We start from the raw sequence: 57,671 nt of genomic DNA, 5'->3' as shown, positions 1-57,671 counted from the left end.
TTTGCGAGTCGTATCAACGCGACCTTATCCAGCCTGAGATAAAATCCTCTCAGTAAAGGGGTAACACAGGTGGCAAATGAATTTAACTATCCGGCAATTTCGCGCGTTTCTGGCCGTCGCAGATTTGCGTAGCTTTACCGCCGCCAGCAAATATCTGTGCATCACGCAGGGCGCTGTTAGCGGTTTAATCAACGAAATGGAAAGCCAGATGGAGGTTTCCCTTTTCGACCGCACTTCACGCGTGGTGAAGCTATCGCCCGACGGCGAAAAGTTTTTACCCGCCGCCATGCGGGTTGTTGAAGAGTTTCAACGGGCCGAAAATTATGCCCGCGACCTGAAAGAGATCAAAAAATCCCTGGTGCGGGTTGTTGGCGCGCCGCTGATCGCCTGTGCTTTTCTGCCGCAAATCATCCATGCCTTTAAGCGGCAGCATCCGCATACCCACGTACAGCTTATTGATAAGCCCATGTCGCAATTACAAAAAAGCATTATGTTGGGAGAAGCCGATTTTGGTATCGGCCCGGAGCGGCCGCTGGAACCGGAAATCGACAAACAAACGCTGTTCACAACGGAAATCGCCCTGTACTGCCATCCGGACTATCGGCTGCATAAAAAAACGGTGCGCTGGGAAGAGATTCAGAGCGAAGAGCTGATCGCCGTTGGCAACGAATCCATTCCGATGATCTCCGCGACCGCTGGCGTGCGCATTAAGCCCAAAATGACGGTGGAACATATGGCGACCGCCATGTCGCTGGCGGCGCAGTGTGAAGGCGTGGTGATCGCCGGAACCTTTTCCCGCCATTACGCCAAAAGCTACCAATTAGCGACCTGTTCGCTCACGCCTCCGCTGCGGCGCAATATGAACGTGTATTACCATGCGTGGCGCGCACAAACGCCCGCCACGCAGCGCTTTAGAGATTTTTTATTCAGCTATGTCGGAGAACATCATGATGCCCCGGCCAACCAGCGGTAGGCCGGGGATTAAGGCAGGTTAAATATCGATGTTCGCCGCTTTCAGGGCGTTCTCTTCGATAAAGGCACGACGCGGCTCAACGGCATCACCCATCAGCGTGGTGAACAGCTGGTCGGCAGCAATCGCATCTTTGACGGTCACGCGCAGCATACGGCGGCTTTCCGGGTCCATGGTGGTTTCCCACAGCTGATCCGGGTTCATTTCACCCAGACCTTTATAACGCTGGATAGCCAGACCGCGACGTGATTCTTTCACCAGCCACTCCAGCGCCTGCTCGAAGCTGGTTACCGGCTGGCGACGCTCGCCGCGTTCGATAAACGCGTCCTCTTCAATCAGACCGCGCAGCTTCTCGCCCAGCGTGCAGATACGACGATATTCCGCGCCGGTCACAAACTCGTGATCCAACGGATAATCGGTATCCACGCCATGCGTACGCACGCGAACGATCGGCTCGAACAGATTCTGTTCCGTATTAGTATGAACATCGAACTTCCACTGACTGCCGTGCTGCTCTTTCTCGTTCAGCTCGGTAATCAGCGCATTCACCCAGCGCGTTACAGTCTGCTCATCAGAAAGATCGGCTTCGGTCAGAGTTGGCTGATACACCAGCTCTTTGAGCAGCGCTTTCGGGAAGCGACGCTCCATACGACCAATCATTTTCTGCGTGGCGTTATATTCAGAGACCAGTTTTTCTAACGCTTCGCCGGATAGCGCCGGCGCATGGGCGTTCGCGTGCAGAGTCGCACCGTCAAGCGCGATGGAAATCTGGTACTGATCCATCGCTTCGTCGTCTTTAATGTACTGTTCCTGCTTGCCTTTCTTGACTTTGTACAGCGGCGGCTGGGCAATGTAGACGTGGCCGCGTTCAACGATTTCCGGCATCTGACGATAGAAGAAGGTCAACAGCAGCGTACGGATGTGCGAGCCGTCGACGTCCGCATCGGTCATGATGATGATGCTGTGATAGCGCAGCTTGTCCGGGTTGTACTCGTCGCGACCGATACCGCAGCCCAGCGCGGTAATCAGCGTCGCCACTTCCTGAGAGGAGAGCATCTTGTCGAAGCGCGCTTTCTCGACGTTGAGGATTTTACCCTTCAGCGGCAGAATCGCCTGGTTCTTGCGGTTACGCCCCTGCTTCGCAGAGCCGCCCGCGGAGTCCCCTTCCACCAGGTACAGTTCGGACAGCGCCGGGTCGCGTTCCTGACAATCCGCCAGTTTGCCCGGCAGACCGGCTAAATCGAGCGCGCCTTTACGACGGGTCATTTCACGGGCGCGACGCGCCGCTTCACGCGCACGCGCGGCGTCGATAATTTTGCCGACGACAATTTTCGCGTCAGATGGGTTTTCCAGCAGGTATTCGCTCAGCAGTTCGTTCATCTGCTGTTCAACCGCCGATTTCACCTCGGAGGAGACCAGTTTGTCTTTAGTCTGGGAGGAGAATTTCGGGTCCGGCACCTTTACGGAAACCACCGCAATCAGGCCTTCACGGGCATCATCACCGGTGGCGCTGACTTTGGCTTTTTTGCTGTAACCTTCTTTGTCCATATAGGCGTTCAGCGTGCGGGTCATCGCCGCACGGAAGCCTGCCAGGTGGGTACCGCCGTCGCGCTGCGGAATGTTGTTGGTAAAGCAGTAGATGTTTTCCTGGAAACCATCGTTCCACTGTAGCGCTACTTCCACGCCGATACCGTCTTTTTCGGTGGAGAAGTAGAAGATATTCGGGTGGATCGGCGTTTTATTCTTGTTCAGATATTCAACAAACGCCTTGATGCCGCCTTCGTAGTGGAAATGATCTTCTTTGCCATCGCGCTTGTCGCGCAGGCGGATGGAGACGCCTGAGTTCAGGAATGACAGTTCACGCAGGCGTTTCGCCAGGATCTCATATTCAAATTCAGTGACGTTGGTGAAGGTTTCGTGGCTCGGCCAGAAACGTACCATCGTGCCGGTTTTATCGGTATCGCCAGTGACGGCCAGGGGTGCCTGCGGCACGCCGTGCTCGTAGATCTGACGGTGAATTTTGCCATCTCGCTGGATAACCAGTTCCAGTTTTTGCGACAGAGCGTTGACTACCGAGACGCCCACGCCGTGCAGACCGCCGGAGACTTTATAGGAGTTATCGTCAAATTTACCGCCCGCGTGCAGAACGGTCATGATCACTTCCGCCGCCGAGACGCCTTCTTCCGGGTGAATCCCGGTAGGAATGCCACGGCCATCATCCGTTACGGACACGGAGTTATCGGCGTGAATAGTCACGACGATATCTTTACAGTGACCTGCGAGCGCTTCGTCGATAGCGTTATCTACCACCTCGAATACCATGTGGTGCAGACCGGTGCCGTCATCCGTGTCGCCGATATACATACCCGGGCGCTTACGCACCGCATCCAGCCCTTTCAGGACTTTGATACTGGAGGAGTCATAAGAATTCGACATCAACGTTTCTCGCTCATTTAATCTTGGGTTAATCCGTTATTTTACCCTTTTCCACGGTAAACATCTTCGAATTTTCATCCGACATGTCTATAACGTGTTCAGCGCTAATTGCGCTGACAAAGACCTGCGATTGCGTGGCTTTTAAGCGGCTGGCCAGCAGTCCGCGACGCGCATCGTCAAGTTCAGAGGCAAAATCATCTATCAGGTACAGGCAGCGCCGCCCGCTTTCGCGGGTGAGGAACTCGCCCTGCGCCAGACGTAAGGCGCACATCAATAACTTTAGCTGCCCGCGCGACAGGGTATCTTCCACCGGCGCGCCGTCGGCGCGAATGCGAAAGTCCGCTTTATGCGGCCCGTGCGCGGTGTAGGTCAACATACGGTCACGCTCAAAGCTTCGCTCCAGCACGTCCGCATAGTCTGTCTCTTTCTCCCAGCCGCGCTGGAAAGAGAACGTCAGGGAAAATTCAGGTAAAAACTGCTGACAGGTATCCGCCATGTCCTGTGCGATAGCGCTACTGTACTCCGCCCGCCAGGTACTAATTTGTTCCGCCAGCGGAATCAGCTCTTTATCCCACGGGCGCAATTGCTCATAACGACTCACCTGGCGCAGCGCGGCATTACGCTGTTTCAGCAATCGTTTCAGGTTGCTCCAGGCGGTGAAGAATCCGGCTTCGTTGTGAAAGCATCCCCAGTCAAGGAACGCTCTTCTGTATTTGGGGCCGCCGTTGAGTAAAGTAAACCCCTCCGGCGTAATCAACTGCATCGGCATTAAATGCGCCAGCTCCGCGATCTTGTGACCGTCGGTACCGTCGATACGGACCTTGCTGTCGCCCTGCTTATCTTTGGTTAAGCCAATCGACGTCTCACGCTCTTCGCTCTGTAATCGCCCGTGAAGAACAAACGCTTCCTGCTCATGACGAATCACGCGGCCAGGCTGCAAACTGCGAAACGCCCGACCATGGCCAAGCGTATAGATAGCTTCCAGCACGCTGGTTTTGCCGCTGCCGTTGGCGCCAACCAGGAAGTTAAAGCCGGGGGATAAAGCGAGATCCGCATTTTCTATGTTGCGGAAGTCTTTGATTAAAAGGCGCGTCAGTGACATATATTAGTACATTCGTCCAGGGGCGTGTGTGTCGCAGCCAGTTCGTCTACCGCCAGCGCGCAGAAAGCGGAGCGTACACGAAGTACGTGAGCATTTCGAGCACTGCCGGGAGGCGAAATGGCAAGTAAACCAGCCCCTTTTCAGATTCTACAGCCTCATTGGCATAACAACGTAGGCAGCACTCTGTGACGCCGCATCCTCAATCTGTACGCTGGATACGGAATCCGTCAGCATAATGCGCACGGTTTCGCACTTCAGCGCATTGAGCACGTCCAGCACGTAACTGACGTTAAAGCCGATTTCCATCTCCGTCCCGCCGTAGCTCACGTCCAGAATCTCTTCCGCTTCTTCCTGTTCCGGGTTATTGGCGGTGATTTTGAGCTGATTCTCACTGACGTACAGACGCACGCCGCGGAATTTCTCATTCGAGAGGATTGCTGCGCGGGCAAACGCCTGCTTGAGGATATCGCAGCCCGCTTCCAGATGTTTATCCGGATTCTTCGGCAGAACGCGACGGTAATCCGGGAAGCGACCATCCACCAGCTTCGAGGTAAAGATAAAGTCGCCGACGTGCGCGCGGATATTATTACTGCCAATCTGCACGCGCAGCGGGTTTTCGCCGCCGTCGAGCATACGCATCAGTTCAATCACGCCTTTACGCGGCACAATCACCGAGTGGCTGGGTAAAGACGCTTCCAGCGGCATTGAGCACACCGCCAGACGGTGGCCGTCGGTCGCGACAGTGCGCAGTTCGCTACCTTCCGTTTCAAACAGCATACCGTTTAAGTAGTAGCGCACATCCTGATGGGCCATCGAAAACTGGGTCGATTCAATCAGGCGCTTCATCGTGGCCTGCGGCAGCGTAAATTCAACTTCGCTTTGCCAGTCGTCAAGATTCGGGAAATCGGCGGCAGGCAGCGTAGACAGCGAGAAGCGGCTACGGCCAGAACGCACCAGCATCCGATCGCCTTCCAACTGAACGGCAATCTCCGCGCCCTCCGGCAGGCCGCGGCAGATATCAAAGAATTTCCGCGCCGGCACGGTAGTGGCGCCTGGCTCATGCGGCTGAGAAAGCGTAACGCGCGCGACCATCTCCATTTCAAGATCGGTGCCGGTCAGAGAAAGCGTACCGTCCGCTACCTGGAGGAGCAGGTTACCGAGAATCGGCAGCGTAGGACGGCCGCCCAGCGGGCCGCTGACCTGCTGAAGCGGTTTTAATAAATGTTCACGTTCAACGGTAAATTTCATAGGATCACGACGACAATGTTCTGATTAAATTCGAAAAATCTTCTTTGATATCGTGGCTTTCTTCACGCAGTTGCTCAATTTTACGACAGGCATGAAGTACGGTAGTGTGGTCGCGCCCGCCAAACGCATCGCCGATTTCCGGCAGACTGTGGTTGGTGAGCTCTTTTGCCAGCGCCATAGCCATCTGGCGCGGACGTGCTACCGAGCGAGATCGACGCTTAGAAAGCAGATCCGCAATTTTGATTTTGTAATACTCGGCCACCGTCTTCTGAATATTGTCGATGGTGACCAGTTTTTCCTGCAACGCCAGTAAATCGCGCAGCGCTTCGCGCACAAAGTCGATAGTAATCGCCCGGCCGGTAAAGTTGGCATTGGCAATCACCCGGTTCAACGCGCCTTCCAGTTCACGCACGTTAGAGCGTAGACGTTTGGCGATAAAGAACGCTACTTCGCCTGGCAGACGAATATCATTTTCGTCCGCTTTTTTCATCAGGATCGCCACGCGGGTTTCCAGTTCTGGCGGTTCGATCGCCACTGTCAGCCCCCAACCAAAGCGGGACTTGAGACGATCCTCAACGCCGTTGATCTCTTTCGGATAGCGATCCGACGTCAAAATGATCTGCTGATTGCCTTCCAGCAGAGCGTTAAAGGTATGGAAAAACTCTTCCTGGGATCGTTCTTTATTGGCGAAGAATTGAATATCGTCGATCAGCAATGCGTCAACGGAGCGGTAGTAGCGTTTAAACTCTTCGATGGCGTTATTTTGCAGGGCTTTTACCATGTCCTGCACAAAGCGCTCGGAGTGCATATACACGACTTTCGCGTTGGGTTTGCGCGCCATAATGCCGTTACCCACCGCGTGCAGCAGGTGAGTTTTACCCAGACCGGTGCCGCCATAGAGGAATAACGGGTTATAAGCGCCGCCAGGATTATCCGCCACCTGACGTGCCGCCGCGCGCGCCAGTTGGTTGGATTTACCTTCGACGAAGTTATCAAATGTATGTTTAACATTGACGTTGGAGCGGTAGGTCGGCTCCGCCGGCGCTGGTACGTTATCCCAGCCCGAACGGGCCGCAGGCGCTACGCGCTGCGGCTGCGCCGTCGTTGTCTGCGCAGGTGCGACAACGTTATGCACAGGCGTTTTTAGCGTTTGCGTAACGGGCTTTGTTCCCACTTCAAAACGCAGTTGTGGGGCATCCGCGCCGCAGAATGTGTTGAGTAATCCATTGATATTGTTGAGGTACTTATCTCTTACCCAATCGAGCACAAAACGGTTTGGCGCATACAAAGCCAGCGTGTTATCGCTCAGTTCCGCCTGCAACGGGCGTATCCACATACTGAATTCTGTGGCTGGTAACTCATCCTGCAATCGGGCAAGACACTGCTGCCAAAGCGAAAGTGACACGGCGGACTCCACTCGAACAAAAGTCGATAAATGACAAAGGCTGATACATTAATGATTGTTGGCGCACGTCGATAAGACCCTGCATGAAGGGTGACGCACGAACCGCTGTCTGCGGTTTTCACGGATCTTTCAAACGATCGCGACTTCACGCAGTCTGAAAGATTTCGTGTTCATGCCTGACCAGGATCGTTTGAAACGATCAGGACCGCGGATCATAGCCTAAACTGAGCAAGAGATCTTCTGTTTCTCACAGATTCTTCCCGATTTATCCACAGGACTTTCCAGGAAAGGATAAGTGTAATCGATCCTGGGGAACTCTTGTACGCTTTCGCGCGCATATTGAAAAAATTAATAGGTAAAGGTGAGCAGACGCCTAAAAGATCGCATAAAGATCCAGGGCGATCCTTGCGCTTTACCTGGCAGTCCGTATAATTCTCCACCCGTCGCGCAATGCCCGTCATATGGCGTCAACGCTGCTTATTTTCCGCACAAAAAGGCGTGGAAAATCGCGGGAAAATAAGGAAAGAGAATTGACTCCGGAGTGTACAATTATTACAATCCGGCCTCTTTAATCACCCACACTGTGGCGTAAGTCGTTCAAAGTTTGTTCGGGTATACGCAAAAGTCAGTGAATTTATTCAAGTTTAGGTAGAAATCGCCATGAAACGCACTTTTCAACCGTCTGTACTGAAGCGCAACCGTTCTCACGGCTTCCGTGCTCGTATGGCTACTAAAAATGGTCGTCAGGTTCTGGCACGTCGTCGTGCTAAAGGCCGCGCTCGTCTGACCGTTTCCAAGTAATAAAGCTAACCCCTGAGTGGTTAAGCTCGCATTTCCCAGGGAGTTACGTTTGTTAACTCCCGCTCATTTCACATTCGTCTTCCAGCAACCTCAACGGGCTGGCACGCCGCAAATCACCATCCTCGGCCGCCTGAATTCGCTGGGGCATCCCCGTATCGGTCTTACCGTCGCCAAGAAAAATGTTCGACGTGCGCATGAACGCAACCGGATTAAACGTCTGACGCGTGAAAGCTTCCGTCTGCGCCAGCATGAACTTCCTGCAATGGATTTCGTGGTGGTGGCGAAAAAAGGGGTTGCCGACCTCGATAACCGTGCTCTCTCGGAAGCGTTGGAAAAATTATGGCGCCGCCACTGTCGCCTGGCTCGCGGGTCCTGATAGCCCTTATTCGGGTCTATCAACGCCTGATCAGTCCGCTGCTTGGGCCGCATTGTCGTTTCACGCCAACGTGCTCAAGCTACGGAATTGAGGCATTGCGCAGGTTTGGAGTGATAAAAGGCAGTTGGTTGACGGTGAAACGCGTATTAAAATGCCACCCTTTACACCCTGGTGGTGACGATCCCGTCCCGCCCGGACCATTTGATACCAGAGAACACTAACGATGGATTCGCAACGCAATCTTTTAGTCATCGCTTTGCTGTTCGTGTCTTTCATGATCTGGCAAGCCTGGGAGCAGGATAAAAATCCGCAACCTCAGACTCAACAGACCACGCAGACAACGACCACCGCAGCGGGTAGCGCCGCCGACCAGGGCGTACCGGCCAGTGGCCAGGGGAAAATGATTACGGTGAAAACCGATGTGCTTGATTTGACTATCAACACCCGTGGTGGTGATGTCGAGCAGGCCTTGCTCCCGGCTTACCCGAAAGAACTGGGTTCCAACGAACCGTTCCAGCTGCTGGAAACCACCCCGCAGTTTATCTATCAGGCGCAAAGCGGCCTGACAGGCCGCGACGGCCCGGATAACCCGGCGAACGGCCCGCGTCCGCTGTACAACGTCGAGAAAGAGGCGTTTGTACTGGCCGACGGTCAGAACGAACTGCAGGTTCCGATGACTTATACTGACGCCGCAGGCAACACGTTTACCAAAACGTTTGTCTTTAAGCGTGGCGATTATGCGGTTAACGTGAACTATAGCGTGCAGAACGCCGGCGAAAAACCGCTGGAAGTCTCCACCTTTGGTCAGTTAAAACAATCCGTCAACCTGCCTCCTCATCGCGACACCGGCAGCAGCAACTTTGCGCTGCATACGTTCCGCGGCGCAGCGTACTCCACGCCGGATGAGAAGTATGAGAAATACAAATTCGACACCATTGCCGATAACGAAAACCTCAACGTCAGCTCCAAAGGCGGTTGGGTGGCAATGTTGCAACAGTATTTCGCTACCGCATGGATTCCGCGTAACGACGGCACCAACAATTTCTACACCGCTAATCTGGGTAACGGCATTGTCGCTATCGGCTATAAAGCGCAGCCGGTACTGGTACAGCCAGGCCAGACTGGCGCGATGACCAGCACCCTGTGGGTCGGCCCGGAAATTCAGGATAAAATGGCGGCTGTTGCACCGCACCTGGATTTGACCGTGGACTACGGTTGGTTGTGGTTCATCTCTCAGCCGCTGTTCAAGTTGCTGAAGTGGATCCACAGCTTTGTGGGCAACTGGGGCTTCTCCATTATCATCATTACCTTTATCGTTCGCGGTATCATGTACCCGCTGACCAAAGCGCAGTACACGTCAATGGCGAAGATGCGTATGCTGCAGCCGAAAATTCAGGCGATGCGCGAACGTCTTGGCGATGATAAACAGCGCCAAAGCCAGGAGATGATGGCCCTGTACAAAGCGGAGAAGGTTAACCCGCTGGGCGGCTGCTTCCCGCTGATCATCCAGATGCCTATCTTCCTGGCGTTGTACTACATGCTGATGGGTTCCATTGAACTGCGTCATGCGCCGTTCGCGCTGTGGATTCATGACCTGTCCGCACAGGACCCGTACTACATTCTGCCGATCCTGATGGGCGTAACGATGTTCTTCATTCAGAAGATGTCGCCGACCACCGTGACCGACCCGATGCAGCAGAAGATCATGACCTTTATGCCGGTCATCTTTACGGTGTTCTTCCTGTGGTTCCCGTCAGGTCTGGTGCTGTACTATATCGTCAGCAACCTGGTCACCATCATTCAGCAGCAGCTGATTTACCGTGGTCTGGAGAAGCGTGGCCTGCATAGCCGCGAGAAGAAAAAATCCTGATTCGGTGTAGGCCGGATAAGGCGAAGCCGCCATCCGGCAAGGCACGCCGGTCAGCCTGATGGCGCTAACGCTTATCAGGCCTACAATCAAAAGGCGGTCATATGACCGCCTTTTTTTATTGCAACAAAGTTGAGACTAACCATGAGCCATAACGACACTATCGTCGCCCAGGCAACCCCACCGGGACGCGGTGGCGTGGGTATCCTGCGTATTTCCGGTCTGAAGGCGCGCGACGTTGCGCAAGAGGTGCTGGGCAAGCTGCCGAAGCCGCGCTATGCCGACTACCTGCCGTTTAAAGACGTTGACGGCAGCGCGCTGGATCAGGGTATTGCGCTGTGGTTCCCCGGCCCGAACTCCTTCACCGGTGAAGATGTGCTGGAGCTACAAGGGCACGGCGGTCCGGTGATTCTGGACCTGCTGTTAAAACGTATCCTGACGCTTCCAGGCGTGCGCATTGCCCGACCGGGCGAGTTCTCCGAGCGAGCGTTCCTCAACGATAAGCTCGATTTAGCCCAGGCGGAAGCCATTGCCGACCTGATCGATGCCAGTTCCGAACAGGCGGCGCGTTCGGCGCTAAACTCGTTACAGGGGGCATTTTCCGCCCGCGTTAACCACCTTGTGGAAGCACTTACTCACCTGCGAATCTACGTCGAAGCGGCTATCGATTTTCCGGATGAGGAGATCGACTTTCTCTCTGACGGCAAAATCGAAGCGCAGCTCAATGGTGTCATCGCCGATCTTGACGCCGTGCGCACCGAAGCGCGCCAGGGCAGCCTGCTGCGCGAAGGGATGAAGGTAGTGATTGCCGGACGCCCGAATGCCGGGAAATCCAGCCTGCTGAATGCGCTGGCAGGCCGTGAAGCGGCCATTGTTACCGATATCGCCGGCACCACGCGCGACGTGTTGCGCGAGCATATTCACATCGACGGGATGCCGCTGCATATCATCGATACCGCCGGACTGCGCGACGCCAGCGACGAAGTTGAGCGTATCGGCATCGAACGCGCCTGGCAGGAGATTGAACAGGCCGATCGCGTGCTGTTTATGGTGGATGGCACCACGACGGACGCCGTTGACCCTGCCGACATCTGGCCGGACTTTATCGCCCGTCTGCCCAAAAATCTACCGATTACCGTGGTACGTAACAAGGCGGATATCACCGGCGAAACGCTGGGTATTAGTGAAGTAAACGGTCACTCACTGGTTCGCCTCTCGGCGCGTACCGGCGAAGGCGTCGACGTGTTGCGTAACCACCTCAAGCAAAGCATGGGGTTTGATACCAATATGGAAGGCGGCTTCCTGGCCCGCCGCCGTCACCTACAGGCGCTGGCGGAAGCCGCTGAACATCTTGAGCAGGGCAAAGCGCAGTTATTAGGCGCATGGGCGGGGGAGCTGCTGGCGGAAGAGTTGCGCCTGGCGCAGCAAAGCTTAAGCGAGATTACCGGCGAGTTTACCTCCGACGACCTGCTGGGACGGATTTTCTCCAGCTTCTGTATCGGCAAATAACGTTGTGTTGCCCGGTGGCGCGATGCTTACCGGGCCTACAAAACCCGTAAGCCGGATAAGGCGTTTATGCCGCCATCCGGCAGCAATGATTTCCCATGCGGAAATCACTGTTGTCCAAATGGCAACTCGTCTCGCGCAACGTCGCCCCGTATTCTTAGCGCCACACTTTTCGTGAGGCCGCTATGAAACGTTTTCTACTGTGTAGTTTTGCCCTGGTTTTACTCTATCCTGCCGGTATTGATATGTATCTGGTCGGTTTACCGCGTATAGCCGCCGATCTGAACGCCAGCGAGGCGCAGTTGCATATCGCCTTCTCCGTTTACCTGGCCGGAATGGCGACGGCCATGCTGTTTGCCGGGAAGATAGCCGACCAGTCAGGCCGCAAGCCGGTCGCGATCGTCGGCGCGCTCGTCTTTATGATGGCCTCACTGCTTTGTTCACGGGCGTCGGAAGGCTCGCTATTTCTGAGTGGGCGTTTTCTTCAGGGAGTAGGCGCAGGCGGCTGCTATGTGGTGGCGTTCGCCATTCTGCGCGACACGCTCGACGAGCATCGCCGGGCGAAAGTGCTGTCATTATTGAATGGGATTACCTGTATTGTGCCGGTACTCGCCCCGGTGGTGGGGCATTTGATTATGCTTCGTTTCCCCTGGCAAAGTCTGTTCTATACGATGTCCGCGATGGGCATTATTGTGGGCCTGTTATCACTGTTTATCCTGCGCGAGACGCGCCCGGCAAGGCTGGCTCCACGCGATTTATCACGATCGTCGCCCGCCGCCGAGTCGCTGGTTAACCGTTTTTTCGTTAGTCGACTGGCGATCACCACCCTTAGCGTGTCGGTGATCCTGACCTTCGTCAATGCCTCTCCAGTGCTGCTGATGGAGGTGATGGGATTTAGCCGTGGCGACTATGCCATTACCATGGCGCTCACCGCAGGCGTCAGTATGGTCGTCTCTTTTTCCACCCCTTTTGCGCTTGGGTTATTTAAGCCGCGAACCTTAATGCTCGTCTCACAGGGGCTGTTTTTGACGGCTGGCGTGACGTTAAGCCTTGCTCATACCAATACCGTCACGCTCTTTGGCCTGACGCTTATCTGCGCCGGATTCTCGGTTGGTTTTGGCGTCGCGATGAGCCAGGCGCTGGGGCCGTTTTCGCTGCGCGCCGGAGTGGCCAGTTCCACGCTGGGTATCGCGCAGGTTTGCGGTTCATCACTGTGGATTTGGCTGGCGGCAATACTCGGTATCAGCGCGATGAATATGCTGATCGGGATTCTGATTGGTTGTAGCATAGTGAGTATTCTGCTGATCTTCTCCGTCACGCCCAACAGGTCCGTAGCCGAGCATGAAGAAATCCCTTACCAATCTCGACCTTAATTTGCTGTTATGCCTACAGTTACTCATGCAGGAGCGCAGCGTCACTAAAGCTGCAAAACGGATGAACGTAACGCCCTCGGCGGTCAGCAAATCGCTGGCGAAACTCCGGGCATGGTTTGACGATCCGCTGTTCGTCAATACGCCGCTGGGCCTGGCGCCGACGCCGCTGATGGTCAGTATGGAGCAAAGTCTGGCGGACTGGATGCAGATGGGGAATCAACTGCTTGATAAGCCGCATCATCAAACGCCGCGCGGTTTAAAATTTGAGTTGGCGGCAGAGTCGCCGCTGATGATGATTATGTTTAATTCACTGTCGCAGCAGATTTATCAGCGCTATCCGCAGGCTACCATTAAGGTTCGCAACTGGGATTATGACTCGCTGGAGGCGATTACGCGTGGGGAAGTCGATATCGGATTTACCGGACGCGAAAGCCATCCCCGCTCGCGAGAATTGCTCAGTCTGTTGCCGCTCGCGATTGATTTTGAGGTGTTGTTTAGCGATTTGCCGTGGGTCTGGCTGCGGGAAGATCATCCGGCACTGCGTGAAGCGTGGGATCTGGACACTTTTCTGCGCTACCCGCATATCAGTATTTGCTGGGAGCAAAGCGATACCTGGGCGCTGGATGATGTCCTGCAAGAAATGGGACGCAAACGCCATATTGCCTTGAGCCTGCCGGGGTTCGAGCAGTCGCTCTTTATGGCCGCCCAGCCGGATCACACCCTGATAGCAACCGCGCCGCGCTATTGCCAGCACTACAATCAGCTCCACCAGCTACCGTTAGTGGCGCGCCCCCTGCCTTTTGATGCGCAACAGCGGGAAAAGCTGATGGTGCCGTTTACCCTATTATGGCACAAACGTAATAGTCATAATCCCAAGATTGTGTGGCTACGACAGGCTATCAACACGCTCTGCCGTCGCCTTATCTGACCACCTGCGTTGATAAATTAACCTTCCTCTTACCAGAAATGTCACCGTCTGATTAAAGAACCTTCTGAAATTGAATTTTTAGCGCGTAAAACCTGTCCATAATTTACGTTAATGTTACTCTCGTCATTATCACGGCCCATTAATCACGGAGCGAAAAATGGCGACTCACTTTGCCAGAGGGATACTTACGGAGGGACAGTTGGTTTCAATTCGTCTCTCTTCGTCTTGCCATATTGAAGCCAGAAACCTGCCTGCTCACCGACGAACGCGTTTTCTCGCCTCCAGAGGCCTTCTTGCCGAACTGATGTTTATGCTGTACGGAATTGGCGAGCTGCCGGAAATCATTATTCAGGCGAAAGGTAAACCCGCGTTTCGTGACAAAAATCTGCCAGGCTTTTCTATCTCCTATGCCGGAAATATGGTTGGCGTGGCGTTGACCACCGAAGGAGAGTGCGGGCTGGATATGGAATTACAGCGCACCTCCCGCGGCTTTCACCATCCGCATTCGCTCGAACGCCACCCTTTCTCCCGTAATGAAAACTTATGGGTAGCCAATCAAAACGATCCCAACGAAGCGCGAGCGCAACTCATCACATTGCGCCAGAGCGTGTTAAAACTCACCGGCGATGTCATGAATGACGATCCGCGGGAGCTGCAACTTTTACCCGTTGCCGGACGCCTGAAGTGCGCGCATGTCACGCAGCTTGAAGCCGTGTGCGATGCGGAAGATGTGCTGGTATGGTCCGTAACCGTTACGCCAGCGATAGAAAAATTAAAAGTGTGGGAGTTCGATGGCAAACTGGGCTGGAAAAGCCTGCCCGATATCCAGACGCGCGCCAATGAGCCAACCGGTCGTCTGATGCGATTCGCCCAACTCCCCGCCGCCAAATCGTATACGCTTAATCGTTCATAATGAAAAAAGGGGCACGTATGTCTGAAACGCTGAATGTGGTTACACTGCTGGGAAGTTTACGCAAAGGTTCCTTTAACGGGATGGTGGCGCGTACGCTGCCTAAAGTCGCGCCGGCAGGAATGACAGTATCGCCGCTGCCTTCGATCGGGGATATTCCGCTGTATGACGCCGATATCCAGCAGGAAGAGGGATTTCCAGCCAGCGTAGAGGCGCTGGCGGAGCAGATTCGCAACGCCGACGGCGTCGTCATTGTGACGCCGGAATATAACTATTCCGTTCCCGGCGGCCTGAAGAATGCCATCGACTGGCTATCCCGTCTGCCTGAGCAGCCGCTGGCGGGTAAGCCCGTTCTTATCCAGACCAGCTCAATGGGGGCGATTGGCGGCGCGCGCTGCCAGTATCATCTGCGCCAGATTCTGGTGTTCCTTGATGCGATGGTGATGAATAAACCGGAATTTATGGGCGGCGTGATTCAGAACAAAGTCGACCCGCAGACTGGAGAAGTGGTGGATCAGGGAACGTTAGATCATTTGACCGGTCAGTTGACCGCATTTGGCGAGTTTATTCAGCGCGTTAAAGCGTAAGTTATTTAAAAACCCTCCCCCCGATGGGGCGAGGGTTCATTTCATCAGTGTGCGTCAATAAACACAATCTTCAGCACAAATAACAGCGCGACAATCACTACGCACGGGCTAAGGTCGCGCAGGCGACCGGTACCGATTTTCATCACGCAGTAAGAGATAAAGCCCAGCGCGATACCTTCGGTGATCGAGAAGCTAAACGGCATCATTACCGCCGTAATAAACGCCGGGACCGATTCGGTTAAATCCTGCCAGTTTACCCGCGCCAGGCTGGAGGTCATCAGCACGCCGACGTAAATCAGCGCGCCCGCCGCCGCGTAAGGCGGCACCATGCCCGCCAGCGGCGACAGGAAGATAACCAGCAGGAACAAAATACCGACCACTACCGCCGTCAAACCGGTGCGACCGCCCACCGAAACGCCGGAAGACGATTCAATATAAGCGGTCACAGAAGAGGTTCCGACAAATGCGCCAGTGACGGAAGAGATACTATCAACAAACAGCGCCTGCTTCATGCGCGGGAATTTGCCTTTCTCATCCGCCAGGCCGGCTTTATCGGTCACGCCAATCAGCGTACCGGAGGAGTCAAACAGGTTTACCAGCATGAAGGAGAAAATAACCCCCGCCAGGCCAAGATTGAACGAGCCTGCCAAATCGACATGCCCTACCACGCTGGTGACGCTTGGCGGCGCGGAGACAATGCCGTTGTAGTGCACATCGCCCATTATCCAGCCAAGCAGCGTCGTGACGATGATGGACACCAGCACCGCCGCATGAATGTTGCGCGAAGCGAGAATCGCAATAATAAAGAATCCGAGAACCCCCAGCAGCACGCTGTGCGAAGTCAGGTTGCCGATGCTGACCAGCGTTTCCGGGTTAGCGACGATCACGCCGGCGTTTTTCAGCCCCATCATGCCGATAAACAGGCCGATGCCGCTGGTGATGCCCACGCGCAGGCTGACCGGAATGTTGGCGATCATCCAGTAACGCACGCGGAAGATAGTCAGCAATAAAAGACCAACAGCGCCCCAGAAAATGGCGCCCATGCCTACCTGCCACGGCAGTCCCATTGCCTGCACAACCACGAAGGCAAAGAACGCATTCAGCCCCATCGCGGGCGCCAGCGCCACCGGCAGGTTAGCGAACAGACCCATCAGAATACTGCCAAAGGCCGCAATCAGACAGGTGGTCACAAAGACGGCGCTGGTGTCCATGCCAGCTACGCCCAGAATTTGCGGGTTAACAAAAACGATATAAACCATCGTCAGGAAAGTGGTAAAACCGGCGATCACTTCGGTTCGTGCCGTCGTGCCATGTTCGCGCAGTTTAAACACGCGTTCCAGCATACCCTGACCAGAAGCCTGGGTGGTGTGTTGTTGACTCATTATCAATTTCCGGAGAAAGGAGGGAAAATTCGCCGTTATCCTATACCAAAATGCGACACCTGGCGCAGTTGTGTGGTAATTTTTTTCACTCAATTTGTTAGTACGGCAACGATTGCGTCCCCTCATTCAGCATTACGTAAACGTTAAACTTGTTAAAATGGAAATGACATGTCCCAAATCGAAGCAGTGTTTTTTGACTGTGACGGCACGCTGGTCGACAGTGAAGTGATTTGCTCGCGCGCCTATGTCACTATGTTCCGGCAGTTCGGCATTACGCTTGAGCTCACGGAAGTATTCAGACGCTTTAAAGGCGTAAAGCTCTACGAAATTATCGATACCATCAGTAAAGAGTATGGCGTTGCGCTGGCAAAGGCGGAGCTGGAGCCGGTGTACCGCGCGGAAGTGGCGCGTCTGTTCGATACCGAACTGGAAGCGATCGCGGGCGCAAATACCCTGCTGGAGAGCATTAAGACGCCGATGTGCGTGGTATCCAACGGGCCGGTCAGTAAGATGCAGCATTCGCTGGGTAAACTGGGCATGTTGCATTATTTTCCCGATTTGCTGTTTAGCGGTTACGATATTCAACGCTGGAAGCCCGATCCGGCGCTGATGCTCCATGCGGCGAACGCCATGAAGGTCAATGTTGAGAAGTGTATTCTGGTGGATGATTCCAGCGCAGGCGCGCAGTCAGGAATTGCGGCGGGAATGGAAGTGTTTTATTTCTGCGCCGATCCGCATAACAAGCCGATCGATCACCCTAACGTGACGACTTTTACCGATTTGGCGCAGTTGCCGGGATTGTGGAAAGCGCGCGGGTGGGAGATTACGCGTTAACTGAAATGCCGGATGGCGCTGACGCTTATCCGGCCTACAGCATCTGTACCTGTAGGCCCGGTAAGCGCAGCGCCACCGGGCAAAAGAATGAGATTTACTCTTTCGGATCTTTCCCCGCCAACAGTTTATCCAGCTCATCGCCGCCGACGTGACGGAAATCCTGCCCCTTCACGAAGTAGAAGATGTATTCGCAGATATTCTGGCAGCGGTCGCCGATACGCTCGATAGAACGAGCGCAGAATAACGCGGTCAGCACGCTGGGAATGGTGCGCGAGTCTTCCATCATGTAGGTCATCAGCTGACGCACGATGCCTTCATATTCCTGGTCAACTTTCTTATCTTCACGATAGATACGCACCGCTTCATCGAGATCCATGCGCGCGAACGCATCCAGCACGTCGTGCAGCATCTGCACGGTGTGGCGGCCCAGTGACTCCAGACTCACCAACAGCGGCTGGTGCTGCTGGGAGAATTTCTCCAGCGCGGTACGGCAGATTTTATCCGCCACGTCGCCAATGCGCTCCAGTTCGGCGATGGTTTTGATAATCGCCATCACCAGGCGCAGATCGCTCGCCGTCGGCTGGCGCTTGGCGATAATACGCACGCAGGCCTCATCGATGGCGACTTCCATCATATTAACCTGATGGTCGCCTTCTACCACGCGCTTCGCCAGCTCGCTGTCCTGGTTGTGCATAGCGGTGATAGCGTCAGAAAGCTGCTGCTCCACCATGCCGCCCATGGTCATTACCTGAGTGCGGATGCTTTCCAGTTCGGCGTTGAACTGGCCGGAAATATGTTTATTAAGGTTCAGACTGTCCATTACGCACTCCTGAATTAACCGTAACGACCGGTGATATAGTCTTCTGTTTGTTTCTTCGCGGGCTTGGTGAACAGATCGTCCGTGTTGCTGAACTCAATCAACTCGCCCAGGTACATAAACGCCGTATGATCGGAGCAACGTGCCGCCTGCTGCATGTTGTGGGTCACGATCACCACGGTGTAATCCTGTTTCAGCTCGGTGATCAGCTCTTCAATACGCCCGGTAGAGATCGGGTCCAGAGCTGAACATGGCTCATCCAGCAGCAGCACTTCCGGGCGAATGGCGATACCGCGCGCAATGCACAGACGCTGCTGCTGACCACCGGAGAGAGAGTACCCGCTCTGGTGCAATTTATCTTTGGTTTCGTTCCATAATGCGGCTTTGGTCAACGCCCACTGCACGCGCTCGTCCATATCGGCGCGAGACAGCTTCTCAAACAGACGCACGCCAAAGGCGATATTGTCATAGATGGACATCGGGAACGGCGTCGGCTTCTGGAATACCATCCCCACTTTTGCGCGCAGCAGCGCGATATCCTGGGTGTTGGTGAGAATATTGTCGCCATCCAGCAGAATTTCACCTTCCGCGCGCTGCTCCGGATAAAGCGAATACATTTTATTGAAGGTACGCAGTAGCGTTGATTTACCGCAGCCGGATGGCCCGATAAATGCCGTTACCTGATTCTTCGCGATATCTAGATTAATGTTCTTCAGGGCATGGAATTTGCCGTAGTAGAAGTTCAAATCACGAACCTGAATCTTACTCGGGGCAGTTTCAACCATACTCATTTCACTCTTTTCCTCATCCAGCGCCGCATCCGCCACGCCGTAAAATAATGCCTGATGGCGCTACGCTTATCAGGCCTACAATGTCTTTAACCGTGTTTTTTCTTCGCGAAAACAACACGCGCCAGAATATTCAGCAGCAGTACGCACAGGGTAATAATCAGCACGCCCGCCCAGGCTAATTGTTGCCATTCGGCAAACGGACTCATCGCGAATTTAAAAATGGTCACCGGCAGGTTGGCGATCGGCTGCATCATGTCGGTGCTCCAGAACTGGTTCGAGAGCGCGGTAAACAACAATGGCGCCGTTTCCCCGGCAATACGGGCAATTGCCAGCAGAATACCGGTCATAATGCCGGAGATAGAGGCTTTCAGCGTAATCGCGGAGATCATCTTCCACTTCGGCGTACCCAGCGCATAAGCGGCTTCACGCAGGCTATCCGGTACCAGCTTGAGCATGTTTTCAGTGGTACGGATAACGATCGGCACCTGCAACAGCGCCAGCGCAATCACCCCTGCCCAGCCGGAGAAGTGCTGCATCTGCGCCACCACGATGGTGTAAACAAACAGCCCCACAACAATTGACGGCGCGGAAAGCAGAATGTCGTTAATAAAACGAATGATTTCCGCCAGCCAGGATTTACGGCCATACTCCGCCAGATAGATCCCGGCCATAATCCCCAGCGGCGTACCCAATACGGTAGCCCAGAGAATCAACAATCCACTCCCCGCCAGGGCGTTCGCCAGCCCGCCGCCCGCCGTGTTCGGCGGCGGCGTCATTTCGGTAAACAACGCCAGCGACATACCATCAATGCCGCGCGTGATGGTGGACATCAAAATCCAGATCAGCCAGAACAGGCCAAATGCCATCGTCGCCATTGAGAGCGTTAGTGCGATACGGTTCTTCATGCGGCGACGCGCCTGCATCTTGCGACGGGATTCCGCGAGCTGCGCGGTGTTCTGCATATCAAGCGTAGCCATTAACGTGCTCCCTCGTTCTTCGCCAGACGCATAATCATGAACTTAGACGCCGCCAGGACGATAAAGGTGATCACAAACAGGATCAGCCCCAGTTCCATCAACGCTGCCACGTGCAGACCCGATTCCGCCTCAGCGAATTCGTTCGCCAGCGCGGAAGTGATGCTGTTGCCCGGCATATACAGCGACGCGCTGTCGAGCTGGTAGGTATTGCCGATGATAAAAGTGACCGCCATCGTTTCACCCAGAGCACGGCCCAGCCCCAGCATAATGCCGCCGATCACGCCATTTTTGGTGAACGGTAGCACGATGCGCCAGATAACTTCCCAGGTAGTACAGCCGATACCGTAAGCGGACTCTTTCATCATTACCGGCGTTTGCTCGAAGACGTCGCGCATAACCGCCGCAATGTAGGGGATGATCATGATGGCGAGGATGACGCCCGCCGCCAGAATGCCGATACCAAACGCCGGGCCGGAGAACAGCGCGCCGACAAACGGAATGTTGGAAAGAATATTGCCGACCGGCTCCTGGAAGTACGTCGCAAACAGCGGCGCGAAGATAAACAGCCCCCACATGCCGTACACGATACTGGGGATCGCCGCCAGCAGTTCAATGGCGATGCCGAGCGGACGCTTTAGCCAGCCTGGCGCCAGCTCGGTTAAAAACAGGGCAATGCCGAAACTGACCGGAACGGCGATCAGCAGTGCGATAAAGGAGGTTACCAGCGTGCCGTAAATGGGCACCAGCGCGCCGTAGATATCGTTTGGCGCGTCCCATTCCTTAGTCCAAAGAAATGAGAAACCAAATTTCTGAATACTTGGCCAGGAGGAGATGATCAATGAGACGATAATACCGCCCAACATCAATAGCACAATCAGCGCAGCCAGTTTTACCAGCGCGCTGAAAATCATGTCGCCTTTTTTACCCGGCGGGTTAAAAGCAGGCTTGGTTGCAGCCATAAATTACTCTTTCCATTAAACGCGTTTTACGACGTTGCCCCTGCCGGATGGCGCTACGCTTATCCGGCCTACAACGTGGGCCTGCGGTCGAAACCGTAGGGCGGATAAGCGTAGCGCCATCCGCCAATTCGTTAATTAATACAGCGCCTTACCGTTGCTGTCTTTTATACTGGTCTTCCAGGCGGTACGAACCTGCTCAACAACGTTATCCGGCAGGCTGGCGTAGTCCAGATCATTCGCCTGCTTAGCGCCATTTTTGTAGGCCCAGTCGAAGAACTTCAACACTTCAGCACCCTGCTCAGGTTTCTTCTGCGCTTTGTGGACCAGGATAAACGTGGTGGAGGTGATTGGCCACACATCGTCACCTTTCTGGTTGGTCAGATCCTGCGCGAAGGTTTTGCTCCAGTCTGCGCCTTTCGCCGCATTAGAGAAGCTCTCTTCCGTCGGGCTTACCGGTTTGCCGTCGGCAGAAACCAGTTTGGTGTAGGCCAGGTTGTTCTGCTTAGCGTAAGCGTATTCAACGTAGCCGATAGCGCCTGGCAGACGCTGTACAAATGCCGCGATGCCGTCGTTACCTTTACCGCCCAGACCGGTTGGCCAGTTCACGGTAGAACCCGCGCCCACTTTCGATTTCCACTCGTCGTTGACTTTCGCCAGGTAACTGGTGAACACGAAGGAGGTACCGGAACCGTCAGCGCGACGCACCACAGCGATATTCTGTGAGGGCAGCTTCACGCCTGGGTTCAGTTTGGTGATGGCTTCATCATCCCACTTCTTGATTTTACCGAGGTAGATGTCACCCAGCGTTTTACCATCCAGCACCAGTTCACCGGATTTGAGGCCTGGAATATTCACCGCCAGCACCACGCCGCCGATCACCGTCGGAAACTGGAACAGGCCTTCCTGATTCAGTTTTTCGTCAGACAGCGGCGCATCGGAAGCGCCAAAATCAACGGTATTCGCGGTGATTTGTTTCACGCCGCCGGAAGAGCCTATCCCCTGGTAATTGACTTTGTTACCGGTTTCTTTCTGGTAGGTATCCGCCCATTTGGCATACACCGGCGCAGGAAACGTTGCACCGGCACCTGTCAGGCTTGCTGCTGCAAAGGCAGAGAACGCGCTCATCGATAAGGTCGCGGCGACAACAGTTGCGACAGTGGTACGCATAACTTTCATAATGTCTCCTGCACGGTTTCGGTAAATCGTTGTTTGAGTTGCTACGATGAGCAAAATAGGACAAATTGATGACAGTTATATGTCTTGATTATGACGGTTTGATGACAATGGAAATAAAAAAAGCTGGCCCGGGGAGACACCAGACCAGCCTGCAGGGGGAGATGAATTAGACTGTTTGCGCAACCGCAGACGGTTTCAACAGCGCATACATCAGGCCGCAGACAATCGTGCCCAGGGCAATCGAGAACAGATATTGCATCACATGTTCTACCGCATGTGGGATCGCCAGGACAAAGAGGCCACCGTGTGGCGCCATCAGTGTACAACCGAAATACATGGACAGTCCCCCGGCGATTGCGCCACCGACCATCGTGGAAGGGATCACACGCATAGGATCACGCGCAGCGAAGGGAATCGCCCCTTCAGAGATAAAGCACAGCCCCAGGATAAAGGATGCGTTACCCGCTTCATGCTCAGCGGCATTGAATTTCGCTCTGGCCGCCCAGGTTGCGACGCCCATTCCTAATGCCGGTACCATCCCTGCCGCCATAATGGCCGCCATTGGCATATAAGAATGAGAAGCCAGTAAACCGACGCCGAAGGTATACGCAGCTTTATTCACCGGCCCGCCAAGGTCAAAACCTTGCATTGCGCCCAGCAACATTCCCAGCAAGATAGCATTCGTAGAGGTCATATTCCCCAGGAACGTCGTCAGCCCTTCCATCACCGCAGAAACGGGGCCACCCACCACGTAAATCATGATAAGGCCGGTAACCAGCGTAGACAGTAGCGGCAGAACCAGTACCGGCTTAAGCGCTTCCATTGACGCTGGTAGCTTAATATTTTGCGCCAGAAACCGTACGCTGTAACCGGCCAGAAAACCGGCCACAATCCCTCCCAGGAAACCAGCACCGCACAGGCTGGCCAACATCCCGCCAATAAGCCCCGGGGCCAGACCCGGACGATCGGCAATTGAGAAGGCAATAAACCCAGCCAGTACCGGCACCATCAGCGCAAAGGCCGCCTTACCACCAATTTGAAATAGCGCAGCCGCCAGCGTGCCCGGCTCGTTGAAGGCCTGGATACCGAAGACAAAAGAGAGCGCGATACACAATCCTCCCGCCACCACCAAAGGAAGCATATGGGATACGCCGGTCATTAAATGCTTATAAACGCCAGGTAGCTCTGTTTTACCAACTGAAGAAGAGCGCCCGGCACTCCCCTGATAGACCTCGACGCTATTGAAAGCATTATCCATTTCCTGCGCACTCTTTTTTAGCGCCGCGCCGGTACTGGTGCGATAGAGTCTTTTGCCAACAAAGCCTGACAGATCCAGTTCAATATCCGCCGCGATAATCACCACATCCGCCTGCGCTATCTCTTCCGCGGTCAGCGTGTTCTTCGCCCCGACGGAACCGCGGGTTTCAACCTTGATCCAGTCACCACGCTTGCGGGCTTCAATTTCCAACGCTTCTGCCGCCATAAAAGTATGGGCGACGCCCGTCGGACAGGCCGTCACAGCAACAATTTTTTTAGTCATAGTAGGGTACCCTGTTCTTTTAATTTAAAGAAAAAGCGGGAAAAAATGTTACAGGCGTGACCAGGCCGCTGCTTTCTGGAACAGCGCGTCATCCGGGCGAATCCCGGTATAAAGGACAAATTGCTCCACGGCCTGAATAGCAAACACTTCGGAACCGGTAATCACGGTTTTACCGCGTTCACGGGCGTAGCGGATCAGCGGCGTGACGGGCGGTAGCGCCACCACATCAAAGATAACGCTCGCCTTATCCACTTCCTGTTCGGAATAAGAAAGTTTGTCGGCATCATTACCGCCAGCCATTCCGATAGGCGTGGCGTTAATTAACAAATCAGCTTCAATACCGTCGGTATCCGGGCGCCATTCATAGCCATAGAGTTCAGCCAGTTGTTTACCTGACGCTTCATCAATCGCGACAATATAACCACGGGTAAACCCCGCATCCTTCAGCGCGCAGGCCACCGCCTTTGCCATACCACCGCTGCCACGCAAAGCAAACACCAGGTCGGGAGAGACCTTGTAATTCGCCAGCAAGCGAGCTATTGCAATGTAATCGGTGTTGTACGCCTTCAGATGGCCATTGGTATTCACAATGGTATTAACTGAGTGAATGGCCTGAGCAGAAGCATCCAGTTCATCCACCAGCGGAATGCAGGCTTCTTTAAACGGCATAGAGATCGCGCACCCACGGATCCCCAGACCGCGCACGCCGCTAATGGCCTGCGTAAGATCGGTCGGCGAGAAAGCTTTGTAGAGATAATTGAGATCCAGCGCTTCGTACAGATAGTTGTGAAAGCGTGTACCGAAGTTACTTGGGCGTGCAGCCAGGGACATGCAGACCTGAGTGTCTTTATTAATGCGCTTTGTCATGATGAATCCTCATAGAAGTTGCGATAGAGAAAATCATCGGCTAAAAAGGGGATATTAAAAATTGCTCATTCCCGTTCGGGAAATTTCACCTTTTATGACAACCCGGCACACTGAACAAAAATACTTAAAGCTACTCCAGCACTATGGCGACAAGCCTGTTAGCGTGACGCTACAGGAGCTGGCGGATGTGTTGTTCTGCACCCGGCGGCATATGCGTAATCTGTTGCTTCAGATGCAGGAGGCAAAGTGGCTCATCTGGCAATCACAGGCCGGACGTGGGCATCGCGCCCGGCTTCACCTGCGCTATAAACCAGAACAGCTGTTAAGCGAAAAGGCGGAGCAGTTACTGGAGTCTGGTCATATTGATCAGGCCATTCAACTGCTGGGTAAAAATAAGCACCAGGTGGCGCAACTGCTGCGTTCAAAGCTGGGCTATAGCGTGCGGGCAGACTATCAGCGGCTGTGCATCCCCTATTACCGGACAATGCCGTCACTGTGCCCCGGCATACCGTTGCGTCGCTCTGAGCAGCATCTGGTCAGGCAGATTTTTAGCGGCCTGACGCGCATAAATGAGGAAAAAGGTGAAGTCGAAGCCGATCTTGCCCACCACTGGCGGCAGTTTGATCCGCTGCGCTGGCGTTTTTATCTGCGCCCCGCCGTCCTCTGGCATGATGGCCAGGAGCTGACGATCGACGCGGTTATCGCTTCACTGACCCGCAGCGCTAAGCTGCCGTTGTTCTCGCACTTGCAGACCATTCAGGCCACCGGGCCGCTGAGCCTTGAAATTACGCTGGCGCACCCGGATAACCGACTGCCGCTGCTGCTCAGTCATATTGATGCCATGATCCTACCGCCTGACCATACACAACGCGCTGATTTCCCGGCACATCCCGTGGGAACTGGCCCTTATGAGGTGGTGGAAAACAATGGCTTTCATCTGCAAATGAAGGCCTTTGACCACTATTTCGGTCTGCGCGGGCTGCTGGATGAAGTGGAGGTCTTTATCTGGCCGAATTTAACGGAGACAGATAACCTGGCGGAATCGCTGTCGGATAACGACACGGCAGCCTGGCTCAGTTCCAGCCTGAGCGATGAGGATTACGTTTCCGGACGGCTTAGCCAGGTATCAGGCAAACCTTCTGACAACCTGCGCGAGATGTTTCTTGAGCGTGGAGGCTATTTTTTATTATGCGACAGTCGCTCTCCGCACTGGCATACCGCCGAACATCGCCGCTGGCTGCGGGAAACACTCAGCCCTTACGCCTTACTCCAGCATCTGAGTGAGGCAATTCGCCCCTTCTGGGTACCGGGCGGCAGCCTACTGTCCTCCTGGTTTCATACTATTGAGGCGGGCCCAGCCTGTTCACCTTTTATCTCGTCGTCGCCCTACGCAAAACTGCGTCTGGCCTATCACGATCAGCACCCTGAATTTCCGATGCTCCTGGATATCATGCAAGAGATCATGCGCCAGCAGGGCATTTTACTTGAGGGCGTGGAGCTGAATTATGATGACTGGGCGAATGGCAAAGCCAATGTGGATCTCTGGCTGGGGACGGTCAATTTCCCCATTCCCGAAGAGTGGAACGTCGGTACATGGCTGCTGGGCTCCCCTTTACTGCGCCACGCCATCAGCGGTGGGGATGATGCGCTGCTGGCCCAATGGGAAACCCAGTGGCATGCCGAAACCATCAGCGCGGAACAACTGGTCAGGGAAACCACCCGTTCAGGCTGGCTACAGCCGCTTTTTCACCACTGGATGCGACTCAAAAGCCCCGACCGGGCCAGGGGGATCCACCTGAATAACCTGGGGTGGTTTGATTTCCGATCCACCTGGATTGAGCCAGGGCCTTAAAGAAGAGAATGTGACCGGGTACCCGTAGCGCAGGCAGGCGTAGCACCTCTTAGTCGCTCTTCAGCCACCATAGAGAAAGAACAGCGCCTGTCACGGCGCACAAAAAAAGGCCGTCTATCGACGGCCTTCTGCCTGGTACTACATTTGTACTTACTCTACGGTAACCGATTTCGCCAGGTTACGCGGCTGGTCAACGTCGGTGCCTTTAATCAGCGCCACGTGATACGCCAGCAGTTGCAGCGGAACGGTGTAGAAGATAGGCGCAATGACCTCTTCCACATGCGGCATCTCGATGATGTGCATGTTGTCGTTGCTGACGAAACCCGCATCCTGATCGGCGAAGACGTACAACTGACCGCCACGTGCGCGAACTTCTTCGATGTTGGATTTCAGTTTCTCCAGCAGTTCGTTGTTCGGCGCCACCACAATCACCGGCATATCGGCGTCAATCAGCGCCAACGGCCCGTGTTTCAGCTCGCCTGCAGCATAGGCTTCCGCGTGAATGTAAGAGATCTCTTTCAGCTTCAGCGCGCCTTCGAGCGCAATCGGATATTGATCGCCACGCCCCAGGAACAGCGCATGGTGTTTGTCAGAGAAATCTTCCGCCAGGGCTTCGATACGTTTGTCCTGCGACAGCATCTGCTCAATACGGCTCGGCAGCGCCTGTAGGCCATGCACGATATCATGCTCAATGGACGTATCCAGACCTTTCAGACGCGCCAGTTTCGCCACCAGCATCAACAGCACGGTTAACTGGGTGGTGAAGGCTTTGGTAGATGCTACGCCAATTTCCGTACCCGCGTTGGTCATCAGCGCCAGATCGGATTCACGCACCAGCGAAGATCCCGGCACGTTACAAATGGCCAGAGAGCCCAAATATCCCAGCTCTTTCGACAGACGCAGGCCAGCCAGGGTATCTGCGGTTTCGCCAGACTGTGACAGGGTAATCATCAGGCTGTTACGACGCACGGCAGATTTGCGATAGCGGAATTCAGAGGCGATTTCAACGTCGCACGGAATACCTGCCAGCGATTCAAACCAGTAACGGGAAACCATACCGGAGTTGTAAGACGTACCGCAGGCGAGGATCTGAATATGCTCAACCTTCGACAGCAGTTCATCGGCGTTCGGTCCCAGCTCGCTTAAATCCACCTGACCGTGGCTGATGCGCCCGGTAAGGGTGTTTTTGATCGCGTTCGGCTGTTCGTAGATCTCTTTCTGCATGTAGTGGCGGTAAATACCTTTATCGCCCGCGTCATATTGCAGATTGGATTCGATATCCTGACGTTTTACTTCCGCGCCGGTGTTATCGAAGATATTTACCGAACGGCGAGTGATTTCAGCGATATCGCCCTCTTCAAGGAAGATAAAGCGACGAGTCACTGGCAACAGCGCCAGCTGGTCAGAAGCGATAAAGTTTTCGCCCATACCCAGGCCAATCACCAGCGGGCTACCAGAACGTGCCGCCAGTAGGGTATCCGGGTGACGGGTATCCATGATCACTGTACCATATGCGCCACGCAGTTGCGGGATAACACGCAGAACAGCCTCACGCAGAGTACCGCCCTGTTTCAGTTCCCAGTTTACCAGGTGTGCAATCACTTCGGTGTCGGTTTCAGAAACGAAGGTATAGCCACGCGCTTTTAACGCTTCACGCAGCGGTTCATGGTTTTCGATGATGCCGTTATGCACCACCACAATGTGTTCAGAAACATGCGGATGCGCGTTAGCTTCTGAAGGTTCACCGTGCGTCGCCCAACGAGTGTGAGCAATACCGGTGCCGCCATGCAGAGGATGTTCTTCCGCTGCCTGAGCCAGCATCTGGACTTTACCGAGGCGACGCAGGCGGGTCATATGACCTTCTGCATCCACCACGGCCAGACCGGCAGAGTCATATCCGCGGTATTCCAGACGACGTAAACCTTCGAGAAGGATTTCAGCTACATCACGCTGCGCGATAGCGCCAACAATTCCACACATAGTTTTATTTCCTGATTATGGCATTACGCCATGCGTTGTCGCTGACCTGTATGCCCGTCGTTGCGGGCGCCCCGAGCCTTGTAGAGAGTGGGGTTATTTTTATAAGTACTGCTCATGGAGCGGAGGATTATTTTATCCTCTCATCTCCGGTCTGCCGGATGGCGCTGACGCTTATCCGGCTTACAAAATCACTTTTTCTTCACCGGACGCTGCCAGCCTTGCTTATGCACCTGCGGCACGCGGCTTAATACCAGTTCATTGTCAGCTACGTTACGGGTGACGGTAGTCCCTGCGGCGATGGTGGCCCCTTTACCAACAGTAACCGGCGCCACCAGTTGGGTATCGGAGCCGACAAACACATCGTCGCCAATAACCGTTTTGAATTTGTTCGCGCCATCATAGTTACAGGTGATGGTCCCCGCGCCGATATTCACGTTGTCGCCAATTTCCGCATCTCCCAGGTAGGTCAGATGGCCGGCTTTAGAACCTTTACCGAGACGCGCTTTTTTCATTTCAACGAAATTGCCGACGTGAGCGCCCGCTAACAGCTCCGCGCCGGGACGCAGGCGAGCAAACGGGCCGATGGTGCAGGCCGCTTCCAGATGCGCATCTTCCACCACGCTGTATGGGCTAATTTCGCAGTCATCGCCAATAACGCTGTTTTTAATAATGCAGCCCGCGCCGATCTTCACGCGGTGACCGAGCGTTACATAACCTTCGATGATAACGTTAGCGTCAATTTCCACATCCATTCCACAATGAAGGGTGCCGCGGAGATCAAAACGTGCCGGATCGCGCAACATAACACCGGATAACAGCAGTTTCTCCGCCTGTTCGGCCTGGTAAATACGCTCCAGACGAGAAAGCTGTAGACGGTTATTCACGCCGTCCGTTTCGCTGATGCGAGCCGGATGCACCGCGGCGATTTCCCGTCCTTCCTGATAAGCCAGCGCGATGATATCTGTGATGTAATATTCACCCTGCGCATTATTGTTAGTCAGCTTAGACAACCAGCGTTTCAGGTCCGCGCCGTTGGCGATCAGAATACCGGTGTTAATTTCCTGAATCTGACGCTGTTCATCAGTGGCGTCTTTATGTTCAACGATGCCGGTCACTTTACCGTTTTCACGCGTAATACGGCCATAGCCGCTCGGATCGTCCAGCTTCACGGTTAATAACCCAATACCACCCTGCGGTTTGGCATCGCGCAGGCGCTGTAAGGTTTCAACCGAAATCAGCGGCACGTCGCCGTAAAGCATTAAAATATCTTCATCGTCGCTAAAAAAGGGCGCGGCCTGCTGCATTGCGTGACCTGTTCCCAACTGTTCCGCCTGAAGCACCCAGTTCAGCTTGTCATCTTTCAGGGTCTGTTTTAACAACTCGCCACCGTGGCCATAGACCAGATGAACCTGTGCGGCCCCTAATTTAGTAGCTGCATCAATGACATGCTGCACCATGGGTTTACCCGCCAGCGTGTGCAGCACTTTAGGAATATCGGAATACATGCGTGTGCCTTTACCTGCGGCAAGGATCACTACGCTCATAGCACTATTTAACATACGCGTCCTGACTGTAATTTGAGAACGAATTTATACTGTTTCACGTTGAAAATACTACATTTTTTTCATCGTAAAATGGAAGAAGGATAAAACGCTCACCGGGATAAAATCCCCGCCTGCTAATGAATCATTTTCGTTCATTACCGCGCCTCTTGTCTCCTGAAAAGTAAAAACACCCGCGTATTGGCAACGTAGTCCGATGTTTTTGCTGTTTTTTTACTCCATAAATAAAGAAGATAACGTAATAAAGCGCAGGGGAGTCAGAAAAGCAAAAACCAGCGACAGAGGCCGCTGGTTTTCCGTTGCGCGTATTTTTTACTTAATTACGCGACATAAAAATCCGCAAAATATACCAGAACATGGTCGCGATAGAAGCAAACAGATGTAATGCCGCGCCAGCAGGGCGATCGGTAGGGTAATGGTGAATAATGTTAGAAGTGTCGTAAAGTATAAACCCGGCGCACAGCAGTACCATTAGCGCAGAAAACCAGACGCCCAGCGAGAAGCCGCAGATGACGCTGGCAATAATCGCGCCAAAAGCAATGAACCCAGCCATAGTCAGAAACGAGCGCAGAAAAGAAAAGTCTTTTTTTATGGAAAAAGCGGTAAACGTCAGGCCGCCGACCAGCAACAGGGTCGTTATTGCCGCCGCGCCAATACTCGACGGGTTAATATACGCCGCCACCGTTAACAGGGGGGCAAAAATCAGGGATTCTGCCAACACATAAATCCCCAGCCCGATAAGTTGCGTTTGATTAGTCCCCGCATTATCCGCCAGACGGGTTGCCAGCATTCCCACCAGCATAAAAGCGCCGAGAACAACCAACCAGCTATATCTTCCACCAGCCAGCAGCACATCAAGCGCATACTCCCCGACCCCTATAAAACTCCACGCCGCGCTCAATACGATAAAACCGACGATGGCGACGGCGAGATGAAGATAAGCGCGACGAATAAAGGTAGTACGATCAATCCTTGAGTCGGGTTGTGGACCCGCAAAGGATGGCTGAAATGACATAGTAATAATCCCTCATTTTATGCAATAAAAACGCGTCCATTCCTTCCTTCTTCGCACAATGTGCAGATGCCAATGACAGAAAGAAAGATTTAATGAAAACAGCGCTGTCGCTGAAAACGCGTCGCCTTCAGCCGCTTGTTTTTGTCGTTGCTAGTTTATCGAATAAAAATTGAGAGGATAAAAAAAAACCAGTCCGCAATCAGACTGGTTTTATGCTTTCAAGCCGGTGTTACATCGCTTTTTTGGTCAACTCGATAACGCGCAGTTTAGCGATCGCTTTGGCCAGTTCCGCAGACGCCTGAGCGTAATCCACGTCACCGTGCGAGCTCTTAATGTGCTCTTCGGCTTTACGCTTCGCTTCCAGGGCTCGCGCTTCGTCGAGATCCTGACCGCGAATCGCGGTATCCGCCAGAACGGTCACACTGCCAGGCTGCACTTCCAGAATGCCGCCGGACAGATAGATAAACTCTTCATGACCGTGCTGCTTAACGATGCGAATCATACCAGGCTTAATGGCGGTGAGCAGCGGCGCGTGCCCCGGGTAAATCCCCAGTTCGCCTTCGCTACCCGTAACCTGGATTTTCTCGACCAGACCGGAGAACATTTGTTGCTCCGCGCTGACGACATCCAGGTGGTAAGTCATTGCCATATCACCCTCCGATTAAGGCGTTAAAGTTTTTTGGCTTTTTCCACGGCTTCGTCGATGGAACCGACCATGTAGAACGCCTGCTCCGGCAGGTGATCGTATTCGCCTTCCATGATGCCTTTAAAGCCACGGATGGTGTCTTTCAGGGAGACGTATTTGCCCGGAGAACCGGTAAATACTTCCGCCACGAAGAACGGCTGGGACAGGAAGCGCTGAATTTTACGCGCGCGAGCTACCACCAGTTTATCTTCTTCAGACAGTTCATCCATACCGAGGATGGCGATGATGTCTTTCAGTTCCTGATAACGCTGCAGGATGGACTGAACGCCACGCGCGGTGTCGTAGTGTTCCTGACCAACAACCAGCGGATCCAGCTGACGGCTGGTGGAGTCCAGCGGGTCAACGGCCGGGTAGATACCCAGGGATGCGATCTGACGGCTCAGTACCACGGTTGCATCTAAGTGCGCAAAGGTGGTGGCTGGAGACGGGTCAGTCAAGTCATCCGCCGGTACGTATACCGCCTGTACGGAAGTGATAGAACCGGTCTTGGTGGAGGTGATACGTTCCTGCAGAACGCCCATCTCTTCCGCCAGAGTCGGCTGGTAACCTACCGCGGAAGGCATACGACCCAGCAGTGCGGATACTTCCGTACCGGCCAGGGTGTAACGATAGATGTTATCGACGAACAGCAGTACGTCACGACCTTCGTCACGGAATTTCTCCGCCATGGTCAGGCCGGTCAGTGCAACGCGCAGACGGTTTCCCGGCGGCTCGTTCATCTGGCCATACACCAGGGATACTTTATCGATAACGTTGGAGTCGGTCATTTCGTGGTAGAAGTCGTTACCCTCACGAGTACGTTCCCCTACGCCCGCAAACACAGAGTAACCGGAGTGCTCGATCGCGATGTTACGGATAAGCTCCATCATGTTTACGGTTTTACCTACACCCGCACCACCGAACAGACCGACTTTACCGCCCTTCGCGAACGGACACATCAGGTCGATAACTTTGATACCGGTTTCCAGCAGTTCCTGAGAGTTTGACAACTCTTCGTAGGAAGGTGCTGCGCGGTGAATCGCCCAACGCTCTTCTTCGCCGATCTCGCCTTTCATGTCGACCGGTTCGCCCAGGACGTTCATGATACGACCCAGCGTGGCTTTACCTACCGGGACTTCGATCGGGTGTTCGAGATCTTTTACATCCAGACCGCGACGCAGACCGTCAGAAGACCCCATCGCGATGGTACGCACGATACCGCCGCCAAGCTGCTGCTGAACTTCCAGCACCAGCTTCTCATTACCATTCTGCACCTCAAGGGCATCGTACACGCGTGGTACGGCATCCTGAGGGAACTCGACGTCGACCACGGCGCCGATTACCTGGACAATCTTTCCAGTAGCCATCTTAAATCCTCTACGAAATAACCTGGTTAAACCGCGGCGGCCCCCGAGACGATCTCGGTGAGTTCCTGAGTAATGCTGGCCTGACGAGCTTTGTTGTATACCAACTGCAGCTCTTTAATCAGGCTGCCGCCATTATCGGTTGCGGCTTTCATCGCCACCATTCGTGCGGCCTGCTCGCTGGCCAGGTTTTCTACCACGCCCTGATAAACCTGAGACTCCACATAACGACGCAGGAGAGTATCCAGCAGCGCTTTCGGGTCTGGTTCATACAGGTAATCCCAGGCTGTACGCTTCAGATCATCATCTTCTGACGCCGGCAGCGGCAGCAGTTGAGTGATCGTCGGCACCTGAGACATGGTGTTAATAAATTTGTTGCTGACAATGTAAAGCTTGTCCAGACGGCCTTCGTCGTAGGCCTGCAACATCACTTTAACCGGACCGATCAGTTCAGACAGAGAAGGGTTATCCCCCATACCTGTCACCTGAGCGACAACGTTGCCGCCTACGGAATTAAAGAATGACACGCCCTTAGAGCCGATCATTGCGAGTTCGCACTGAACGCCTTTATCGGACCATGCCTTCATATCCGCCAGCAGCTTTTTGAACAGGTTAATGTTCAAGCCACCGCACAAACCACGGTCGGTCGACACTACCAGGTAGCCCACGCGTTTAACGTCGCGCTCTTCCAGGTAGGGGTGCTTATATTCCAGATTACCGTTCGCAAGGTGACCAATCACTTTGCGCATGGTCTCTGCATAAGGACGGCTGGCCGCCATGCGATCCTGCGATTTACGCATTTTGGAAGCGGCGACCATCTCCATCGCTTTAGTGATCTTTTGCGTGTTCTGGACGCTTGCGATCTTACTACGTATCTCTTTTGCGCCGGCCATGAGCTTCTCCTCAATGCCTTACGGCCTGCCCTAAGGCAAGCCGCCAGACGTTACCAGGACTGGGTTGCTTTGAAGGAATCGAGGATGCCTTTCAGCTTGCCTTCGATTTCGTCGTTATAGCCACCGGACTGGTTGATCTCTTGCATCAGCGGAGCGTGATCACGGTCGACGTAAGCCAGCAGTGCGGCTTCGAAGCTACCGATTTTCGCCAGTTCGACATCCGCCAGATAACCACGTTCTGCTGCGAACAGAACCAGAGACTGCTGCGCGACGGACATCGGCGCATACTGTTTCTGTTTCAGCAGTTCGGTCACTTTCTGACCGTGGTCAAGCTGTTTACGGGTGGCATCGTCAAGGTCGGATGCAAACTGAGAGAACGCCGCCAGTTCACGATACTGCGCCAGCGCGGTACGAATACCACCGGACAGTTTTTTCATGATCTTGGTCTGGGCTGCGCCACCTACACGGGATACCGAGATACCCGGGTTAACCGCAGGACGAATACCGGCGTTAAACAGGTTAGATTCCAGGAAGATCTGACCATCGGTAATGGAAATTACGTTGGTCGGAACGAACGCGGAAACGTCACCTGCCTGCGTTTCGATAATCGGCAGCGCGGTCAGTGAACCGGTTTTCCCTTTCACTTCACCTTTGGTGAAGGCTTCGACGTAGTCGGCGTTAACACGCGCAGCACGCTCCAGCAGACGAGAGTGGAGGTAGAATACGTCGCCCGGGAATGCTTCACGTCCTGGCGGACGACGGAGCAGCAGGGAGATCTGACGGTAAGCAACAGCCTGTTTAGACAGGTCATCGTAAATGATCAGCGCATCTTCACCGCGGTCACGGAAGTATTCGCCCATTGCGCAACCGGCATACGGCGCCAGATATTGCAGAGCAGCGGATTCGGACGCGGTTGCCACCACTACAATGGTGTTAGCCAGCGCGCCGTGTTCTTCCAGTTTACGCACCACGTTAGAGATGGTGGACGCTTTCTGGCCGATAGCGACATAGATACATTTGATGCCGGAGTCGCGCTGGTTGATGATGGCGTCGATAGCCAGCGCGGTTTTACCGGTCTGACGGTCACCGATGATCAGTTCACGCTGACCACGACCGATTGGGATCATGGAGTCAACGGCTTTATAGCCGGTCTGCACCGGCTGATCGACAGACTGACGATCGATAACGCCCGGCGCAATGGCTTCAACGGCAGAGAAGCCGTCATTATCAACCGGACCTTTACCGTCGATTGGCGCACCCAAGGTGTTTACCACACGTCCCAGCAGGCCGCGGCCAACCGGAACTTCCAGGATACGACCCGTACATTTAACCTTCATGCCTTCGGCAAGGTCAGCGTATGGACCCATGACTACCGCACCCACGGAGTCGCGCTCCAGGTTCAGTGCGATAGCGTAACGGTTACCCGGCAGGGAGATCATTTCACCCTGCATACAATCGGCCAGGCCGTGAATGCGGATAACACCGTCACTGACAGAAACAATAGTACCTTCGTTGTGAGCTTCGCTCACCACATTGAACTGAGCAATGCGCTGCTTGATCAGTTCGCTGATTTCGGTGGAATTCAGTTGCATGCTCCAGTCCCCTTAAGACTGCAAGACGTCTGCAAGGCGCTCAAGACGGCCGCGTACGCTGCCATCAATGACCATATCACCCGCCCGGATGATAACGCCTGCCATTACAGACTTATCGATTTTGCAATTCAGCTTCACTTTGCGTGACAGACGTTTTTCCATCGCGGCGCTGATTTTCGAAAGCTGCTCTTCACTCAATGCGGTTGCCGACGTAACTTCTACCTCGGAGGTAGCTTCACTGGCGGCACGCAGATGAATAAACTGCTCCAGAACATCCGGGAGCGCGTTCAGACGATTATTTTCAGCCATCACCCGAATCAGGTTCTGACCGTTTTCGTCTAACTGCTCACCGCAGACTGCGATAAACGACTCAGCGAGCGTTTCCGGCGCCAGCGCGCCAGAGAGAAGCTCTGCCATTTGTTCGTTCTTGGTTACCTCGGCGGCAAACGCCAGCATATCCTGCCAGCGCTCTACACTTTGGTGTTCAACGGCAAAGTCAAAAGCTGCTTTGGCGTAGGGGCGAGCTACCGTAACAAATTCAGACATCAGCCCCTCCCTCCTTACAGTTCAGCGACAAGTTTATCCACGATGTCGCTGTTAGCAGCTTCATCCACGGAACGTTCGATGATCTTCTCGGCGCCAGCAACAGCCAGGATAGCAACTTGCTTACGCAGCTCTTCACGGGCGCGTTTACGCTCGGCTTCAATTTCCGCCTGCGCCTGCGCCACGATTTTAGTACGTTCCTGCTCTGCTTCAGTTTTGGCTTCGTCCAGGATCTGAGCGCGGCGTTTGTTTGCCTGCTCGATGATTACCTGAGCTTCCGCTTTCGCTTTTTTCAGCTGGTCGGTCGCGCTGGCCTTTGCAAGGTCAAGATCCTTATGTGCTCGTTCAGCAGAAGCGAGACCGTCAGCAATTTCTTTCTGACGTTTCTCGATGGCTGCCATTAACGGCGGCCATACGTACTTCATGCAAAACCAGACAAAGAGAATAAACGCGATGGCCTGGCCGAGGATTGTTGCGTTAAGATTCACAGCACAATGCCTCTATCTAGTTAACCTTCTGATATTGCTCTTAATTCAAGCAACGCTTACTACGCGACAGCGAACATCACGTACAGACCCAGACCTACAGCGATCATCGGGATAGCATCCACCAGACCCATAACGATAAAGAACTGAGTACGCAGCAGAGGAATCAGATCAGGTTGACGCGCCGCGCCTTCCAGGAATTTACCCCCGAGGATGCCGATACCGATCGCAGCACCGATTGCCGCCAGACCCATCATCACAGCGGCAGCCATGTACAGCAGATCCATATTCAGGTTTTCCATGACAGTCTCCAGTTTGTTTCAGTTAAAACGTAGTAGTGTTGGTAAATTAATGCTCTTCGGACGCCATCGACAGATAGACAATCGTCAGAACCATGAAAATGAAGGCTTGCAGCGTAATAATCAGGATGTGGAAAATGGCCCACGGCACATTCAGAATCCACTGTGACCACCACGGCAACAGACCAGCAATCAGAATGAAAATCAGCTCACCGGCATACATGTTGCCGAACAGTCGCAGACCGAGAGAAACCGGTTTGGACAGCAGACTTACCCCTTCAAGGATTAAGTTGACAGGAATGAACGCCCAGTGATTGAACGGCTGCAGCGTCAACTCTTTTGCGAAGCCGCCGATGCCTTTCATTTTGATGCTGTAGAACAGAATAAGGATGAATACGCCCAGCGCCATCGACAGGGTGATGTTGACGTCAGCAGACGGCACCACGCGCGTTGCCGGCAGACCCAGCCAATGCTCAGCGATATACGGCAGCAGGTCGATAGGCAGTAAGTCCATCAGGTTCATAAGGAATACCCAGACGAAAATCGTCAGGGCCAGCGGCGCAATCAGCTTGCTTTTGCCATGGTACATGTCTTTGACGCTGCCATGCACAAAGCCGACTATCAGCTCAATCGCGGTCTGAAACTTGCCTGGCACGCCGCTGGTCGCTTTTTTAGCAACGCTACGGAACATCACCAGAAACAACAGACCCAGCACCACCGAGAAGAACATGGAGTCAATATTGAGCGTCCAGAAGGTGGCTGGGGGGTTCTGCGGATCCACCAGCGAGAAAGTACGCAGGTCCAACTGAAGGTTATTCAGATGGTGTCCTATGTATTCCTGCGGCGTCATATTTTCTGAAGCCATGATGCCTTTTACCCTTTGTTGTTAATTACAGCCGGCGCCAGTATCTGAACCACCAGCACCAAAACCCACGTAACGATCAGCGGCAAAAACACCGCCTTTAAAACCGCCAACGCCACCACCAGTAAAACCAGCATCGCTAACACCTTGAAGGCTTCACCGAAGGCGAAAGTCCAGGACACGCGGCCCTTAGCAGGTGTATGCGCCTGGTGACGCCAGGCAAATATCATAAACAACATATTAGGCAGTGCCACTGCCAATCCCCCACATACTGCGGAGATGCCCCAGAAGGGGTCTTTGAGGCAAAACAGCAATCCACTTGCTATTACCGCCAGAAACTGAATGAACAGAAGCTTACGAGCAACGTTTCGACTCACGAGCGACACAGACATCACGTTTTTACTCCTGCTCACTTCGAGGTATGCCGCGTGTCGTATAAAACGTTCTTTAAGACTTAGAGTCAAGCATCAAAAAGCGGTCAAATTATACGGTGCGCCCCCGTGATTTCAAACAATAAGTAGCCAAAAGGTGAATAAATGTTTAAATATTTTTCTCTGGCCCGCATTTTTAACTTTTAGCCAAAGTGTGAACGATCGTACAAAACTGCAAATAGCGCGAAAACACTGGCGATAAAGCGTGCACCAGATCACACATTAAACATATTCATGCTTACGCAATTCATTTACGTGTCAATTCATGCCTTTTCATCTTTTTGATATTTAAGCGTAAAACCAAGTACTGTTTTAAAAATACCAGCTTACACCTTAAAAACGCCCCATTGACATTTATAATAAAAATTTAACAAGCAAAAGTGATTTTTCGATTCGATTTTTAGCAGACTGATATTTACAAAGTTGATTACTCTCTGTTTTAACAAAAGAAGCGACGTTGTCATGTTGAAACGAAACCGTAAATCCAGAGTTAAATGTAACAACGCTGAAATGCGTTATACCTGTCGATTTTTAACACAAGCCGCGTCGTTTTTTTTCTATTTTTTTTGATAAAAATTAAACTTTGTTTGACTTAATAATCACCAGATGCCGCTCGCCTTCCAGTTGCGGAACGCGTAATTTTTCAACAGATTCGACGCTAAAATTGTCAGGTAGTGAGGCAATTTCATCCCCTGGCAATTGCCCTTTTAAGGCATAAAAACGCCCTTTCTCTCCCGGCAGATGGTGACACCAGCTCACCATATCATTCAACGATGCGAAAGCGCGGCTGATAACGCCATCAAACGGCGGTTCGGAGGGATAGGCTTCAACGCGGCTTTGAACCGGCGTGATGTTTTCCAGTTTCAGTTCGTGCTGGACCTGACGCAGAAAACGTACCCGCTTGCCCAGGCTGTCGAGTAAGGTGAAATGCGCGTCAGGGAGAACAATAGCCAGCGGGATGCCCGGCAGCCCCGGTCCTGTTCCTACGTCGATAAAACGCTGTCCCTGAAGATACGGCGCAACGACTATGCTGTCGAGAATATGGCGTACCAACATTTCGTTGGGATCCCGCACTGACGTCAGGTTGTATGCTTTGTTCCATTTGTGCAGCATATCAACGTAGGCGACCAGCAGCGTTTTCTGGTGATCGGTAAGAGAAATACCGGCATCAGCCAGCAGACGAGAGAGTTTGTTGAGCACGGTCATTACCTGTTAATAATCAAATGCCCGATGCGCTTTCGCTTATCGGGCCTACAAATTTGTAGGGCGGGCAAGCGAAGCGCCCCCGCCAAATTAGTGTTATCAAGCGCTACGACGCAGCATACCTTGTTTTTTCAGCCATACCAGCAGAATGGAGATTGCCGCTGGCGTAACGCCGGAGATACGCGATGCCTGGCCGATAGACGCCGGTTTATGATCGTTCAGCTTGGCGATAACTTCGTTCGACAGACCGGAAACCTGACGATAATCCAGCGTGGCAGGTAGCAACGTATTCTCGTTACGTAGTTGTTTTTCAATCTCATCCTGCTGGCGAGCGATATAGCCTTCGTATTTGACCTGGATTTCCACCTGCTCAGCGGCTTGCTCATCTTCAAGCGCAGGCGCGAATGCGGCAAGCGAAGTGAGCTGCGCGTAGGTCATTTCCGGACGACGCAACAGATCTTCGCCGCTGGCCTCACGGGAGAGAGGCGTGGTCAAATGCGCATTCACTTCATCGGCGGATTCCGCAGACGGCGTTACCCATGTCGATTTCAGCCGCTGACGTTCTCGTTCGATATTTTCCAGCTTCTCGTTGAAGCGCGCCCAGCGTTCATCATCCACCAGACCCAGCTCGCGGCCCATTTCGGTCAGACGCAGATCGGCGTTGTCCTCACGCAGCATCAGGCGATATTCGGCGCGGGAGGTAAACATACGATACGGCTCTTTGGTGCCCAGCGTACAGAGATCGTCCACCAGCACGCCGAGATAAGCCTGAGAACGCGCAGGCGCCCAGCCCTCTTTGTCGGCGGAAAGACGCGCGGCATTCAGACCAGCGAGCAAGCCCTGCGCCGCAGCCTCTTCATAGCCGGTAGTACCGTTGATTTGACCAGCAAAGAACAGGCCGTGAATAAATTTACTTTCCAGAGTCGGTTTCAGATCGCGCGGGTCGAAGAAATCGTACTCAATCGCGTAACCAGGGCGAACGATCTTCGCGTTCTCCATACCCTGCATGGAACGGACAATCTGCATCTGCACGTCAAACGGCAGGCTGGTGGAGATACCGTTAGGGTAAATCTCGTTAGAGGTCAGTCCTTCCGGCTCAAGGAAGATCTGATGCTGGTTACGATCGGCAAAACGCATCACCTTGTCTTCGATCGAAGGACAGTAGCGTGGGCCGATCCCTTCGATCACGCCAGCGTACATTGGGCTACGATCGAGGTTATTACGAATCACGTCATGGGTTTTCTCATTGGTATGCGTGATGTAACACGGCACCTGTTGCGGATGCTGAGAAGCATTCCCCATAAACGAGAAAACCGGCATCGGGTTATCGCCATGCTGTTGAGCCAACACGCTGAAATCGATAGTACGCGCATCAATACGCGGCGGTGTGCCGGTTTTCAGGCGGCTGACGCGTAGCGGAAGCTCACGCAGACGGCGAGACAGCGGGATGGATGGCGGATCGCCAGCACGACCGCCGCTGTAGTTATCCAGACCAATATGAATTTTGCCGTCCAGGAAGGTTCCGACGGTCAGCACCACCGCTTTCGCACGGAATTTGAGCCCCATTTGGGTCACAGCGCCGACAACGCGATCGTTTTCGACAATCAGATCTTCAACCGCTTGCTGGAAGATCATCAGATTCGGCTGATTCTCCAGCGCGGTACGCACCGCCTGGCGGTATAAGACTCGATCCGCCTGAGCCCGGGTAGCGCGAACGGCCGGACCTTTGCTGGCGTTTAGTATCCTAAACTGAATACCTGCCTGATCGATCGCTTTCGCCATCAGACCGCCGAGCGCATCCACCTCTTTTACCAGATGTCCCTTTCCAATACCGCCGATCGCCGGGTTGCAGCTCATCTGTCCCAACGTGTCAATATTGTGTGTCAAAAGCAGAGTCTGTTGACCCATACGCGCTGCGGCCATCGCGGCCTCAGTGCCTGCATGACCCCCGCCAATAATAATGACGTCAAAAGGATCCTGATAAAACATGGTAATTGCCTCGCATAACGCGGTGTGAAAATGGATTGAAGCCCGGGCGGTGGATTCTACTCAACTTTAGCCGATGGAGAAAGCCCCGGGATCCGGGCTATTAAAAAGAAGATCTTTTTATTTAGAGATCTGTTCTATTGTGATCTCTTATTAGGATCGCGCCAGGCTGTGGATAACTCGGATCCTGTAATAAAGATCAATGCGTTGGAAAGGATCACTAGCTGTGAATGATCGGTGATCGTGGCCCGTATAAGCTGGGATCAAAACGGGTACTTATACACAACTCAAAAAGTGAACAACGGTTATTCTTTGGATAACTACCGGTTGATCCAAGCTTTCCACCAGATTTATCCACAATGGATCGCACGATCTTTACACTTATTTGAGTAAATTAATCCAGGATCCGAGCCAAATCTCCGCTGGATCTTCCGGAATCTCATGCTCAAGGATGTTGATCTTCAGTGTTTCCCCAACCTGTTTTGCGCCAGCGCCTTTCAGTTCCGCTTCTATTTTCTCAATCGCGCCGCAAAACGTGTCGTATTCTCGACTGCCAATGCCAATTGCGCCGAAACGTACCGCGGAAAGATCGGGTTTCTGCGTCTGAAGGTCTTCATAGAAAGGGGTCAGGTTGTCCGGAATGTCTCCGGCGCCGTGCGTTGAGCTGATTATCAGCCAGATCCCGGAAGTTGACAGATCCTCTAATAACGGACCGTGCACCGTTTCGGTTGAAAAACCGGCAGCTTCCAGCTTTTCCGCCAGATGTTCCGCGACGTATTCGGCGCCGCCCAGGGTGCTGCCGCTGATAAGAGTAATGTCTGCCATTGATCGCTCGCTCAGGTAAAGAGGCTGCATTGTACTCTGTGAACGAGCTGGGATCTACCTGTGGAAAAATGTGGGGTTAAAAAAGCCGATCATGGCTTGATGGTGCGCATGATCGGGTTCTGCAAGACGATCAGTGTCTCAGTGGACTGAATTTCATCAATTGTTTGGATCTTGTTGATAAGTACGTGCTGAAGCGCGTCGATTGATTTGCACATCACTTTTATAAAGATGCTGTAGTGACCGGTGGTGTAATACGCTTCCGTCACCTCATCCAGGCTTTCCAGCCGGGCCAGTGCGGAGGGATAGTCTTTGGCGCTTTTGAGGATGATGCCAATAAAGCAGCCCACATCGTAGCCCAGTTGTTTAGGGCTGACGTCAATCCGTGCGCCCGTAATGATCCCGGCCTGCTTCATTTTCTCGACGCGAACGTGAATGGTTCCAGGGCTAACGCCAAATTGTTTGGCCAGTTCGGCGTAGGCGGTGCGGGCATTTCCCATTAAGGCGTCAAGTATGCCGCGGTCCAGATTGTCGATCTGATAATTTTCCATCGCTTTTTCTTATGCAGATTAATGATTATCTCTATTTTAGCCATTATTTTTAACGAATCAAAACCGAAGTTAGCTTTTTATCTGTTGATTATTGAATAGTGCTCTCGTTTTGTTGCTTAATCATAGGCAACAGGACGCAGGAGTAAAAAAATGAAAACCGCTTACATTGCCAAACAACGTCAAATTAGCTTCGTGAAATCACATTTCTCTCGCCAGCTGGAGGAGCGTCTGGGTCTGATTGAGGTCCAGGCGCCGATCCTGAGTCGCGTAGGAGATGGTACGCAGGATAATTTGTCCGGCTGTGAAAAAGCGGTGCAGGTAAAAGTGAAAGCGTTGCCTGACGCCCAGTTCGAAGTGGTGCATTCACTGGCGAAGTGGAAACGTCAAACCCTGGGGCAACATGACTTCAGCGCGGGCGAAGGGCTGTACACGCACATGAAAGCCCTTCGCCCCGATGAAGACCGACTCTCTCCGCTCCACTCGGTCTATGTGGATCAGTGGGACTGGGAGCGTGTCATGGGCGATGGCGAGCGCCAATTTTCCACCCTGAAAAGCACAGTAGAGGCTATATGGGCTGGAATTAAGGCGACGGAAGCAGAAGTGCATAAACAGTTTGGTCTGGCGCCGTTCCTGCCAGAGCAAATTCAGTTTGTTCACAGCCAGGAGCTGTTGTCTCGCTATCCGGATCTGGATGCGAAAGGGCGCGAACGCGCGATCGCCAAAGAACTTGGCGCCGTTTTTCTGGTGGGGATCGGCGGTAAACTGAGCGATGGCCACCGCCATGATGTACGCGCGCCGGATTATGATGACTGGAGCTCCGCATCTGAGCTGGGCTACGCCGGTCTGAACGGCGATATCCTGGTGTGGAACCCGGTGCTGGAAGATGCGTTTGAGCTTTCCTCTATGGGTATTCGCGTAGATGCCGATACGCTGATGCGCCAGCTGGCGTTGACCGGTGATGAAGATCGTCTGCAACTGGAGTGGCATCAGGCGCTGCTGCGCGGCGAAATGCCGCAGACCATCGGCGGCGGGATTGGGCAGTCGCGTCTGACGATGTTGCTGCTGCAATTGCCGCATATTGGTCAGGTACAGTGCGGCGTATGGCCCGCGCAGGTTCGCGAAAGCATTCCTGCTATTTTATAAGCCGTTAGCGCCGCCAGCGTCTCAGCAGGCGGCTTCGCATCCCGGTGTCAAAGCGCCAGATATGATCGAAAATGCGCATGATGCCGGGTTTGCCGTGCGCCGACATCGCCACCGCATGGAATCGATGCTGGTGAAGACGCTGCAACTCTCCCACTTTGCTCACCACGTCATCCGGCAAGCGCTGGGCGATAAAATCCGAAATGACCACCGCATCGGCATCAAACCATTCCCGTCCCTGCATTCTTTCAATAATGGCGCGAAAACAGCTGGCGATATCCGTGCCGCCGCGAAAACGTTGACTTAAAAAGCGGATGGCCTGCTCGATACCTTCCGGGCCGGAGAGTTCATAGCGCACAACGTCAGTGGAAAACAGCATAATAAAGCAGCGGCGGTTATCCGCCAGCGCAACGCGCATCAACGCCAGGCAGAACGCTTTTGCGCACTGCTCGTTAAATCCCCCCATCGAGCCTGAAGTATCGACGCAGACAATAAACGGTCCGCGCGGCTGCTCGTCGACATCCTGGTGTACTACCGGCCGTTCGGTCACTTTCTCACGCCACGCTTCGCCATGCAGGCGATAGGTGAGGAGCTGTTTTTCCACTAATCGGCGGTAGAATTCATATTCCAGCTCGGTGATGCCGAGCGTCGCCAGCTCTGGCGGCAACAGGCGCAGAATATCATCGCCTTGCTGAATACCGTCAACCTGCTCCGGCACCGTAGCGGGTTCGCGTACCAGTGTACGAAAGGTTTCCATCGGCGCGTCTTTTTTCGGTACCGATTTGGCTTCCCGCGAACGTCCCAGTTGTTCCGCCAGTTGCATTAGCTCCGGCTGGGCGGCGAGAAATTCGCCGTATTTTACGATCAGTTGATAATCACCACGTTTAAGCTGGCCCGCGCTCATATCCCACAGGCGGCCTGCGGCATTATCATTTTCCGCCAGCGTCGGTTCCAGTTGCCCGCTCAGCGTCATCCGTTCCTGAACGTCACTCATCAACTGCTCGCGCTCTTCTTCCAGTAGTTGCTGGTTTAACGTGGTGGCCTGCACGACCAGACTTAACCGCCAGCGTTGCAAAAAAAGCGTGTGTAGCGCAGGGGTAAAGGTACTGTTGCTCTCCGTCAACTGCTTCGCCTGCGCGGCATACGGTGAATGCAGGCGATGAAGCAACGCCAGTATTTGCGGCAGTTGCACGATGAACTGTGGGGTAGAGAGAAGTTGGCTTTGCTGATAACACATGACCTCTTCCGTGAGTTCCGGCGGAACGCGTGCGTCTTTAAGACGGCTGCGTAGCGCTTCCCGCCAGCGCGGGAGATCGGCGGTCACGGCGTTTTTTAAACGCGGAAACTTTTCAAAGAAAATGACCAGCTGTGGGGAAGCCAATAGCGCGAGGATCATCTCTTCGACCATTCCCTCTTCGCTGACGGCCAGCATGGTATTTAGCGTATCCAGCGTCAGCATTGTTGCGCCTGGCGGATCTGTTCTCCTACATCCTGCAGGCTGGCCTCAATGCGCCCTAACCAGTCGCTGTGAATAAACAGGCAATGTTGCTGCTCGCTGAAGCGGGTATGCTGCTGGCGCCAGTCGTTTTCTAACGTTTCCAGCTGCTGTTTGATCTCCGCAGGCATACTGTCTTCAGCCGCTCCCGGTAACGCCAGACGGGTACCTTGTAGACTGATGTCGCGCACCACCAGATGTTGAGCGTTATCGACTTCCATATTCAACGTTTGGGCAAAGCCGATCCCGTTCAGTTTGCCGCGGATCTCGCCGCCTTTGGTCAGCCAAAGTTCCAGCGCGCTGCGGTCAAAGGTAATATGGATCACTTCCATATCATGCAGTTTTAGCGGTTTTTGTAGCAATAACGTCAACGTTGACGCACTGGCTTCCGGCGGTAAAGTGTAATGCGGGCGGCGGCTGAACATACCGCCTTCTTTAATGACGGTGAAGGCGGTTTTATCGCTTTGCTGTTGCTGCAACTGGAGGCGGCGCTGGACAATACCGCCGAGGCGAGTCAGCATGGCCTGCTGCTGCCAGGCGTGTCCGGTCATCAATATTTCTAGTTGCTGTTGCATGAGATTCAGACTCTGCGCGTCATACCACAAGCAATCTTTTAGCAGGATAAGGTCAATCGGCGCAACCGCGTCGCGTCCGCTAAAGAAGGCGCTGGCCTGTAACAGGCGGATGGCTTTCTTCCAGCGACGGTCGGAGACATAAGGCGCATTCGGCAAATTATCCAGCTGTTGGCGCAGAGTAAATATCAGCTCAAAGACCGGATCAGGGAGTGAAATCGCGCCGATATCTTTTTGCCACTGTTGATATTCTTCGTCGCTAACCTGTAACGAGGCGGGGACCGGGTTATCACTCTCATCCTGCTGACTAATCAGCATGGAGCGGAAATTGGCTTTATCCTGAACTTTATCCAGCCACAGGCGAATCAACATTCGGTCGTACAAGGCTTCCAGGCTGCTGTCCGCTTCGGGCAGTTCGTTGGAGGCCGCCACCAGCAGCCGCATCGGAATTTTTTCCTCAAATGCGCCGTTGCGGAAATGGCGTTCGTTAATGGCGGTCAGCAATGTGTTCAGGATAGCGGGCCCGGCTTTCCAGATTTCATCCAGAAAAACGATTTCGGCTTCGGGAAGATAGCCGGTCGTTAAGCGTTCATAGCGACCTTCATCTTTCAGCGCCTGAATAGAGAGCGGGCCAAAAACCTCTTCCGGCGTGGAAAAGCGTGTCATCAGATATTCAAAAGCGCGGGCGCGCTGGAAAGCAAACTTCAGGCGGCGGGCAATCAGACTCTTGGCGATACCGGGCGGGCCCAACAAAAAGACGCTCTCACCGCTTAACGCCGCCAGTAGGCAAAGGCGTATGGCATGACTACGTTCATACAGTCCCTTCTCAAGGGCGCTGCTCAGACGGGAAATTCTTTCCGCTAATAAATGTGGGTGAGCCATAATAAAGAGGCGTCCTTTCGACAAATGGATCATGCTAATTGCGAGTATAGACGTTTCACCACCGGGGCTGTAATCGTCTGACGCGCTGTTTATTTTTCTTTGAGCCAGGTTAATCTGGCTTCATTTAGGGGTACGATTTTATGATTAATCGTGCATACTGTGCGCTTTTTTGTGGGCCAAGGGACTAAGCACACATTTCATATCTATACACTCATTCATTCAAACTACATCAAGGCGGCAAAGGAGTGAATCCCCTGGCACTGACTTAAACGTGTGACTGGGGTAAGCGAATGCAGCCGACAAGGAGGTAGGGTGAAGGGTGACGTGTATAAACGAAAGATGAGTCTATGAGCACTGATAATAAGCAATCGTTGCCTGCGATTACCCTCGCAGCTATTGGGGTTGTCTACGGTGATATTGGTACCAGCCCGCTTTATACGCTTCGTGAATGTTTGTCCGGTCAGTTTGGTTTTGGCGTTGAACGAGATGCCGTGTTTGGTTTTCTGTCGCTGATCTTCTGGCTACTCATCTTTGTGGTTTCCATCAAATATCTCACCTTCGTGATGCGCGCCGATAACGCGGGTGAAGGTGGAATTTTGACGCTGATGTCGCTTGCCGGGCGTAATACCTCGGCGCGCACCACATCCATGTTAGTTATCATGGGACTGATAGGCGGCAGCTTTTTCTATGGCGAAGTGGTCATTACGCCGGCGATTTCGGTGATGTCGGCGATTGAAGGCCTGGAGATTGTCGCGCCGCAGTTGGATACCTGGATTGTCCCGCTCTCCATTATTGTGCTGACTCTGTTGTTTATGATTCAGAAGCACGGTACGGGAATGGTAGGGAAACTCTTTGCGCCGATCATGCTGACCTGGTTTTTAATCCTGGCGGTACTTGGCCTGCGCAGTATTATCGCCAATCCCGAAGTGTTACATGCGCTGAATCCTGTCTGGGCGGTACGTTTTTTCCTTGAATATAAAACCGTATCATTTATTGCGTTGGGCGCGGTGGTGCTGTCGATTACCGGCGTAGAGGCGTTGTACGCCGATATGGGACACTTCGGTAAGTTCCCGATTCGCCTGGCGTGGTTTACCGTGGTATTGCCGTCGTTAGTACTGAACTACTTTGGTCAGGGCGCATTGCTACTTAAGCATCCGGAAGCGATTAAAAACCCCTTCTTCCTGTTGGCGCCGGACTGGGCGTTAATTCCGCTGCTGATTCTGGCCGCGCTGGCGACGGTGATCGCCTCCCAGGCGGTCATTTCCGGCGTCTTTTCGCTGACGCGTCAGGCTGTGCGCCTTGGCTATTTGTCGCCAATGCGCATTATCCATACCTCCGAGATGGAGTCCGGTCAGATCTACATCCCTTTCGTTAACTGGCTGCTTTATTTCGCGGTCGTGGTTGTTATCGTTAGCTTTGAGCACTCCAGCAACCTGGCGGCGGCCTATGGTATCGCCGTGACCGGCACGATGGTGCTGACGTCTATTCTTTCTACGACCGTGGCGCGTAAGAACTGGCACTGGAACAAATATTTTGTCGCGCTGATCCTCATCGCGTTCCTGTGCGTGGATATCCCGCTGTTCTCGGCTAACCTCGATAAATTGTTGTCCGGTGGTTGGCTGCCGCTGAGCCTGGGCCTGATCATGTTCACGATCATGACCACCTGGAAGAGCGAGCGTTTCCGTCTGTTGCGTCGTATGCATGAACACGGTAATTCGCTGGAAGCGATGATTGCTTCACTGGAGAAGTCACCGCCGGTTCGGGTGCCGGGTACTGCCGTATACATGTCGCGCGCGCTCAGTGTGATCCCTTTTGCTTTATTGCATAACCTGAAGCACAACAAAGTGTTGCATGAGCGCGTAATCTTACTGACGTTGCGTACGGAAGATGCGCCTTATGTGCATAACGTTCGCCGGGTGCAGATTGAGCAGTTGTCTCCGACATTCTGGCGCGTGGTGGCCAGCTACGGCTGGCGCGAAACGCCAAACGTTGAAGAGGTGTTCCACCGCTGCGGTCTGGAAGGCCTTAGCTGTCGGATGATGGAAACGTCGTTCTTTATGTCGCACGAGTCGTTGATTGTCGGCAAACGCCCGTGGTATTTGCGTCTGCGTGGCAAGCTGTATTTGTTGTTGCAACGCAACGCCCTGCGCGCGCCGGATCAGTTCGAGATCCCGCCTAACCGCGTGATTGAGTTAGGTACGCAGGTCGAGATTTAACCTCCCATCAACATGCCGGGGGCCGCGTTGGCTTACCCGGCCTGGCCAATCCGTAGATTCCCACAAGATAATCGCCTGATTTCCGCTAGCGAAACGTTTCGACGGCGATCACAATTCTGTTACGTCATGATGGTTTTATGAACACATCCAGGGTTACACTGCGGCCAGCGAAACGTTTCGCTAGTGGAGCAGAAAAATGAAGAAAGGCACCGTACTCAACTCTGAAATCTCGTCGGTCATTTCCCGTCTGGGGCATACTGATACTCTGGTGGTCTGTGATGCGGGTTTACCCATCCCGAATAGCACCGCGCGTATCGATATGGCACTAACCCAGGGCGTACCTTCTTTTATGCAGGTGGTGGATGTCGTGACCCGGGAAATGCAGGTTGAGGCGGCGATTCTTGCAACGGAAATCAAACAACAGAATCCGCAGCTCCACGAAACGTTGCTCACTCACCTTGAGCAACTGCAGCAACACCAGGGAAACACCATAAAAATTAGTTATACGACACACGAACAATTCAAAAAATTGACTGCAGACAGTCAGGCGGTGATTCGCAGCGGGGAGTGTTCCCCGTATGCGAACGTCATTCTTTGCGCTGGCGTCACTTTCTGAGGCCGCTATGGACGCATTACTGCAACTCAAAGGGATCGATAAAGCGTTCCCCGGCGTGAAGGCTCTCTCCGGCGCCGCGTTAAACGTTTATCCTGGCCGCGTTATGGCGCTGGTGGGGGAAAACGGCGCCGGAAAATCCACCATGATGAAAGTATTAACCGGCATCTATACGCGAGATGCGGGATCGTTGTTATGGCTGGGTAAAGAGACCACCTTTAATGGGCCTAAATCGTCTCAGGAAGCCGGGATCGGCATTATTCATCAGGAACTGAACCTGATCCCGCAGTTGACCATTGCGGAAAACATCTTCCTGGGCCGTGAGTTTGTGAATCGCTTTGGCAAAATCGACTGGAAAAAGATGTATGCCGAAGCCGACCACCTCTTAGCCAAACTCAATCTGCGTTTTAAGAGCGATAAGCTGGTGGGCGAACTCTCTATCGGCGATCAGCAAATGGTGGAAATCGCCAAAGTGCTGAGCTTCGAATCCAAAGTCATCATTATGGATGAACCGACCGATGCGCTGACCGACACTGAAACCGACTCTCTGTTCCGCGTTATCCGCGAATTAAAATCGCAGGGGCGCGGCATTGTCTATATCTCCCACCGTATGAAAGAGATCTTCGAAATTTGCGATGACGTGACGGTCTTCCGCGATGGGCAATTTATCGCCGAGCGTGAAGTGGCCACGTTGACCGAAGATTCTCTTATCGAAATGATGGTGGGACGTAAGCTGGAAGATCAGTACCCGCATCTGGATAACGCGCCGGGTGAGATTCGCCTGAAGGTCGATAATCTGTGCGGACCGGGCGTGAATGATGTCTCTTTTGTGCTGCGAAAAGGCGAGATCCTTGGCATCTCCGGCCTGATGGGCGCCGGTCGCACCGAGCTGATGAAAGTATTGTACGGCGCGATGCCGCGAACCAGCGGTTACGTGACGCTCGATGGACACGAAGTGGTGACGCGTTCTCCGCAGGACGGGCTGGCCAATGGCATCGTTTATATCTCTGAAGACCGTAAGCGCGATGGACTGGTGCTCGGCATGTCAGTTAAAGAGAATATGTCGCTGACTGCGCTGGATTATTTCAGCCGCGCTGGCGGAAGCCTGAAACACAAAGATGAGCAGCAGGCGGTGGGGGATTTTATCCGTCTGTTCAACGTCAAGACGCCGTCAATGGAACAGGCGATAGGCCTGCTTTCTGGCGGTAATCAGCAAAAAGTGGCGATTGCCCGCGGGTTGATGACGCGCCCGAAAGTGCTCATTCTCGACGAGCCGACCCGCGGCGTGGACGTCGGCGCCAAGAAAGAGATTTACCAGCTTATCAACCAGTTTAAGGCCGACGGCCTGAGCATCATTCTGGTCTCATCTGAGATGCCAGAAGTATTAGGCATGAGCGATCGCATCATCGTCATGCATGAAGGGCATCTCAGCGGTGAATTTACTCGCGAGCAGGCCACCCAGGAAGTGTTAATGGCTGCCGCAGTGGGCAAGCTTAATCGCGTGAATCAGGAGTAAAAAAGATGACAACCCAGGCTGTTTCTGGTCGCCGTTATTTCACTAAAGCGTGGCTTCTTGAGCAGAAGTCGCTCATTGCCCTGCTGGTGCTGATCGCGATTGTTTCGACGTTGAGCCCCAACTTTTTTACCGTTAATAATCTGTTCAATATTCTTCAACAGACCTCCGTCAACGCCATTATGGCGGTGGGGATGACGTTGGTGATTCTGACATCGGGGATCGATCTGTCCGTCGGTTCCCTGCTGGCGCTTACCGGTGCGGTTGCCGCTTCAATCGTCGGCGTTGAAGTGAATGCGCTGGTCGCGGTTGCCGCCGCGCTGGCGCTGGGCGCCGCGATTGGCGCTGTTACTGGCGTTATCGTCGCGAAAGGCCGCGTACAGGCGTTTATCGCTACGCTGGTGATGATGCTGCTACTGCGCGGCGTGACGATGGTTTACACCGACGGTAGCCCGGTCAACACTGGCTTTACCGATAACGCCGATCTGTTTGGCTGGTTCGGTATCGGCCGTCCGCTGGGCGTTCCTACGCCGGTCTGGATCATGGCTATCGTCTTTATCGCCGCCTGGTATATGCTGCATCACACCCGTCTGGGACGCTATATCTACGCGCTGGGCGGTAACGAAGCGGCGACGCGCCTGTCTGGCATTAGCGTGAGCAAAGTGAAAATTATCGTCTATTCACTTTGCGGCCTGACAGCGTCGCTGGCGGGCATCATTGAAGTGGCGCGCCTCTCTTCCGCGCAGCCGACGGCGGGTACCGGCTATGAGCTGGATGCTATTGCCGCCGTGGTGCTGGGCGGCACCAGCCTTGCAGGTGGTAAAGGGCGCATTGTTGGGACATTGATCGGCGCATTGATTCTCGGCTTCCTTAATAATGGTTTGAATTTGTTAGGTGTTTCCTCCTATTACCAGATGATCGTCAAAGCGGTGGTGATTTTGCTGGCGGTACTGGTAGACAACAAAAAGCAGTAACAACGACTACAGGACATCTGAAATATGAACATGAAAAAACTGGCTACCCTGGTATCTGCTGTTGCGCTGAGCGCCACCGTGAGCGCGAATGCAATGGCGAAAGACACCATTGCGCTGGTGATCTCTACCCTCAATAATCCCTTCTTCGTGTCGTTAAAAGACGGGGCGCAAAAAGAGGCGGATAAACTGGGTTATAACCTGGTGGTGCTGGACTCCCAGAACAACCCTGCCAAAGAGCTGGCGAACGTGCAGGATTTAACCGTTCGCGGGACCAAAATTCTGCTGATCAACCCGACTGACTCCGATGCGGTGGGTAACGCGGTGAAGATGGCGAACCAGGCGAAGATTCCGGTTATCACGCTTGACCGCCAGGCAACCAAAGGTGATGTCGTCAGCCATATTGCGTCTGATAACGTGCTGGGCGGTAAGATAGCTGGCGACTATATCGCGAAAAAAGCTGGCGAAGGCGCCAAAGTGATTGAGTTGCAAGGCATTGCTGGAACATCTGCGGCGCGTGAGCGTGGCGAAGGTTTCCAGCAGGCGGTAGCCGCCCACAAATTTAATGTCCTGGCCAGCCAGCCTGCCGATTTCGACCGTACTAAGGGTCTGAACGTCATGCAGAACCTGCTGACCGCGCATCCGGATGTTCAGGCTGTCTTCGCCCAGAACGATGAAATGGCGCTGGGCGCATTGCGCGCGCTGCAAACTGCCGGTAAAGCAGATGTGATGGTGGTTGGATTTGACGGTACGCCGGATGGCGAAAAGGCCGTAAAAGATGGCAAACTGGCAGCGACTATCGCTCAGTTACCGGATCAAATCGGCGCCAAAGGCGTTGAAGTGGCGGATAAGGTGCTGAAAGGCGAAAAAGTTCAGGCCAAATATCCGGTTGACCTGAAACTGGTCATCAAGCAGTAATAAACGACACGGGTCAACTATGGCCTGATGGCGACAGAAATACGCGAGCCTCCGCTGAGGTGAACGTAAAAAAAGAAAAGCAGGGCACGCGCCACCCTAACCGGTGGCGCACTTTGACGTGGAACCCCGAATATGAAAACCGCAGGTAATCTCATCGTCCTTGGCAGCATTAATGCCGATCATATCCTTAATCTTGAGTCCTTCCCTACCCCGGGTGAAACGGTAACCGGTAGCCATTATCAGGTCGCGTTTGGTGGGAAAGGCGCGAATCAGGCGGTTGCTGCGGGACGTAGCGGGGCAAATATTGCGTTTATCGCCTGCACGGGCGATGACGATATTGGCGACAGTATTCGTAAACAATTAGTCAGCGATCGTATTGATATCGCGCCAGTTAGCGTTATTAAAGGCGAGTCTACCGGGGTGGCGCTGATTTTCGTTAACGGCGAAGGCGAGAACGTCATCGGTATTCATGCCGGAGCGAATGCCGCGTTATCGCCGGCGTTGGTTGATGCGCAACGTGAACGTATCGCGCAGGCGGATGCGTTACTGATGCAGCTGGAATCGCCGCTGGAAAGCGTACTGGCGGCGGCGAAAATCGCCCATCAACATCATACTACTGTTGCGCTTAACCCGGCGCCTGCCCGTGAGCTACCGGATGAACTGCTGGCGCTGGTGGACATCATCACGCCAAATGAAACGGAAGCTGAAAAGCTGACGGGCGTGCGTGTGGAAAATGACGACGATGCCGCGAAAGCTGCGCAGGTTTTGCATGATAAAGGCATTCGAACCGTATTAATTACCTTAGGAAGCCGTGGCGTCTGGGCCAGCGTAGACGGCGAGGGCCGCCGCGTTCCTGGATTTAGCGTTGAGGCTGTCGATACCATTGCCGCCGGAGATACGTTTAACGGCGCCTTTATCACCGCGATACTGGAGGAGACGCCGTTGCCGGAAGCGATTCGCTTTGCCCATGCCGCCGCCGCGATTGCCGTAACGCGTAAAGGCGCGCAGCCGTCCGTTCCGTGGCGCGAAGAGATAGAAGCGTTTTTACATCAGCAGGGGTAACGCTTGGCTACTATGAAAGATGTTGCCCGCCTGGCGGGAGTCTCTACATCGACGGTCTCTCACGTTATTAACAAAGATCGCTTTGTGAGTGAGACGATAACCGAAAAAGTTGAAGCGGCGATTAAATCACTTAACTATGCGCCTTCTGCGCTGGCGCGAAGCCTCAAGTTAAACCAGACCCGCACGATTGGTATGCTAATTACCGCCAGTACCAACCCTTTTTATTCCGAACTGGTGCGCGGCGTTGAGCGAAGCTGTTTTGAGCGCGGTTATAGTCTGGTGTTGTGCAATACCGAAGGCGACGAGCAACGGATGAACCGCAACCTGGAGACCCTGATGCAAAAACGGGTAGACGGTTTACTGCTGCTGTGTACCGAAACGCATCAGCCTTCTCGTGAAATCATGGAGCGTTATCCGTCTATTCCTACCGTCATGATGGACTGGTCGCCGTTTGATGGCGAGGGCGGTAGCGATCTCATTCAGGATAATTCGTTGTTAGGCGGCGATCTTGCCACCCAACACCTTATCGATAAAGGATTTACCCGAATAGCCTGTATTACCGGCCCGCTGGACAAAACGCCAGCGCGTTTGCGGCTGGAAGGGTATCGGGCGGCGATGAAACGCGCAGGGCTGGCTATTCCGCAAGGCTATGAGATCACCGGCGATTTTGAATTTGGCGGCGGCTTTGACGCCATGCAGGCGTTACTCGCCCATCAACAGCGACCGCAAGCGGTTTTTACCGGAAACGATGCGATGGCTGTCGGCGCCTATCAGGCGCTATATCAGGCGGGGCTTCGTATTCCGCAGGATATGGCAGTCATTGGCTATGATGATATTGAGCTGGCGCGCTATATGACGCCGCCGCTGACGACTATCCATCAGCCGAAAGATGAATTGGGCGAGCTGGCTATTGATGTGTTGATTCATCGGATGGCGCAGCCCGCCTTGCAACAACAGCGACTTCAGCTTACTCCGATTTTGACGGTGCGTGGGTCGGTTTAGATTTATGCCGTTCTTTAATCAGATTGTTGCCGTCTTTGGCTCTTAGCAGCATAAACATCAGCGCGGACACGATAGTGATCGCCCCCATCGTGATAAAGGTATAGTGGAACTGTTCCACGGTACTGGTGCCCGCAAAACCTTCATAAATACGTAACACCGCCGCGCTGATCGCCACGCCTAAACTGATAGACAATTGCTGCGTAACCGCCAGAACGCTGTTGCCGCTGCTGGCGTTATCGTCTGTCAGATCCGCAAGAGTAATCGTATTCATTGCCGTAAATTGAGTGGACATCGCCATTCCAAGAATGAATAGCGGCAGTACGAGCATCCAGATCGGCATGGCGGGAGATTGAAACGAAAACTGGGCAATCATCAGACCGATAAATACCGTAATGCTGACCAGAGTCTTCCGGTATCCCAAACGTCGCAAAACCTGCGTTACGGTCGATTTCGCGATAATAGAACCCAAAGCTGTCGGCGCCATCATGCAGCCGGCGATCAGAGCCGGGTAGCCAAAACCAACCTGTAGCATTAACGGAATCAAAAAAGGTACGCAGCCTGTCCCCAGACGCGTGGCGAGGTTGCCGGCAATGCCAACGGAAAATGTGCGTGTCTTAAACAGCGATAGTGATATTAACGGTGTCGGATGACGGCGGGCGTGGCGGATATAGGCCAATAGTAGAACGATACTGCAAAAAATAATGGCGGATGCGATCCATGTCGCCACAATCTTTTCGCCAAACAGTTCCATTCCGCTGGAAAATAAAACCAGACTTAACCCAAAAAGAAAGAAGCCGATCATGTCAAACTTGCGACGCGGCGTGGTGAAGTTGGGCATATATTTGCGGGCATACAGAATGCCTGCAACACCAATGGGAATATTAATCAGGAAGATCCAGTGCCAGCTTGCCCAGGTCACCAGTACGCCGCCTAATACCGGCCCCAGAATCGGACCTACCAGCCCCGGCATAGTGACAAAGTTAAGAACGGGCAGCAGCTCACTACGCGGATAGGCTCGCAATAACGCCAGCCGCGCCACTGGCATCATCATCGCTCCGCCGACGCCTTGTACGACGCGAAAAATAACCAATTCAGATAGTGAACTGGAGAGCGCGCAGGCCAGCGAGCCTAACGTAAACAGACTTACGGCAACCATAAAGACGCGACGCGTACCGAAGCGGTCAGCCAGCCAGCCGCTTACCGGAATTAACATGGCTACTGTCAGGGTATAACTGATAATAGCGGACTGCATGGCGAGTGGGGAACGGTTAAGACTATGCGCAATAGCCGGTAAAGCGGTATTCAAAATGGTGGCGTCTAGCGCCTGCATAAAGAAGGCCATCGCCGCGATCCACGGCAGGCCAGCCATACTGCGCGCTTTTTTGCTGGTCATTCAATATCCTGTTAATTATCTGGTCTCTCATTGGGCGCTATTAACAACGCCTGACAGGCCTGGAAAGCGCGTTCGCCGTCGCCATCAGCGATGGCATCAACAATGGCCTGGTGCAAATCCAGCTTTACCACCTCGTTATAGGTGATTGAGGTAAAGTAAGTGTGATAAACCGAATGAAATAGCGTAGCAAAAGAGATTAGAAAGGGATTGGCGCTCATTTCGTAGATATGCTCGTGCCACGCCATATCCACTTCAATCCAGCGTTCACGCTTAAAATGCTTTTTCAGCGCGACCATCTCTTCCATTAAGGCATTAAGCCGCGCTTTCTGCTCCGGTGTGCCAAGAGTCGCCGCCAGCAGGCAGGCTTGCGGCTCCAGGCTAATACGCATCACCAGAAAATGATCCACCACCTGATGAAAATTTTCTTCCGTCATCCACCAGGTCAGCAGCTCTTGATCCAGAAAGTTCCAGTTTCCCTGCGGCATCACCCGCGTACCAATGCGCGGACGGGGTAGCACCATGCCTTTAGCCGTCAACGTTTTCACCGCTTCGCGAACTGCCGTTCGACTTACGCCGTACTGCTCGCCCAGTTCTATTTCGCCGGGAAGAATCGTACCGGGGGCGTAGTCACCCTTTAATATCCGCTGCGCCAGCTTTTCAGCCAGAACATAGGATAGATTTTTCTGTGCGGCTAATTGTTGTGCGCTTAAAGGCATGAATGTTCTTCCTTTCTCTTTCGTTTGGTTATTAGTATGCCACCTGGAAGTGTGATTGCAGTTGCAATAACGGCAATTTGCTTATTTTATGGCACGTTAAGCACGCTGTTGATGAAAAAAGAGACACTCAGAAAATTATTTTAAATTTCCTCTTGTCAGGCAGAAATAACTCCCTATAATGCGCCACCACTGACACGGAAC

At 53.6% G+C, this 57,671-nt stretch carries 52 protein-coding genes; 20 read left to right on the top strand and 32 right to left on the bottom strand.

Annotated features, from left to right (window positions below):
- Nucleotides 1-76 precede the first annotated feature (76 nt).
- Nucleotides 77-973, top strand: a complete 897-nt coding sequence (locus tag ACLJRS_RS22725; protein ID WP_001054596.1) for a LysR family transcriptional regulator — start codon at nucleotides 77-79, stop codon at nucleotides 971-973.
- Between the two features lie 18 nt (nucleotides 974-991).
- Here the strand turns inward: ACLJRS_RS22725 and gyrB are convergent, their stop codons facing one another.
- From gyrB to dnaA, 4 genes are all read right to left on the bottom strand, one after another.
- Nucleotides 992-3,406 (bottom strand): DNA topoisomerase (ATP-hydrolyzing) subunit B, encoded by a 2,415-nt coding sequence (gyrB, locus tag ACLJRS_RS22720; protein WP_000072047.1) that lies wholly within the window; start codon nucleotides 3,404-3,406, stop codon nucleotides 992-994.
- A 28-nt stretch (nucleotides 3,407-3,434) separates the two neighbouring features.
- Nucleotides 3,435-4,508: a DNA replication/repair protein RecF gene (gene recF / locus ACLJRS_RS22715; protein WP_000060085.1), complete on the bottom strand. Its 1,074-nt coding sequence runs from the start codon at nucleotides 4,506-4,508 to the stop codon at nucleotides 3,435-3,437.
- A 147-nt stretch (nucleotides 4,509-4,655) separates the two neighbouring features.
- Complete coding sequence (gene dnaN / locus ACLJRS_RS22710) at nucleotides 4,656-5,756, bottom strand: DNA polymerase III subunit beta (RefSeq protein ID WP_000673478.1); 1,101 nt, start codon at nucleotides 5,754-5,756, stop codon at nucleotides 4,656-4,658.
- 4 nt (nucleotides 5,757-5,760) lie between these two features.
- Entirely contained in the window at nucleotides 5,761-7,161 is a 1,401-nt protein-coding gene (dnaA, locus tag ACLJRS_RS22705) for a chromosomal replication initiator protein DnaA (protein ID WP_000059093.1), read from the bottom strand.
- Nucleotides 7,162-7,821: 660 nt separating this feature from the next.
- Here dnaA and rpmH point away from each other — a divergent pair.
- The 9 genes from rpmH to ACLJRS_RS22660 all read left to right on the top strand — a co-directional run bounded on the left by rpmH (nucleotide 7,822) and on the right by ACLJRS_RS22660 (nucleotide 15,509).
- Entirely contained in the window at nucleotides 7,822-7,962 is a 141-nt protein-coding gene (rpmH, locus tag ACLJRS_RS22700) for a 50S ribosomal protein L34 (protein WP_000831330.1), read from the top strand.
- 16 nt (nucleotides 7,963-7,978) lie between these two features.
- Complete coding sequence (gene rnpA / locus ACLJRS_RS22695) at nucleotides 7,979-8,338, top strand: ribonuclease P protein component (RefSeq protein ID WP_000239725.1); 360 nt, start codon at nucleotides 7,979-7,981, stop codon at nucleotides 8,336-8,338.
- Nucleotides 8,302-8,559, top strand: a complete 258-nt coding sequence (gene yidD / locus ACLJRS_RS22690) for a membrane protein insertion efficiency factor YidD (protein ID WP_001307474.1) — start codon at nucleotides 8,302-8,304, stop codon at nucleotides 8,557-8,559. The genes rnpA and yidD overlap by 37 nt, the downstream gene beginning before the upstream one ends.
- 2 nt (nucleotides 8,560-8,561) lie before the next feature.
- Nucleotides 8,562-10,208 carry a membrane protein insertase YidC gene (yidC, locus tag ACLJRS_RS22685; RefSeq protein ID WP_000378281.1) on the top strand — a complete coding sequence of 549 codons (1,647 nt, stop codon included), beginning with the start codon at nucleotides 8,562-8,564 and terminating at the stop codon, nucleotides 10,206-10,208.
- 141 nt (nucleotides 10,209-10,349) lie between these two features.
- A complete protein-coding gene (gene mnmE, locus ACLJRS_RS22680; protein WP_000019081.1) occupies nucleotides 10,350-11,714 on the top strand; it encodes a tRNA uridine-5-carboxymethylaminomethyl(34) synthesis GTPase MnmE in 1,365 nt (454 codons plus the stop codon).
- Between the two features lie 182 nt (nucleotides 11,715-11,896).
- Nucleotides 11,897-13,084, top strand: a complete 1,188-nt coding sequence (locus ACLJRS_RS22675) for an MFS transporter (RefSeq protein WP_000819615.1) — start codon at nucleotides 11,897-11,899, stop codon at nucleotides 13,082-13,084.
- Complete coding sequence (gene yidZ / locus ACLJRS_RS22670) at nucleotides 13,053-14,012, top strand: HTH-type transcriptional regulator YidZ (RefSeq protein ID WP_000749365.1); 960 nt, start codon at nucleotides 13,053-13,055, stop codon at nucleotides 14,010-14,012. Before ACLJRS_RS22675 ends, yidZ begins: the two co-directional genes overlap by 32 nt.
- Nucleotides 14,013-14,169: 157 nt before the next feature.
- Nucleotides 14,170-14,925: a 4'-phosphopantetheinyl transferase family protein gene (locus ACLJRS_RS22665; RefSeq protein WP_000190676.1), complete on the top strand. Its 756-nt coding sequence runs from the start codon at nucleotides 14,170-14,172 to the stop codon at nucleotides 14,923-14,925.
- The gene (locus ACLJRS_RS22660) at nucleotides 14,925-15,509 is read left to right on the top strand and encodes an NADPH-dependent FMN reductase (protein ID WP_001527038.1); all 585 of its coding nucleotides are present in this window, start codon (nucleotides 14,925-14,927) and stop codon (nucleotides 15,507-15,509) included. Before ACLJRS_RS22665 ends, ACLJRS_RS22660 begins: the two co-directional genes overlap by 1 nt.
- 44 nt (nucleotides 15,510-15,553) lie before the next feature.
- Here the strand turns inward: ACLJRS_RS22660 and adeP are convergent, their stop codons facing one another.
- Nucleotides 15,554-16,891, bottom strand: a complete 1,338-nt coding sequence (gene adeP / locus ACLJRS_RS22655; RefSeq protein WP_001583487.1) for an adenine permease AdeP — start codon at nucleotides 16,889-16,891, stop codon at nucleotides 15,554-15,556.
- A 168-nt stretch (nucleotides 16,892-17,059) separates the two neighbouring features.
- Between adeP and yieH the strand changes: the two genes are divergently transcribed.
- Nucleotides 17,060-17,725 carry a 6-phosphogluconate phosphatase gene (gene yieH, locus ACLJRS_RS22650; protein ID WP_000078086.1) on the top strand — a complete coding sequence of 222 codons (666 nt, stop codon included), beginning with the start codon at nucleotides 17,060-17,062 and terminating at the stop codon, nucleotides 17,723-17,725.
- 94 nt (nucleotides 17,726-17,819) lie between these two features.
- Here yieH and phoU read toward each other — a convergent pair whose 3' ends face one another.
- The 7 genes from phoU to ACLJRS_RS22615 form a co-directional block, all read right to left on the bottom strand.
- Nucleotides 17,820-18,545 (bottom strand): phosphate signaling complex protein PhoU, encoded by a 726-nt coding sequence (gene phoU, locus ACLJRS_RS22645; protein ID WP_000377800.1) that lies wholly within the window; start codon nucleotides 18,543-18,545, stop codon nucleotides 17,820-17,822.
- Nucleotides 18,546-18,559: 14 nt separating this feature from the next.
- Complete coding sequence (gene pstB / locus ACLJRS_RS22640; protein ID WP_000063118.1) at nucleotides 18,560-19,333, bottom strand: phosphate ABC transporter ATP-binding protein PstB; 774 nt, start codon at nucleotides 19,331-19,333, stop codon at nucleotides 18,560-18,562.
- 86 nt (nucleotides 19,334-19,419) lie between these two features.
- Nucleotides 19,420-20,310: a phosphate ABC transporter permease PstA gene (pstA, locus tag ACLJRS_RS22635; RefSeq protein WP_000212197.1), complete on the bottom strand. Its 891-nt coding sequence runs from the start codon at nucleotides 20,308-20,310 to the stop codon at nucleotides 19,420-19,422.
- A complete protein-coding gene (gene pstC, locus ACLJRS_RS22630) occupies nucleotides 20,310-21,269 on the bottom strand; it encodes a phosphate ABC transporter permease PstC (RefSeq protein WP_000741630.1) in 960 nt (319 codons plus the stop codon). The genes pstA and pstC overlap by 1 nt, the downstream gene beginning before the upstream one ends.
- 135 nt (nucleotides 21,270-21,404) lie before the next feature.
- Entirely contained in the window at nucleotides 21,405-22,445 is a 1,041-nt protein-coding gene (gene pstS, locus ACLJRS_RS22625; RefSeq protein WP_000867131.1) for a phosphate ABC transporter substrate-binding protein PstS, read from the bottom strand.
- Between the two features lie 166 nt (nucleotides 22,446-22,611).
- The gene (locus ACLJRS_RS22620; RefSeq protein WP_000162556.1) at nucleotides 22,612-23,985 is read right to left on the bottom strand and encodes a fructose-specific PTS transporter subunit EIIC; all 1,374 of its coding nucleotides are present in this window, start codon (nucleotides 23,983-23,985) and stop codon (nucleotides 22,612-22,614) included.
- 48 nt (nucleotides 23,986-24,033) lie between these two features.
- A complete protein-coding gene (locus tag ACLJRS_RS22615; RefSeq protein WP_000166709.1) occupies nucleotides 24,034-24,852 on the bottom strand; it encodes a shikimate 5-dehydrogenase in 819 nt (272 codons plus the stop codon).
- A gap of 94 nt (nucleotides 24,853-24,946) precedes the next feature.
- On the opposite strand from ACLJRS_RS22615, the gene ACLJRS_RS22610 reads away from it, so the two are divergent.
- Nucleotides 24,947-26,704: an SgrR family transcriptional regulator gene (locus ACLJRS_RS22610; protein WP_000213159.1), complete on the top strand. Its 1,758-nt coding sequence runs from the start codon at nucleotides 24,947-24,949 to the stop codon at nucleotides 26,702-26,704.
- A 150-nt stretch (nucleotides 26,705-26,854) separates the two neighbouring features.
- Here the strand turns inward: ACLJRS_RS22610 and glmS are convergent, their stop codons facing one another.
- The 16 genes from glmS to asnC form a co-directional block, all read right to left on the bottom strand.
- On the bottom strand, nucleotides 26,855-28,684 hold the full coding sequence (gene glmS, locus ACLJRS_RS22605) for a glutamine--fructose-6-phosphate transaminase (isomerizing) (RefSeq protein ID WP_000334073.1): 1,830 nt from the start codon (nucleotides 28,682-28,684) through the stop codon (nucleotides 26,855-26,857).
- A gap of 188 nt (nucleotides 28,685-28,872) precedes the next feature.
- Entirely contained in the window at nucleotides 28,873-30,243 is a 1,371-nt protein-coding gene (gene glmU, locus ACLJRS_RS22600; protein WP_000934851.1) for a bifunctional UDP-N-acetylglucosamine diphosphorylase/glucosamine-1-phosphate N-acetyltransferase GlmU, read from the bottom strand.
- A 319-nt stretch (nucleotides 30,244-30,562) separates the two neighbouring features.
- A complete protein-coding gene (locus tag ACLJRS_RS22595; RefSeq protein WP_000009908.1) occupies nucleotides 30,563-31,261 on the bottom strand; it encodes a Bax inhibitor-1 family protein in 699 nt (232 codons plus the stop codon).
- A 229-nt stretch (nucleotides 31,262-31,490) separates the two neighbouring features.
- The gene (locus ACLJRS_RS22590) at nucleotides 31,491-31,910 is read right to left on the bottom strand and encodes a F0F1 ATP synthase subunit epsilon (RefSeq protein ID WP_001251971.1); all 420 of its coding nucleotides are present in this window, start codon (nucleotides 31,908-31,910) and stop codon (nucleotides 31,491-31,493) included.
- Between the two features lie 20 nt (nucleotides 31,911-31,930).
- Nucleotides 31,931-33,313 (bottom strand): F0F1 ATP synthase subunit beta, encoded by a 1,383-nt coding sequence (gene atpD / locus ACLJRS_RS22585; RefSeq protein WP_000190499.1) that lies wholly within the window; start codon nucleotides 33,311-33,313, stop codon nucleotides 31,931-31,933.
- 26 nt (nucleotides 33,314-33,339) lie between these two features.
- Nucleotides 33,340-34,203: a F0F1 ATP synthase subunit gamma gene (atpG, locus tag ACLJRS_RS22580; protein WP_000896507.1), complete on the bottom strand. Its 864-nt coding sequence runs from the start codon at nucleotides 34,201-34,203 to the stop codon at nucleotides 33,340-33,342.
- Between the two features lie 50 nt (nucleotides 34,204-34,253).
- On the bottom strand, nucleotides 34,254-35,795 hold the full coding sequence (gene atpA / locus ACLJRS_RS22575) for a F0F1 ATP synthase subunit alpha (RefSeq protein WP_001176751.1): 1,542 nt from the start codon (nucleotides 35,793-35,795) through the stop codon (nucleotides 34,254-34,256).
- A gap of 12 nt (nucleotides 35,796-35,807) precedes the next feature.
- Nucleotides 35,808-36,341: a F0F1 ATP synthase subunit delta gene (gene atpH, locus ACLJRS_RS22570; RefSeq protein WP_001288957.1), complete on the bottom strand. Its 534-nt coding sequence runs from the start codon at nucleotides 36,339-36,341 to the stop codon at nucleotides 35,808-35,810.
- 14 nt (nucleotides 36,342-36,355) lie between these two features.
- Nucleotides 36,356-36,826, bottom strand: coding sequence for a F0F1 ATP synthase subunit B (gene atpF, locus ACLJRS_RS22565; RefSeq protein WP_001052212.1), 471 nt, complete (start codon nucleotides 36,824-36,826; stop codon nucleotides 36,356-36,358).
- A gap of 59 nt (nucleotides 36,827-36,885) precedes the next feature.
- Nucleotides 36,886-37,125: a F0F1 ATP synthase subunit C gene (gene atpE, locus ACLJRS_RS22560; RefSeq protein ID WP_000429386.1), complete on the bottom strand. Its 240-nt coding sequence runs from the start codon at nucleotides 37,123-37,125 to the stop codon at nucleotides 36,886-36,888.
- A 46-nt stretch (nucleotides 37,126-37,171) separates the two neighbouring features.
- Nucleotides 37,172-37,987: a F0F1 ATP synthase subunit A gene (gene atpB, locus ACLJRS_RS22555; protein WP_000135632.1), complete on the bottom strand. Its 816-nt coding sequence runs from the start codon at nucleotides 37,985-37,987 to the stop codon at nucleotides 37,172-37,174.
- An 8-nt stretch (nucleotides 37,988-37,995) separates the two neighbouring features.
- Complete coding sequence (gene atpI, locus ACLJRS_RS22550; RefSeq protein WP_000116685.1) at nucleotides 37,996-38,376, bottom strand: F0F1 ATP synthase subunit I; 381 nt, start codon at nucleotides 38,374-38,376, stop codon at nucleotides 37,996-37,998.
- 615 nt (nucleotides 38,377-38,991) lie between these two features.
- Nucleotides 38,992-39,615, bottom strand: coding sequence for a 16S rRNA (guanine(527)-N(7))-methyltransferase RsmG (gene rsmG, locus ACLJRS_RS22545; RefSeq protein WP_001519938.1), 624 nt, complete (start codon nucleotides 39,613-39,615; stop codon nucleotides 38,992-38,994).
- 102 nt (nucleotides 39,616-39,717) lie between these two features.
- On the bottom strand, nucleotides 39,718-41,607 hold the full coding sequence (gene mnmG / locus ACLJRS_RS22540; protein WP_000499872.1) for a tRNA uridine-5-carboxymethylaminomethyl(34) synthesis enzyme MnmG: 1,890 nt from the start codon (nucleotides 41,605-41,607) through the stop codon (nucleotides 39,718-39,720).
- Between the two features lie 378 nt (nucleotides 41,608-41,985).
- On the bottom strand, nucleotides 41,986-42,429 hold the full coding sequence (gene mioC / locus ACLJRS_RS22535; RefSeq protein WP_000763722.1) for an FMN-binding protein MioC: 444 nt from the start codon (nucleotides 42,427-42,429) through the stop codon (nucleotides 41,986-41,988).
- Nucleotides 42,430-42,518: 89 nt separating this feature from the next.
- Complete coding sequence (asnC, locus tag ACLJRS_RS22530) at nucleotides 42,519-42,977, bottom strand: transcriptional regulator AsnC (protein WP_000433018.1); 459 nt, start codon at nucleotides 42,975-42,977, stop codon at nucleotides 42,519-42,521.
- Between the two features lie 150 nt (nucleotides 42,978-43,127).
- On the opposite strand from asnC, the gene asnA reads away from it, so the two are divergent.
- Nucleotides 43,128-44,120 (top strand): aspartate--ammonia ligase, encoded by a 993-nt coding sequence (gene asnA / locus ACLJRS_RS22525; protein ID WP_000845123.1) that lies wholly within the window; start codon nucleotides 43,128-43,130, stop codon nucleotides 44,118-44,120.
- Between the two features lie 4 nt (nucleotides 44,121-44,124).
- On the opposite strand, the gene viaA is transcribed toward asnA, so the two are convergent.
- Nucleotides 44,125-45,576 (bottom strand): ATPase RavA stimulator ViaA, encoded by a 1,452-nt coding sequence (viaA, locus tag ACLJRS_RS22520; RefSeq protein WP_000956595.1) that lies wholly within the window; start codon nucleotides 45,574-45,576, stop codon nucleotides 44,125-44,127.
- Nucleotides 45,570-47,066, bottom strand: coding sequence for an ATPase RavA (ravA, locus tag ACLJRS_RS22515; protein WP_000940975.1), 1,497 nt, complete (start codon nucleotides 47,064-47,066; stop codon nucleotides 45,570-45,572). Before ravA ends, viaA begins: the two co-directional genes overlap by 7 nt.
- A 347-nt stretch (nucleotides 47,067-47,413) precedes the next feature.
- On the opposite strand from ravA, the gene kup reads away from it, so the two are divergent.
- From kup to rbsR, 7 genes are all read left to right on the top strand, one after another.
- Nucleotides 47,414-49,282, top strand: coding sequence for a low affinity potassium transporter Kup (gene kup / locus ACLJRS_RS22510; protein WP_000102338.1), 1,869 nt, complete (start codon nucleotides 47,414-47,416; stop codon nucleotides 49,280-49,282).
- A 196-nt stretch (nucleotides 49,283-49,478) separates the two neighbouring features.
- Nucleotides 49,479-49,898 carry a D-ribose pyranase gene (gene rbsD / locus ACLJRS_RS22505; protein WP_000715944.1) on the top strand — a complete coding sequence of 140 codons (420 nt, stop codon included), beginning with the start codon at nucleotides 49,479-49,481 and terminating at the stop codon, nucleotides 49,896-49,898.
- Between the two features lie 7 nt (nucleotides 49,899-49,905).
- On the top strand, nucleotides 49,906-51,411 hold the full coding sequence (rbsA, locus tag ACLJRS_RS22500) for a ribose ABC transporter ATP-binding protein RbsA (RefSeq protein WP_000339359.1): 1,506 nt from the start codon (nucleotides 49,906-49,908) through the stop codon (nucleotides 51,409-51,411).
- A 5-nt stretch (nucleotides 51,412-51,416) separates the two neighbouring features.
- Nucleotides 51,417-52,382, top strand: a complete 966-nt coding sequence (gene rbsC, locus ACLJRS_RS22495) for a ribose ABC transporter permease (RefSeq protein WP_000211345.1) — start codon at nucleotides 51,417-51,419, stop codon at nucleotides 52,380-52,382.
- A gap of 24 nt (nucleotides 52,383-52,406) precedes the next feature.
- The gene (gene rbsB / locus ACLJRS_RS22490) at nucleotides 52,407-53,297 is read left to right on the top strand and encodes a ribose ABC transporter substrate-binding protein RbsB (protein WP_001056260.1); all 891 of its coding nucleotides are present in this window, start codon (nucleotides 52,407-52,409) and stop codon (nucleotides 53,295-53,297) included.
- A gap of 132 nt (nucleotides 53,298-53,429) precedes the next feature.
- The gene (rbsK, locus tag ACLJRS_RS22485) at nucleotides 53,430-54,359 is read left to right on the top strand and encodes a ribokinase (protein ID WP_000844728.1); all 930 of its coding nucleotides are present in this window, start codon (nucleotides 53,430-53,432) and stop codon (nucleotides 54,357-54,359) included.
- Between the two features lie 3 nt (nucleotides 54,360-54,362).
- Nucleotides 54,363-55,361, top strand: a complete 999-nt coding sequence (gene rbsR / locus ACLJRS_RS22480) for a ribose operon transcriptional repressor RbsR (protein ID WP_000224494.1) — start codon at nucleotides 54,363-54,365, stop codon at nucleotides 55,359-55,361.
- Here rbsR and mdtD read toward each other — a convergent pair.
- Nucleotides 55,327-56,754 carry a multidrug transporter subunit MdtD gene (mdtD, locus tag ACLJRS_RS22475; RefSeq protein WP_000202067.1) on the bottom strand — a complete coding sequence of 476 codons (1,428 nt, stop codon included), beginning with the start codon at nucleotides 56,752-56,754 and terminating at the stop codon, nucleotides 55,327-55,329. The genes rbsR and mdtD overlap by 35 nt on opposite strands.
- An 11-nt stretch (nucleotides 56,755-56,765) precedes the next feature.
- Nucleotides 56,766-57,470: a FadR/GntR family transcriptional regulator gene (locus ACLJRS_RS22470; protein WP_001131144.1), complete on the bottom strand. Its 705-nt coding sequence runs from the start codon at nucleotides 57,468-57,470 to the stop codon at nucleotides 56,766-56,768.
- Nucleotides 57,471-57,671: the final 201 nt, after the last annotated feature.

Source organism: Salmonella sp. SAL00670, assembly GCF_046552235.1.
GTDB lineage: Bacteria > Pseudomonadota > Gammaproteobacteria > Enterobacterales > Enterobacteriaceae > Salmonella > Salmonella enterica.
This window is presented reverse-complemented; position numbering and strand designations above follow the sequence as displayed.

Excerpts from the sequence above, each read along its gene's own strand:
- glmU (WP_000934851.1), bottom strand. The coding sequence starts at position 30,243 with ATGTTAAATAGTGCTATGAGCGTAGTGATCCTTGCCGCAGGTAAAGGC.
- yieH (WP_000078086.1), top strand. The coding sequence starts at position 17,060 with ATGTCCCAAATCGAAGCAGTGTTTTTTGACTGTGACGGCACGCTGGTC.
- atpD (WP_000190499.1), bottom strand. The coding sequence starts at position 33,313 with ATGGCTACTGGAAAGATTGTCCAGGTAATCGGCGCCGTGGTCGACGTC.
- rbsK (WP_000844728.1), top strand. The coding sequence starts at position 53,430 with ATGAAAACCGCAGGTAATCTCATCGTCCTTGGCAGCATTAATGCCGAT.
- mioC (WP_000763722.1), bottom strand. The coding sequence starts at position 42,429 with ATGGCAGACATTACTCTTATCAGCGGCAGCACCCTGGGCGGCGCCGAA.
- rpmH (WP_000831330.1), top strand. The coding sequence starts at position 7,822 with ATGAAACGCACTTTTCAACCGTCTGTACTGAAGCGCAACCGTTCTCAC.
- kup (WP_000102338.1), top strand. The coding sequence starts at position 47,414 with ATGAGCACTGATAATAAGCAATCGTTGCCTGCGATTACCCTCGCAGCT.
- pstB (WP_000063118.1), bottom strand. The coding sequence starts at position 19,333 with ATGAGTATGGTTGAAACTGCCCCGAGTAAGATTCAGGTTCGTGATTTG.
- viaA (WP_000956595.1), bottom strand. The coding sequence starts at position 45,576 with ATGCTGACGCTGGATACGCTAAATACCATGCTGGCCGTCAGCGAAGAG.
- rbsA (WP_000339359.1), top strand. The coding sequence starts at position 49,906 with ATGGACGCATTACTGCAACTCAAAGGGATCGATAAAGCGTTCCCCGGC.
- atpI (WP_000116685.1), bottom strand. The coding sequence starts at position 38,376 with ATGTCTGTGTCGCTCGTGAGTCGAAACGTTGCTCGTAAGCTTCTGTTC.
- ACLJRS_RS22595 (WP_000009908.1), bottom strand. The coding sequence starts at position 31,261 with ATGTCATTTCAGCCATCCTTTGCGGGTCCACAACCCGACTCAAGGATT.
- rbsC (WP_000211345.1), top strand. The coding sequence starts at position 51,417 with ATGACAACCCAGGCTGTTTCTGGTCGCCGTTATTTCACTAAAGCGTGG.
- atpH (WP_001288957.1), bottom strand. The coding sequence starts at position 36,341 with ATGTCTGAATTTGTTACGGTAGCTCGCCCCTACGCCAAAGCAGCTTTT.
- ACLJRS_RS22610 (WP_000213159.1), top strand. The coding sequence starts at position 24,947 with ATGACAACCCGGCACACTGAACAAAAATACTTAAAGCTACTCCAGCAC.
- ACLJRS_RS22675 (WP_000819615.1), top strand. The coding sequence starts at position 11,897 with ATGAAACGTTTTCTACTGTGTAGTTTTGCCCTGGTTTTACTCTATCCT.
- ravA (WP_000940975.1), bottom strand. The coding sequence starts at position 47,066 with ATGGCTCACCCACATTTATTAGCGGAAAGAATTTCCCGTCTGAGCAGC.
- pstA (WP_000212197.1), bottom strand. The coding sequence starts at position 20,310 with ATGGCTACGCTTGATATGCAGAACACCGCGCAGCTCGCGGAATCCCGT.
- ACLJRS_RS22620 (WP_000162556.1), bottom strand. The coding sequence starts at position 23,985 with ATGACTAAAAAAATTGTTGCTGTGACGGCCTGTCCGACGGGCGTCGCC.
- gyrB (WP_000072047.1), bottom strand. The coding sequence starts at position 3,406 with ATGTCGAATTCTTATGACTCCTCCAGTATCAAAGTCCTGAAAGGGCTG.
- rbsD (WP_000715944.1), top strand. The coding sequence starts at position 49,479 with ATGAAGAAAGGCACCGTACTCAACTCTGAAATCTCGTCGGTCATTTCC.
- mdtD (WP_000202067.1), bottom strand. The coding sequence starts at position 56,754 with ATGACCAGCAAAAAAGCGCGCAGTATGGCTGGCCTGCCGTGGATCGCG.
- dnaN (WP_000673478.1), bottom strand. The coding sequence starts at position 5,756 with ATGAAATTTACCGTTGAACGTGAACATTTATTAAAACCGCTTCAGCAG.
- yidC (WP_000378281.1), top strand. The coding sequence starts at position 8,562 with ATGGATTCGCAACGCAATCTTTTAGTCATCGCTTTGCTGTTCGTGTCT.
- yidZ (WP_000749365.1), top strand. The coding sequence starts at position 13,053 with ATGAAGAAATCCCTTACCAATCTCGACCTTAATTTGCTGTTATGCCTA.
- ACLJRS_RS22725 (WP_001054596.1), top strand. The coding sequence starts at position 77 with ATGAATTTAACTATCCGGCAATTTCGCGCGTTTCTGGCCGTCGCAGAT.
- yidD (WP_001307474.1), top strand. The coding sequence starts at position 8,302 with ATGGCGCCGCCACTGTCGCCTGGCTCGCGGGTCCTGATAGCCCTTATT.
- asnC (WP_000433018.1), bottom strand. The coding sequence starts at position 42,977 with ATGGAAAATTATCAGATCGACAATCTGGACCGCGGCATACTTGACGCC.
- mnmE (WP_000019081.1), top strand. The coding sequence starts at position 10,350 with ATGAGCCATAACGACACTATCGTCGCCCAGGCAACCCCACCGGGACGC.
- atpB (WP_000135632.1), bottom strand. The coding sequence starts at position 37,987 with ATGGCTTCAGAAAATATGACGCCGCAGGAATACATAGGACACCATCTG.
- adeP (WP_001583487.1), bottom strand. The coding sequence starts at position 16,891 with ATGAGTCAACAACACACCACCCAGGCTTCTGGTCAGGGTATGCTGGAA.
- atpA (WP_001176751.1), bottom strand. The coding sequence starts at position 35,795 with ATGCAACTGAATTCCACCGAAATCAGCGAACTGATCAAGCAGCGCATT.
- atpG (WP_000896507.1), bottom strand. The coding sequence starts at position 34,203 with ATGGCCGGCGCAAAAGAGATACGTAGTAAGATCGCAAGCGTCCAGAAC.
- glmS (WP_000334073.1), bottom strand. The coding sequence starts at position 28,684 with ATGTGTGGAATTGTTGGCGCTATCGCGCAGCGTGATGTAGCTGAAATC.
- phoU (WP_000377800.1), bottom strand. The coding sequence starts at position 18,545 with ATGGACAGTCTGAACCTTAATAAACATATTTCCGGCCAGTTCAACGCC.
- pstS (WP_000867131.1), bottom strand. The coding sequence starts at position 22,445 with ATGAAAGTTATGCGTACCACTGTCGCAACTGTTGTCGCCGCGACCTTA.
- ACLJRS_RS22660 (WP_001527038.1), top strand. The coding sequence starts at position 14,925 with ATGAAAAAAGGGGCACGTATGTCTGAAACGCTGAATGTGGTTACACTG.
- ACLJRS_RS22615 (WP_000166709.1), bottom strand. The coding sequence starts at position 24,852 with ATGACAAAGCGCATTAATAAAGACACTCAGGTCTGCATGTCCCTGGCT.
- asnA (WP_000845123.1), top strand. The coding sequence starts at position 43,128 with ATGAAAACCGCTTACATTGCCAAACAACGTCAAATTAGCTTCGTGAAA.
- ACLJRS_RS22470 (WP_001131144.1), bottom strand. The coding sequence starts at position 57,470 with ATGCCTTTAAGCGCACAACAATTAGCCGCACAGAAAAATCTATCCTAT.
- ACLJRS_RS22665 (WP_000190676.1), top strand. The coding sequence starts at position 14,170 with ATGGCGACTCACTTTGCCAGAGGGATACTTACGGAGGGACAGTTGGTT.
- pstC (WP_000741630.1), bottom strand. The coding sequence starts at position 21,269 with ATGGCTGCAACCAAGCCTGCTTTTAACCCGCCGGGTAAAAAAGGCGAC.
- atpE (WP_000429386.1), bottom strand. The coding sequence starts at position 37,125 with ATGGAAAACCTGAATATGGATCTGCTGTACATGGCTGCCGCTGTGATG.
- recF (WP_000060085.1), bottom strand. The coding sequence starts at position 4,508 with ATGTCACTGACGCGCCTTTTAATCAAAGACTTCCGCAACATAGAAAAT.
- rbsB (WP_001056260.1), top strand. The coding sequence starts at position 52,407 with ATGAACATGAAAAAACTGGCTACCCTGGTATCTGCTGTTGCGCTGAGC.
- ACLJRS_RS22590 (WP_001251971.1), bottom strand. The coding sequence starts at position 31,910 with ATGGCAATGACTTACCACCTGGATGTCGTCAGCGCGGAGCAACAAATG.
- mnmG (WP_000499872.1), bottom strand. The coding sequence starts at position 41,607 with ATGTTTTATCAGGATCCTTTTGACGTCATTATTATTGGCGGGGGTCAT.